Raw genomic sequence first — 55,529 nt, forward strand, 5'->3', positions numbered from 1 at the left:
GCATGTCTTCCCGCGCCTGCCGGATTTCGCCGCTGGAAGCCCCGATGATGTGATGCGCCATGATGGAGGCGGAGGCCTGGCCGAGCGCGCAGGCGCGAACCTCATGCGAAAACGCCGTCACGATGCCGCCTTCGACCTTCAGATAGACCTTGAGCTTCGAACCGCAAAGACGGGAGTGTTTTTCGGCGCTGGCGTCGGCATCTTCAAGAACACCTGTCAGCGGAATATTCCCGGCAAAGTCCAGAATGCGATTATTGTAGATATCGTCCATCGTTGGTGCCCGGCGCGCTCAAAAATGCCCAAAAACGGGACAGGTCAATTTTTTCAAACACAGCGTTTGTCGCAGTGAAGCTTTCCTGCCCTTCGTTCTCATTATATGCTAACGAGCTTTCTGGACATCAAGCCGTGATCAAATTAACGGCTCCGATACCGAAATAACAGCATCGGCCTTGCCAAAATGCTGTAAAACAACCAGATAGCAGCAACTGCGAACATGAGTTCGCGATGAAAAACGAATTCAGGTGCGGCCTTTACCCGCATCGGGAGAGACGGAATGGATGCGATCGTGAAGAATTTCCCCGGCGCTGGCGCAAAACCCGACGTGGCAGAAGCTCGCCCAAGCCAGGCCGAAGCGGAGGAAGCAGTGCGCGTTCTTCTGCGCTGGGCAGGAGAAAATCCGGCCCGCGAAGGACTTCTGGATACGCCGAAGCGCGTCGCCAAGGCCTATCGCGAGCTTTTTGCCGGTTATGAACTCAACGTTCAGGACGTGCTCGGCACGACCTTCGAGGAAGTCGGCGGTTATGACGATGTTGTGCTGGTGCGTGACATCCCCTTCTTCTCCCATTGCGAACACCATATGGTGCCGATCGTCGGCAAGGCGCATGTCGCCTATCTTCCGGCCGGTCGCGTGCTCGGCCTGTCGAAGATCGCCCGCGTCGTCGAAATCTTCGGCCGCCGCCTGCAGACGCAGGAAAACATGACGGCGCAGATCGCCAGATCGATCGAGGAAACCCTGAAACCGCGCGGCGTGGCCGTCATGATCGACGCCGAACATATGTGCATGTCCATGCGCGGCGTAAACAAGCAGGGGTCGACGACGCTGACCACCAGCTTTACCGGTGTGTTCAAGAACGATCCGGCCGAACAGGTGCGCTTCATGACCATGGTGCGGAACCGCTAAGCGCCGAACCGAAGGCCGTAACGCGGTTTTCGGAAAATCCGATGCGCAAGAAAATCCAGAGTGGCGGAAGCAGATCCGTTTATCCGCCGCTCCCATCGTTCCGCCAGTTGATTTTCCGGGGTAACCATGTCCATTCCCTTTCCATCCGCCCCTGCGGATAAGGAAGTGCTCGAAAACGCAGGTCTTTTTTCGCCGAAATTCGATGCTCACGGCCTCGTCACCGCCGTGGTCACCGATGCGCGTGACGGCGAGTTGCTGATGGTCGCCCATATGAATGCGGAAGCCCTGTCGCTGACGCTGGAGACCGGCATCGCCCACTATTACAGCCGTTCGCGCGACAAGATATGGAAGAAAGGCGAAACGTCGGGCAATCTGCAGACGGTGAAGGAATTCCGCACCGATTGCGATCAGGACGCCGTGTGGCTGAAGGTCTCCGTCGCCGGCCATGACGCGACCTGCCACACCGGTCGCCGCTCCTGTTTTTATCGCACGGTCGAACTCTCCGACGGCCAGGCGGTGACGAAGATCACCGACGATACCCGCCATTTCGATCCGGCGACCACCTATTCCGCAAGTTGAACGGCCACCTTCCATCGGCCGCACCAATTTGCTACCAATATAGCGGGTTCCGGGGATAGGACGGAGCCTGAAGGAACTGGCAGGGAGTGCGGTCATGTTGGGATGGGGAAATCGTCACAATCATCTTGCGGCTGGCAATCCCGAAGCCCTAGGCAATGAACCGCCGGTCAACCAGATCGTCGATACGCGCAGGATTGCGCTCGCCCTTGGCGGCGGGGCGGCGCGCGGCTGGGCTCATATCGGCGTCCTGCGGGCGCTGGATGAGGCCGGGGTGAAGATCGGCATGATCGCCGGCACCTCTATCGGGGCGCTGGTCGGCGGTTGTTATCTGGCCGGCAAGCTCGATGAGCTGGAAGAATTCGCCCGCTCGCTGACGATGCGCCGCATTGCCGGCCTGCTCGATCTCACCATCGGCGGCGGCGGGCTCTTCGGCGGCATGCGGCTGACCAAGCGCATGCAGGAACATCTGGAAGGCCTGCGCGTCGAAAACCTCGACCATCCCTTCATCGCCGTCGCGACGGAACTGCGCACCGGCCACGAGGTCTGGATTCACCAGGGCGATCTCGTCACCGCGCTGCGCTCTTCCTACGCGCTGCCGGGCATTTTCGAACCCGTGCAGTGCAACGGCCGCACCCTGATCGACGGCGCGCTCGTCAACCCCGTGCCGGTTTCGGTCTGCCGGGCCTATGAGCAGGCGCTGGTCGTCGCGGTCAATCTGAATTACGACCTCTTCGGCCGCTCCGCCGTGGTCAAGCACGCCGCCTCGCCGTCGCATGGCGGCGTCGCACCGGCGGTGGAAAGCCCGCCGCGTCCCGGCCTGCCGGGCGTCATGGTGCAGGCCTTCAACATCATTCAGGACAGGATTTCACGCTCGCGCCTGGCGGGCGACCCGCCCGACCTGATGCTTCACCCCCGCATCAACGATATCGGCCTCTCGGAATTCCATCGCGCCAGCGAAGCCATCGACCGGGGATATGAGGAAACGCGCTCCCGCATTCCGGAGCTTGAGCGCATGCAGCAGGCATTCCGGCGCTAGCGCCCTGCTTTAAGCACGAAACGAATAGATGAAACGCCCAGCCGTGGTGAGACCATGTATTGGTATATCTCAGTCCTGCCCCCGACCGACAAAAGCACACTGTGCGACACGAATCGATTGATCGGGTTTCTGGAAGAGCAACCTGAACTCAAACGGACAAACGATGTCAGCTTTGCGTCGGCGGAGGGTCAGCCCTGGATTGACATCACCATTGTGAAAGGAACGGCCGATGGCAACTGGTCAAGCAGCGGCAAATTCATTTCACAGTTCAATCGGGTTGAAATTGTCTGCGCCGATTGTCCACAGCGAGACTTCTACGTGGACATATCCACCAAAATAGCCGACTTTCTTCAATGGCGATACGTGACGGAAGGTGACGTATGAGTCCCGGCCCGAGACTGAAGCTTTTCCAGCTGTCTGAAGCCGGGACGCAAGATCACCCGGCAATATAGGCCTTGATGTGCTCCGCTTCGGCTTCGATCTCGCCAATCCGCGCCTTCACCACGTCACCGATGGAAATGATGCCGGCAAGGCGGCCGTTCTCTTCAACCGGCACATGCCTGAAGCGCCCGCCCGTCATGATTTCCATCAGCTCATCGGTGGTGGAATTGTGATGACAGCGAATGACATTCTTGGTCATGGCCACCGACACGGATTGCTGGAGGGAAGCGGCACCCTGGCCCGCCACGGCCTTTACCAGATCGCGCTCCGTGAAGATGCCGAGAACGACGCCATCGGCGTCGGTCACGACGACGGAACCGATCTTATGCGCATGCAGCGTTCCCGCCGCTTCGCCAATGCTGACCTCCGGACCGACAGTCACGACGTCCCGGCCCTTGCGGTCGAGAAGATCCTTTACGAATGTTGGCATGCCTTCCTCCTCTTTTCAGCGATACGCAGCGCCGCAGTCTCCCCCGGCGGTTGCAAATCATGGGATATGGTGCGCTGAGGTCCGCATGAATGCAATCCCGGATGGGACGCGCGAAAGCAAATTTGCGCCACGGCCGACAAGGAGCGTGATCGGCTCAGACCAAGCGTCGATCGAAAAGCCCGAAGAACAGGAAGCCGAGCAGAAAGCCGAAGACATGCGCATCCCAGGCGATTTCACCGCCGACATCGCCGAACAGCGGTACGCCGACCGCAATCAGCACATTGCCGAACAGCCACATCAGCGTGAAGATCAGCACGGTGCGGTTGGAAAGCGCCCCGAGAATGCTCTGCCGCGGCATCAGATGGCCGAAGGAGGCGCTATATCCGCCACGTGCGGGGAAAGCGAAGCGGCAGGCCGCCCCCATCAGCGCCGAAACGACACCGGAGGCTCCGATCAGCACCGTCACATCCCCCCAGTTCAGCGCCGCATGACCGAAGGCGGAAACGGCTGCGGAAATGCACCATAACAGCACGAAGCGCACTGTTCCGATCCGGCGCAGAACCGGCGCGCCGAAGGCCATCAGCCACAATCCGTTAAAGAGAATGTGCTCGATGCCGCCATGCAGGAAAGAATAGGTCACCGGCGTCCAGAACCATTCCAGCCCCTGCTGGGAAAACGGCACCGCATAACGCAGCGGAATGAAGCCGAAGGTGAAAATGAACCAGCCATTGCCTTCCTCGGAGAGAAGATAGGCGGGAACGACATAAGCGACGATAAGCGCCGCCAGAATGCCGACCAGCAGCGACGGCAGGTTGAAGACGGGATTGCTCGTGTCGTCTTTCGGCTCCGGCGTTTCCGAAACCGGCGGCTGTTCGCCGTCCCCGTAGGACATGATCCCATCCCTGTCTGGTCGAAATTTGCGTTCTCCGAGCAATATAGGAAGCCCGGACGAAAAAAAAGCCGTCCCGCCTTCGAAGCGCGCGACGCCAAACCGCAACCGGTTCGAGCTTCGGGCCAGGGGCGGTCCGGCTTGCCGGCGCACCCTGAAAAACACGGGCAGCGCCATCAATTGTGCTGAAGGGAGTGTCCCCCGACATGGCGGCAGCGATGCCACGGCCATGGTCGCCGCGCAATATCAACCATTTGTTAACCTTAACAAATCCGGTTGGCATGAAAATCGCTACACCTCGGAATACAGACGTTCGGATGGACATGATGTCCCAAAAACGCACATGGAGAAATGCTATGAAAAGCATGGCCGGACTGGACATATATGCCTATTGGGATGAACTGCGCGGCAAAAGGCCCGTGCCGCGCCGCGAGGATATCGACCCCGCAAAGCTCAAGACCCATCTCGGCGACCTCTTCATCCTGACCGACAAGGGAGAAAACACCCCGTTTTTCCGCCTTGCCGGCACGCGCCTTTGCGACCTGTTCGGCCGGGAATTGCGCGACCGTCCGTTTTCGGAGCTGTGGCAACCGGCAAATGCCACCTTCCCCTGCCGGGTGGCGCGCGGCATCCTGCAGCATCAGTTGCCCGTCGTTTTCGATGTCGAAGCGGAGGACGACTTTGGCGCCGCACCGATGGCCTTCGAAATGCTGCTCTTGCCGCTGCATACCGATCCCGACGCCGCACCGAGACTGCTTGGCGCCCTGCTTCCGGAACGGCCGCGCCATGAATTCGCCAGCCCCATCCACTCTCTGTCGATGAAAAGCAGCCGCCTGCTGCGTATGGACATCATGTCGGCAGGAAATTCCGCCGGCATGGAAGCGGCCGCCACCCCCTTTGCCGGACGTTATTGAGTGGCACATCCGCTTCACATGCACGGGCTGAAAAGCAACGACCGAAGCGGAAACGCGATAAAATAAGTCAGAGCTGTAACGATTTTGTCGATCAGAAAAATTGTAGAGGTTAAACAATACAGTCTGTTAACTCGCACAGAGTAGAAACTTATCGTCATCATTCATTACAATTGCGCTGCTCATGTTTTCGTCTCGCTCGGTCAACACCGCCCAAATCCTGCATCCGGTTGAGGAAGCTCACCTGGACGACGCCGTTCGCGTGTCTTTCACCGGCCGCCTGATGTTGCCCGACCATGAAGAATATGATTGCACCGCAACCGAAATGACCGCCGAAAGAGCGCAGTTCACCTGTTCGGGCCTCGCCCGCCACGGTGACCGCGTCATCGCCTATCTTCAGCATATCGGCCGGATCGAAGGCACGGTGACATCGCTGACCGCTTCCGGTTTCCTCATCGCCATCAACGCGCCGGAGCGCAAGCGGGAAAAACTCGCCGCCCAGCTCGCATGGATCGCCAAGCGCCAGCTGCTCGGCCTGCCGGAAGACCGTCGCCACGACCGCCTGACACCACGCAATGCCAGGGCGCAGCTTGTGCTGGAAGACGGTGTGCTCGTCGCTTGCCGGCTGATCGACCTTTCCCTTTCCGGCGCGGCAATCGAGATAGAAAACCGGCCGCCGCTCGGAAGCCGGGTGCAGCTCGGCAAGAACATGAGCGGCAAGATCGTGCGCCACTTCATGGAAGGCGTCGCAGTCGAATTCGACCGGGTCCAGTCGCCCGACGCGCTGATTGAATTTCTCTAGAACGCTCCAATAAACCCGGCAGGTTTTTCGCCCATAAAAGACGTGCGGCTTTCCAGCCCGCGTTGCGCTCTCGCCATGGCCTTGCAATTGAGAGATTCGCGGATCGTGTGCGGCTATCCATGTTTTGCCCCTGCCCGTCAGCCTCGGGCACCGCTCGTGGCGTCAAGCGCTTCATTCTCCACTTCCCACTGCCGAACGTTCATTTTACGCCGTGACCGTATAGGCCATCCCGCGATGCACGGCGTGTCGACCGGAAAGCGCCACTGCAAGGGACAGCCGTGCATCTGACAGGCCAAGATCCCCCTCATCGATAAAAATGATCAGCGTATCGGAATATGCCGCGTCCTCAATCAGCCCAGTTACGGTGCGAACTGACGCGAAAAGCACCCGGCAAAACATTTCTTCCAGAAAAAATGCAGTTTTTTGAATTTTTTTTGACGCCTGTTTTCGGCCTGTCCCAGCCTGAAACAGCCATCCCAAAACGGGAAATCCGCCTCTTCGCCGAGCGCCGCGGGCCGACCGCACACGGCGACGGAAACCACAGCATGTGGAAAATCGCTTTCAATACAGCACTCTAGATGGCTACCAAAAGCCTAAGGTCAGGATGCGTAAAATTGTAATAAAATTTGCTTCAAACACGCATAAAAACTAGTTCGAATACAGTTCAAAACAGCGGCTAATTTGCTGAAATTTAAGCTCAAATTGCGCCTCGCAAATTTCCGCCGGGTCAAAATATACCTGCGAATGTCTCCTCACCACGGGGAGACAAGCAATGAACAAGAACAACCGTTTCGTTTTCACTCTGATCGCATTCATCGTCAGCGCCTTCGCGCATCAGGCAAGCGCCTCACCGGCCGCCGTCATGCGCGTCATCGGCAAGGCCAACCCGCCGATCGGCCATTATGAATTCTGCCAGACCTATCAGAGCGAATGCCAGCCGACCTCGCTGGACAACGGCCCGATGAAGCTGACCGAAGAGCGCTGGAAGACGATGCTCGACGTCAACTACACCGCCAACACCACCATCACGCCGATGACCGACATGGAAATCTATGGCGTCGAAGAGCGCTGGGCCTATCCCACCACGGTCGGCGATTGCGAAGACTTCGTGCTTCTGAAGCGCAAGATGCTGATGAACAAGGGCTTCTCCGCCTCCAACCTGCTCATCACCGTAGTCCTGCAGCCGAATGGCGAAGGCCATGCCGTTCTGACCGTCCGCACGGACCGTGGCGATTTCGTCCTCGACAACATGCGCAACAAGGTCATGATCTGGTCGGAAACCGAATATACCTATCTGAAGCGCCAGGACACCGCCAATCCGGGCCGCTGGGTGAAAATTCAGGATGGCCGCGCCATCAATGCGGTTGGCGGCATCAACTGACCGCACGACCGGCCCATCTCCCCAAATAAAAAAGCCTGCTCCGCAAGGGGCCGGCTTTTTCATTTTCAAATCCAAGGACCGTCAGAGCAACCCAAGCTCGGCCAGTTCCCGCCTGAGATCGGAAGGCATGTCCTCGCCGCCCGTACCGCCGCCGAGATCGCGCGGCGCCTCGTCGTCCTTCAGGTAACGCCAGCCTTGAAACGGCCGCTTCGGCGCCGGTGAGGTTTCGATCACCTCGGGACCAAGAATGAGATCGCAGCGGGAAATACCGTCCTCGCCCTTGAAAGAGCGGATATCGAGAAGTTTCTGCCGCGCCTGCACCTGGCCCTTGATGACCCAGTAGAGCGAACCGCCCTCGAGCAGTTCCTCGACACGTTTCGGGATCATGCGGGTGGTGTGGACGCTGTGCGGCTCAAGGCCTGCGGCAATGGCGATCAAGGCGCGATGCGCGACCCAGTCTCTCAAGTCCTGGATTGAATCCGCGCCGACGCAAAGTTTGATGAGATGTAGAGGCATGGTTCTATCAATGCCTTTTTGCGGCGGGCGTCAAGCATGGCAGCCGTGCCTGACGCCCTGCCCGCTCAGCACTCCACAACGTTCACGGCGAGGCCGCCGGTGGAGGTTTCCTTGTATTTCTCGCTCATGTCGTTGCCGGTCTGGCGCATGGTCTCGATACAGGCGTCGAGCGGCACGAAATGCTGACCGTCACCCTTCAGCGCCAGCGACGCCGCCGTCACCGCCTTCACCGCACCGAGCGCATTCCGCTCAATGCAGGGCACCTGCACGAGACCGGCAATCGGATCGCAGGTCATGCCGAGATGATGTTCGAGCGCGATTTCCGCGGCATTCTCCACCTGCTCGGGCGATCCGCCCATGACTGCGGCAAGGCCTGCCGCCGCCATCGCGGCTGCGGATCCAACTTCGCCCTGACAGCCGACTTCGGCGCCCGAAATCGAAGCATTGTGCTTGATGATGCCGCCGATGGCCGCCGCCGTCAGCAGGAAGTCACGCACGTCGTTGACCGTCGCATCCTCATGGAAATGGCGGAAATATCTGACGGTCGCCGGGACAACGCCTGCCGCACCATTGGTCGGCGCGGTGACCACGCGGCCGCCGGCGGCGTTTTCCTCGTTCACGGCCATGGCGTAAACGCTCAGCCAGTCATTGGCCATGACCGGGTTCAACCGATTGCTGCGCCATTCCGCATTCAGCTTCTCGTAAATGGAGCGGGCGCGGCGGCGCACCTTCAGGCCGCCAGGCATGATGCCGTCCACTTTCAGACCGCGCTCAATACAGCCGTTCATGGCTTCCCAGATCTGGTCGAGTCGCTCGTTCAGTTCCTCGCGGGAAACCACCGTTTCCTCGTTCGCCCGCTTCATCTGGGCGATGGTGCGGCCGGAACGCGCCGCCATATCCAGCATTTCCCGCGCGGTCGCGAAGGGATAGGGCACGCGCGGACCGTTATCGATGGTCTTGCCGCGCTGCTTGATCGCCTCCAGCTCCGTATCGGTCACGATGAAACCGCCGCCAACCGAATAATAGATGCGCTTGACGAGCAGCCTGCCCTGATTGTCGAAGGCGGAGAAGGTCATGCCATTGGCATGGCCGGGAAGCGGGTTCTTCCTGTCGAAGATCAGGTCCTCGGCCGGGCGGAACGCATAGGACGGATGACCGGGCGGCGTCACCGTGCCGGCCTTTTCCACCGTTTCGATAATCGCGTCCATGGCGTCGGGATCGACAAGGTCCGGCCGTTCACCGGTGAGACCCAGAATGACGGCGCGCCCCGTGCCATGGCCGATGCCGGTAAAGGCGAGAGAGCCATGCAGGCTGACCTTCAGCTGCGCGACGGACGCGCCCGCCGGCCGCGGCCATTCATCGCTGAGGATCAGCGCCAGAAAGCGGTTGGCCGCCGTCATCGGCCCCATCGTATGGGAGCTCGAAGGACCGATACCGATCTTGAAGACGTCGAAGACCGAAAGAAACATGAAGTTCGTCCTGAATAAAAATGGATTCCACCCCCATCATATCCAAAGCCGAAACGGATCGCCACAAAAGAGCGTCAGCGGTTTGCGCAGCTGCGACATCAGCGCCTTCAAACGAAAACAGCACGGTTTCCAGAGGAAAACCGCGCCGTTTCAAAACCCGTCATTCAGGAGAGATGCTTATGGGCTGCCAAAAATGTACGTCAATGCGAGAAAAGCGGCAAAGCCTGCAAGTGCGCGCAAGGTAACGCCCCAGCAGGATTTCTGAGCGGTTTCTTCCATGATTACTCCAGCTATTCACTCTCCGGGGGATCTTCAAGACCCATCCCGTTGAGGCAAGCATTTATTAAAATCCGGCGGGGAAGGCAAATGCAAAAAGCGGCTAAATGAAGGCGTTTTTGACGGGCTGCCATTCGCCCCGTGCATAGGTATGTGAAAAAACAAGGTGTTAGCAGCAGGCTGCAAAGCGCGCCATTTTTGGCTTCGCCTCAATTTAGGCTAAAGTGTAACCGTTATTTAAAGCCTTTGTACAAACTCCTGTTGAAAACCTCCTGTTACCGGCACGTTACGGTCGAATTTCTGCCGCTGAAGCACCGCGCCTTGAAAGGCCGCCAGTGCTGCTTTATCGACGATGGCAACGGCAACGATGCGAGTCTTTCCATGCAGCAGGCATCCTCTTTTCCCGACCGTGAAACGGTCGCGTCGAAACTGACTTCGCTGACAAGCGAGGACAAGGCCTGGGTTTTGCTGCTGATGGAAAATGCCCTGCAGGACGAAAACCTGCTGGCCGGTCTCAATCTTTATCTCGACCAGCAGACCAATGCCCGCTTCCTGAACAGCCTGAAGCTGGAAGCGGTCGGTGAATGGCTCGGCGGCAATGCCCCTGCCCGCCTGCAGATCCGCACGGCGGAAATTGCCAAGGCCAGCCAGCATCCCGCTTATCTCGCCTTCCGCAAGGGGCTGACGGCGTCGGCTGGCCTCGAAAAAGCCTATCCCAAAGCGCCGATCTGATCTTTCCGGCTAGTCCGGCACCCTGTCGACCACAGCGATGATCGGCCCTATCGGAAACAGCGAGTCCCGCCTCTTCATCGCGGGGATATCGACGCTGGATATGGTGCCGTCGAGATAGAGCGCATTCGGCGCATCCAGCACATCCCTGAACAGCGTGGCGAAATCGTAAAAGCGAACGGTATTTTCCGAAATGGCGAAATGAACCGTGCCGTCGCGGGAGACGCCGACGCCGTTGCGTCGCTTCAGGCTGTCGCTATCGGGCAGAAAGCGCGGATGCAGCTTGCCATCGATGACGAGCATCGGCCCTGACTGCGTGGCGAAGTCCGGCTTCGGATCCGTTGCCAGATAGGCCTGCGTTTCCAGCACGCCGGCCGCGGCGCCCTTCAGATAAAACACGCCGTTGGGCAGAAGGTGGAAATTGCCCCAGCCGCCGCCGGTGCTGATGGGTGTGCGTTCGACGCCATTTTCGACAAACAGGCCCACGGGTGAATAATCGGAATGGTACATGCCGCCGTTCATGGCAAAAACGCTGAACATATGCTGCCGCCACAAAGCCGAAGAAAGATCGGCGAAGGAACGATATCCCTGACCGGAGACATGGTCGCGATCGTAAATCCTGATCGTGTTTTTCGCCGGATCGAAACTGCAGACGGTGTAACGACCACCCGCATGGTCCATGATCCGGCAGAAGTCGGCCTGCCCGCCGGCCTGGGCCGAAAACGGCAGCAGCAATGGCAACAGCAGCTTCGCCAGTCTTTTCATCGATCCGTTCATGCCCACCCCTTTGATTCTCGCCGGGGGAACATTCGCAAAAATTCGGTCAAAGAAAAGGCGTCACCCGTGTTTCAGGGTGACGCCGGATTTTCAAGGGGAGATGCCGTCAGCGACGGGCGGCGCGGTCCACATTGCGGCCGGCGTCCTGCGTTGCGTCGACGGCGTTCGCCGTGTCCCGTCCGATGCCGCGAATGGTGTTACCGCAGGAACTCAGGGTCACGACGGTCAGCAAGGCCACGAAAACGGTCGAAAGAATGCGTGTGATCATTGAAACAACTCCCCTATGACTTGCCGTCCAAAGGCAAGCACCGATGTGATATGCGTCACAATAACGTGAGTCCCAAAAAACGGTTCCAGCGGCATTTCAAAAAATCCTGCCGATGAAAATTAACAGGGTTTTGAACTTCCCGGGTGAAACTCGGCGTCTGGATCATGACTTGGGAAAATCCGGTGGGGAGATATGACTGAAACCAACAATCGGCTTCTGGTGATGACGGCGGGCGGCATGAACCCCAATGTCATGATCAATGCGCTGGCGGACAGATTTCCCGACATCCATGTCTTCATGGAGCGGCCGGAAGAAAAGTCGGTCATTCTCAGGCGACGCGCGCGACGGCTCGGCTGGATTGTCGCCGCGGGCCAGATGGCGACGATGATCGCCTCACGGCTCGGCAAACGTTTTGCTGTCAGAAGAAGCAATGAGATCATCGCCGAACACGGCCTTTCTCCCGATCTCCATCACAGCCTTCCTGTCACACAATTCGCCTCGCTCAACGATGAAGACTGCCGCGAGGCCGCCAATCTGCTGAAACCGGCGGTGATCTTCACGATTTCCTGCCGCCTGCTGACGCCGACCACGCTTCAGGCCCTGCAATGCCCGGTCATCAATTTCCATGCCGGCATCAACCCCGCTTATCGCGGACAGATGGGCGGTTACTGGGCGCTGGTGGAAAAGGACCGCGGCAATTTCGGCGCGACCGTGCATCTGGTCGACAAGGGTGTGGATACCGGCGCCACGCTCTACGAGAAGCGGCTGAAACCATCCCCCTCCGACACGATCGCCACCTATCCGCTGCTTTTGACCGCCGCTTCGGTGGATATCGCCGTCAGCGCCATCGAGGACGCCCTTTCCGGCAGCCTGGCGCCGCAACCGCCCTCACCCGGCAAATCGGTACTGCGTTTCCCGCCGACCATCTGGACCTGGCTGTGGAACGGTGTGACGAAACGTATCTGGTGAAACCGCATGTCAGGGAATTGCGACCGAGCTTCGTCGCAGATGCAAGCCTGTCTTGCCGCAACAGGCACAGACTTCGCCGCGAAATCGGTGCATGATAATGAAAAGGATCACGCACAAATTGCCCGATATTTCCGCCGCTTCCATCATTCCCGCCTCCATCGAAGCCTCGCCCGCGCAGGTGCTCGGCGCGACGGACCTTGCCGGCCTCTTTCCGCAGGGCGTTCGCGTTTACCTGACCGACACCGGAGCGGCTTCGCAGGAAAAGCTCGTCGAAGCCGCTGCACATTTGCGCGGCCTCGGTTACCAGCCGGTACCGCATCTTGCAGCACGGCGCATCCCCTCCCGCGCAGGGTTTGAGGAACAGGTGCGACGGCTTGCAGGAGAAGCAGGTGTTACGGATGTTCTGGTCGTCGGCGGCGGTGTCGACCGCCCGGCCGGTCCCTTCGCCTCCAGCATGGACATGCTGTCGTCAGGCATTTTCGACCGCTGCGGCATAAGACACATCGCCATCGCCGGCCACCCCGAAGGCAGCCCCGATTTCAGCGACGATACGGCGATGGCCGCACTCAGGCTGAAACGGGATTTTGCCGAAAGAAGCGATGCCACTATGCGCATCGTCACCCAGTTCGGCTTCGATCCGGCGCGTTTCATCGCCTGGGCGGAGGGGCTTGTCGCGTCAGGCATCGATCTGCCGGTGCATATCGGCGTTTCCGGCCCGGCCAAGATCACGACGCTGTTGAAATATGCCGCGCTCTGTGGCGTCGGCAACTCGATTGCCTATCTCAAGAAGAATGCGCTTTCCCTGACGACGCTGGCCAAGGGCCATTCACCGGAAAGCATCGTCGGACCGATAGAACGGCACTGGCAGGCCAATCCGCAGGGGCCGATACGGCAGATTCATGTCTTCCCCTTCGGCGGATTGCAGAATTCGGCCGACTGGCTGGTCAAACGCGGAAGCTGGCAGACCGGCGGTGCGAACCGTTCGGCATCGCCGGATTCGATGGCTGGCTGAAGCCGGCCCTGACGGCGCGACGGCTCGCCGCCGCCGCACACTCCCCGACGACCTTAGGCCGCCTTGGCTACCTCGACAAAAGCGTTGCGAATGCTCTCGGCCACGGCAAGAACGGGGCGCGACGCCTTGTCGCCCATGATCAGACGGATATCGAAACAGCCAAGTTCCGGCAGTCCCTCCTTGTCGCCCAGAATGACCATGTCATTCAGCACGTAGGATCGCGGCAGCGGCGCAATGGCGAGATCGGCGGCAATCGCCGCGCGCTGCGCCATGGTATGGCCGCTGAGATAGGCCACGCGGAAATTGCGCCCGCGCCGTTCCAGCGAGTTTATCGCTTCCGAACGCCAGATGCAGCCCTCTTCCCAGATGGAAATCGGCAGCGGATCGCGCAGATAGGCCGTGCCGCATTTTGCGCCGGCCCATACCAGACGCTCGCGCATCAGCACCTCGCCGGTGTCGCGCAGGGGATGGGAGGCACAGTTGACGAGGGCGAGGTCGAGCCGCTGCTCGTCCATGCGCTTGTAGAGATTGGAACTGGAATCGATGGTGACGTCGATCATGATGCCGGGGAAAGCCTCGGCAAACCGCTTGAGAATGCCCGGCAGCAGGCCACGTTCGCCAATATCCTCAGGCGCACCGAGCCGGACGACACCGGAAAGCTCCGGCATGACGAACCGCGACACGGCCTCGTTGGAGAGCGCAATCATCCGCCGCGCATAGGTCAGCAACGTCTCCCCGTGCGCCGTCAAGGTCACCGAGCGGGCATCGCGCAGGAACAGTGTCGTCTTCAACTGCTCCTCGAGTTTCTTGATCTGCATGGAAACGGCGGAAGGCGTTCTGAACACCACTTCTGCGGCGGTGGAGAAATTTCCCGTTTCCGCAATGGCGACGAAGGTTCTCAATATGTCGTTATCCAGCAACGGCAGCGGTTGGCGGAAAGTCACGGTCATGGCACGCACCTTCAAATATTTTGATTTATAGATGGATATCATTTCGTTTGATTGAATGTCAACAAGCGCGCACCATCCGGGACATCGATTGATGGGGCGGATTTAGCCTCGTTGGAGTGAAGCGCTGACGATCATGCGGATTGGAATCTTTTCCGCAGGTTTACCGCCAATTCATTCCAAAATCTGATGAATGACATAAGATTCATTCTCTTGTTTGATGAAACAGGCAAGCGCATACCGAAGTCGCAAACAGGATCGTGGTTCAGGAAAGGATCAAGACATGACCATGATACATTATCTCCCGGTGACGAACCGTTCGTCGCATCGCCCGTCCCCCACCGGCTGGCTGCGTCGCCTGTCCGACAATGTTTTCGCCCGTTACGCAGAATGGCGCCGCGCCAGGATGCTTCGCGCACTGGAGGCGTTGCCGCCTGAAACATTGAAGGATATCGGATGGCCAACCGTCGAAACCACCCGCATACACATCATCCGCAAATGATGTGCAACCGATGGCTCGCAACCGTTGCGCGTTTTGCGAGCCATCCCTGCCCCCGCCCGAAAGGCGAGACAGGGGCGCAAAACAGCCTGCCTGTTTTGCATGCGACACAGCGCCTTTTTTAAAGGCTTGTCGCAAAATTTGCATATTTCAAAAGCTATTTTTTGACAGCCCCGAATCCACGGCGTATTTTTCGCTAAAGATGTCGTAAACAGGACATCCAGAAGACCAATTCCAAGGGAGGAATTGCGTATTCGCAACGGAGCACGGGCAAATGAGCAGGAACTCCCAGAAGAAACGCTCAATCGTCTTTTTTCTCATTCCGCAATTTACCATGCTGCCCTTCGCCGCAGCGGTTGAAACGCTTCGCATCGCCAACCGAATGTTGGGCTATCAGGCCTATGAATGGCGCCTCGCCTCGCTCGATGGCCAGAAGGTCATGTCATCAAGCGGCATCTGTCTTGAGGCCGATACCTGTCTTGCCGACGAAAGGCGATACGTCAGCGGCGAGAACCGCCCGGAAATGGCGATCATCTGTTCGGGCATCGATGTGGACCAGCACATCAACAAGTCGGTCAATGCCTGGCTGCGCGAAGCTTATAATCGCGGCATCGCCATCGGCAGCCTCTGTACCGCCGCCCATATCCTCGCGCAGGCCGGCCTTTTGAACGGCAAGCGTTGCGCGATCCACTGGGAGAACCTGCCGGGTTTTTCCGAGGCCTTCCCGCAGGTGGAAGTCTATGCCGATCTCTTCGAAGTCGACAGCAACATCTATACCTGCGCCGGCGGCACGGCCTCGCTGGACATGATGCTGAGCCTGATCGGCCAAGATTTCGGCGAAAACCTCGTCAACCGCGTCTGCGAACAGCAATTGACTGACCGGGTGCGCAGTCCCAACGACCGCCAGCGCCTGCCGCTGCGCGCCCGCCTCGGCGTGCAGAACAGCAAGGTGCTCTCGATCATCGAATTGATGGAAGGCAATCTCGCCGAGCCGCTGTCGCTGCTCGACATTGCCGATGCCGCCGATCTGTCGCGCCGGCAGGTGGAGCGCCTCTTCCGCCAGGAAATGGGCCGTTCACCCGCCCGCTATTATCTCGAGATCCGCCTCGACCGCGCCCGCCACCTGCTGGTGCAATCGGCCATGCCGGTGGTCGAAGTCGCCGTCGCCTGCGGTTTCGTCTCCGCCTCGCATTTCTCCAAGTGTTATCGCGAAATCTACAATCGCACGCCGCAGCAGGAGCGCGCCGAACGCAAGCTGCTTATCAGCGCCTCGCGAATGGCGATGGCGAGCCAGGCAGGCAAGGCCGCGCATTGAAGACGCGGCTTTAATATATATTCAGGTGCAGCAGTGCGTATCTGAGGAATGCAAACCTCTCCTTCGTCATGCCGGAGTTGATCCGGCATCCAGCCAAGGCGCGTCTGCGCCGTGAGAAGTGTCTCTTGCGATCAAGGACTTGATCGCGCTGGACCCCGGATCAAGTCCGGGGTGAGTGCGGATGATGGAACTGTGGTAAAATCGTAGGTTCGCGAGCGGCCAGCAAAGACCCGGTTCGCAAGACTGCCCCAACACAATCAGACCAAGTCACCCAAACGGCCGAACCGCATGGGCAAGGTCTTCCGCCGTCATGCCATCGCCTGCCCTATGGCCGGCCTCGCCATGCAGCCAGACCCCGGCCGCGGCTGCTTCAAAGGCGGGAGCTCCCTGCGCCAGCAGCGCGCCGATGATACCGGCCAGCACATCGCCTGACCCAGCCGTCGCAAGGCTCGCGGGAGCATTGGTGTTAACCAGCGCCCGGCGGCCATCCGGCGCGGCAATCACCGTATCCGCGCCCTTATAGACCAGAACAGCGCCACTGCGCGCCGATGCGACCTGCGCCCTTTCGATCTTGCTCAATCCGGCATCCTCAACAAGATCGGGAAACAGCCGTGCAAACTCGCCCTCATGCGGCGTCAGTACAAATTTGCCCGCGCCTGAGGTGATGCACTCGAACAAGACCTCCCTGTGATCCCTGAAAGCCGTGATTGCATCGGCATCCAGCACCACAGCCCTGTCTCCAAGCAGGGACACGAAGTGCCGCGCCTTTTCGAGATCGCCGAAACCCGGGCCGAGAACGAAGGCCCCATGACGCCGGTCGTCCAGCCATGACTGCAAATCGTCGGCATCGTCCACCGGCGCACTCATCACCGCCGTCAGCGTCACGGACAGCACATCGAGCGCTTGCCTCGGCGCGGCGATGGTGACGATCCCCGCCCCCGCCTTCAGCGCCGAAAGCGCCGCCATACGGCTTGCACCCGTCGCATGGGCCGGGCCGGAAAAGACGGTCAGATGCCCGCGACGGAATTTATGGGTTTCCATATCGGCATGAGGCAAGGAATCCCGCCAGACCAGCGGATCATTTTCCGCCACCGATCCCGCATGGGCATCAAGAATGCGGAAGGGAATGCCGATATCGAACACCTCGAGCGTTCCACAAAGCTCCCGCCCCGGCATCAGCAGATGACCGGGCTTGCGCGCCATGAAGGTCACCGTCCGCTCGGCCCTGAACGATGCGCCGAGAGGCACGCCCCGCCTGCCGCAGAGGCCCGAGGGCAGATCGACGGCGAGAACCGGCACCCTCGCCCGCGTGACCGCCTCGATCACCCGGATGAGCTCCTGCGGAACATCGCGGGACAATCCGGCCCCGAAAACCGCATCGACCACCACGTCGCCGGCAAGCGGCGTATAGTGACCCAGCGGTTGCGGCGTCACGCCGCTGCGCTCGAACGCCGTCCGCGCATCGCCCCTGAGCGCACCGACATCGCCGAGATGATGAACCGCAACGACCGCCCCGCTCTGCAAAAGCGCCCGCGCCGCCACGTAACCATCGCCGCCATTGTTGCCGCCGCCGCAGAGCACGACGAAACGTCGCGCCTGCGGATAGTAACGCAACGCCGAGGCGGCGACCGCCTGCCCCGCCCGCTCCATCAGCTCATAAAGTGGAATGCCGGATTGCCCGGCCGCCACATCGATGCGGGCCATGACAACAGGATCGATCAGGAAGAGGTGCCGGAGGGATTTCATGGCCCGATCATCCTTTCAAAACGCCGGAAAGGCAATCGATACAAAAATGAGCAGATCGCCGTGTCCAAATAATAGACAATTGCATAAAATATAAACAAACAGCCATTTCCTTGTGCGCGCCTTTCCAAATATTCAAAAAATCTAAAATAATACAAATTCACGGAAATGCTGATGGATTTTTCGGCTTTCTGCGAGAAATTGGCTGGAAAATCCCAAAAAGCGAATGCATTTTGTGCCGGAAGGCCGGGGGATCGAAGTTTTTTCTTCACGCCCGCTTCCGATCTGGCACAATACGTGCATTCTTGTGGCAGAGCGGGAGTTACCTGCTTTAACGGGAGAAGCGGAGAGATATTTTCTCATGAAAAAGATCGAAGCGATCATTAAGCCTTTCAAGCTCGATGAAGTGAAGGAAGCCCTTCAGGAAGTCGGACTTCAGGGAATCACGGTCACGGAAGCAAAAGGCTTTGGTCGTCAGAAGGGCCACACGGAACTCTACCGCGGTGCAGAGTACGTCGTGGACTTTTTGCCGAAAGTGAAAGTCGAAGTCGTATTGGCGGATGAGAATGCGGAAGCCGTCATCGAGGCGATCCGCAATGCGGCGCAGACAGGACGTATCGGCGACGGAAAGATTTTCGTTTCCAATGTCGAGGAAGTCATCCGCATCCGTACCGGTGAAACAGGCGTGGACGCCATATAATCAAGAACGTCCCGAGCCGGGGAGGCTTGGGTTTTCACCTCGTCATCATCACACTCAAGGAAAACGTTTAAATGACGACCGCAAACGATATCTTGAAGCAGATCAAGGATAACGACATCAAGTTCGTGGACCTGCGCTTTACCGACCCCAAGGGCAAGCTGCAGCATGTCACCATGGATGTTGTCTGTGTGGACGAAGACATGTTCGCCGATGGCGTCATGTTTGACGGCTCCTCGATCGCCGGCTGGAAGGCCATCAACGAGTCCGACATGGTGCTGATGCCCGATCCGGCCACCGCCCATATCGACCCGTTCTTCGCCCAGTCCACCCTGGTCGTCCTTTGCGACATTCTCGATCCGGTTTCCGGCGAAGCCTATAACCGCGACCCGCGCGGCACCGCCAAGAAGGCCGAAGCCTACCTCAAGGCCTCCGGCATCGGCGACACCGTCTTCGTTGGCCCCGAGCCGGAATTCTTCGTCTTCGACGACGTGAAGTACAAGGCAGACCCCTACAACACCGGTTTCAAGCTCGACAGTTCCGAACTGCCGTCCAACGACGACACCGACTACGAGACCGGCAACCTCGGCCACCGTCCGCGCGTCAAGGGCGGTTACTTCCCGGTTCCACCGATCGACAGCCTCCAGGACATGCGCTCCGAAATGCTGACGGTTCTGGCCGAAATGGGCGTGGTCGTCGAAAAGCACCACCACGAAGTGGCTGCCGCACAGCACGAGCTGGGCGTGAAATTCGACACGCTGGTCTCCAGCGCCGACAAGATGCAGATCTACAAGTACGTCGTGCACCAGGTCGCCAATGCCTATGGCAAGACGGCAACCTTCATGCCGAAGCCGATCTTCGGCGACAACGGCTCGGGCATGCACGTGCACCAGTCGATCTGGAAGGGCGGCAAGCCGACCTTTGCGGGCGACGAATATGCCGGCCTTTCCGAGACCTGCCTCTATTACATCGGCGGCATCATCAAGCACGCCAAAGCCATCAACGCCTTCACCAACCCCACCACCAACTCCTACAAGCGTCTGGTGCCGGGTTATGAAGCGCCGGTTCTGCTCGCCTACTCCGCGCGCAACCGTTCCGCATCGTGCCGTATTCCCTTCGGCTCCAACCCGAAGGCAAAGCGCGTCGAAGTCCGCTTCCCGGACCCGACCCAGAACCCCTATCTCGGTTTTGCGGCCATGCTGATGGCCGGCCTTGACGGCATCAAGAACAAGATCCACCCCGGCAAGCCGATGGACAAGGACCTCTACGATCTTCCTGCCAAGGAACTGAAGAAGATCCCGACCGTCTGCGGCTCGCTGCGCGAAGCGCTGGAAAGCCTCGACAAGGATCGCAAGTTCCTGACCGCCGGCGGCGTGTTCGACGACGACCAGATCGACTCGTTCATCGAGCTGAAGATGCAGGAAGTCATGCGTTTCGAAATGACCCCGCATCCGGTCGAATTCGACATGTACTACTCGGCCTGATCGGCATTCGGGACGCTCTAGAGTTTGTCAGGGAAAAGTGGGACCCGGTTTTCCCGAAAAGACAAACGAAAGCTCTAAGGAGCGTCCCTTTCCATTCCGGCGGTTTTCCCTGGAAAGCCGCCGTTTTCTTTTGAAGCCCAGCCATCATTGCGAAGAATGTCGAACAAGCCAGCCTCTCAGCAAACGCGCCTCACGGACTGGCTCATCTTTCTGGCGGTGCCGTTCTTTTTCTCCAGCAATGTCATTTTCGGCCGCGGCGTCGTCGGCGAAGTCTCGCCTTTCATCGCCGCCTTCATCCGCTGGATTGGATCGACCCTCATCATCGCCCCCTTCATGATCGCCGACTGGCGCAACTGCCTTACCTTCGTGCGGCGGAAGACGCTGCTCTGGCTTGTCCTCGGCATTCTCGGCATGGGCATCTGCGGCGGCGTGGTCTATTGGGGGCTGACCATGACGACGGCCGCCAACGGCACGCTGATCTACACCACGTCCTCGCTGTTCATCATCCTTTTCCAGCGCGTCTTTCAGGGCCGCCCGATCCGGAAGCTGGAAGTGGCGGGCATGGTCATCGCCTTTGCCGGGGTGGCGGCCATCGTGCTCAAGGGCGATATGTCCGCTCTCTGGCACCTGAATTTCAACATTGGCGATTTCGCGATCCTGACTGCGGCCATCGCCTTTGCGGTCTATTCGCTGCTGCTGCGCGATCCCGCCGCACGGCAGATGGCCTCTTTCAGCCTTTTCGGCCTGATCGCCTTTTCCGGCGCGCTCGTGCTTCTGCCGCCGGCGGCGCTGGAACTGGCGCAGGGCGGCATGCTGCCCGCCACGCCAATGGCCTGGGCCAAGATCGCCGGCATCATCCTTTTCGCCTCACTATTGGCCTTTTATTGTTTCACCCATACGGTGCGCGTCTTCGGTCCCGCCACCGCCGGCCTCACGCTTTACATGATGCCGCCAGTCTCGATCCTCATGGCCACGCTGCTCCTGGGAGAGACCTTCGAGACCTATCACGCCGTCGGCATCGTGCTGGTCACCGGCGGCGTCATCATCGCCACCGCGCCCATCGGCAAAAAGCGCTGAGCCTGGACCTCAGACCGGCAGCAAAACCGCTAGGTCTTGATATTTCGCATTCCGACACCAACTAGTATTGGGAAAGGAAGTACATGCCATGAAACAAAGAAACGCAAAATTCACGCTTGGCGAAATCGTTCGCCACAAGGTGTTTCCGTTCCGCGGTGTGGTGATCGACGTGGACCCGGAATATGCCAATACCGAGGAATGGTGGAACGCCATTCCCGCCGATATCAGGCCGGATCGCGACCAGCCCTTTTATCATCTTCTGGCCGAAAACGAGGAGACGGAATATGTCGCCTATGTTTCCGAACAGAACCTCGTCCACGACGAAAACGAGGCGCCGCTGAGAAATCCCAATATCGGCCGCATCTTCGACAAGGCGCCGAACGGCGAATGGCGTCCGAAAATGTCGACGGCGCACTGACGCCTGACAACGATCTCCCCCGCCCTCCCAGGGACATAAAAAAACCGGTCTGTCACCAGACCGGTTTTCCTGTTTTTTAAAGCTTACGCTACGATCAGGGCTTCGGCGCGCCCTTGGCGGCGTCCTGTGCGGCTTCCAGCTTCTTGCGGGCCTCTTCAGCCTTCTTCTGCATGCCTTCCTGCAGGCTGCGCTGGCTTTCGGCAAGCTGCGACTGGGTGATCGCCGGGCCGTCAAACGCACCGGTAAAGCCGGAGAGCGCGATCTTGATGGGGTTCGGCGCGCGGCGGAAGTTGATGGAGGTGAAGACCACCTCGCTACCCTTCTTCAGCGAAGCGATCATGGCGTCCGTCAGCGGAACTTCGGCCGTGCACTTGTCGGGAAGGCAAACGGCGTAATCGAGCTTCTGGCCCTTGCCGCCGTCGATCTGCATCATCACGCCCGGAGGAACGAGACGCGCGGTCGGAACGGAGACCTGCAGCAGCTTGCGGTTGACCTTGCCTTCAACGGTGATGAGGCCGACGGCGGTAATCATCTGACCGTTCTGGGCAAGAACCACGTTCTGCACGACGCAGACATCGTTGTCTTCCTGCTTGGAGCAGGTCTTGAACCAGCCGAGCGGCGGAGCGCCAGCGCCCTGAGCGGCGGGAGCAGCATCCTGCGCCTGCGAGATGGCCGGAGCGGACATTGCGCCGAGAGAGAGGACCAGAGCGGACAGACCCGTCCGGGTGAATGTGTTTGCCTTGTGCATCATAAGAGTTCCGTCTCCTGAATGTCTGCCAGAACCGAACCGCGAGGTCCTGTTCGCCGATGGCGGTATCCTTCTGCCCGTTCAACTGTCGTTTAAATGAGGCAAATGCGTGACCCGTCTCTTCCGGTCCCCCTGTTACATGCCGATCGCGGCGATATCCAGCACTTCTTTAACTTTTTCTTGAGCTGACCCAAGATTTCCCGCCCTTGCATGGGTCATGCAATGTCCGTGTGCTACATATCTGCCAGAATCATGACGATAAACCGGTCGGGTCCACATATCGGACTGACCGTTGAGACAGGATAGTGACATGCGCAGCCCTGCGGCCCTCATCCCCGCATTGTTCCTTCTGGGATCATCCCTGCTTCCCGCCGGGACCGCCCTGGCGCAGCCGCTCCACGGCATTTCCATGCATGGCACACCCGCCCTGCCGGCAGATTTCCGCCACTTCCCCTACGTCAATCCAAAGGTGAAGAAAGGCGGCCGCATCTCCTATGGCGTCGTCGGCACCTTCGACAGCCTCAACCCCTTCGTTCTCAAGGGAATGCGTACCACCGCACGCGGTGTCTGGGACCCGGAATTCGGCAACCTGCTCTATGAACCGCTGATGCTGCGCTCCAGCGACGAGCCTTTCAGCCTTTACGGCCTGCTGGCCGAAACGGCCGAGTGGGATGAGGAGCGCAGCTTCGTCCAGTTCAACATCAATCCCAGGGCAAAATGGTCCGATGGCGAGCCGGTAACGGCCGATGACGTCATTTTCACCTTCAACCTCCTGAAGGAAAAAGGCCGCCCGCCCTTCAACAGCCGCCTCGACGGCGTCGCGAAGCTGGAAAAGATCAGTGATCGCAGCGTGCGTTTCACCTTCAATGACAAGGCGAACCGCGAAACGCCGCTCATTCTCGCCTCCTCCACGCCGATCCTGCCGAAACATGCGATCGATCCGGAAAAATTCGAGCAGGCGGGCCTCGGCCCGGTCGTCGGCTCGGGTCCATACCGAATCAAAACCCTGCGGCCGGGCGAACGAATCATCTGGGAGCGGAACCCGGATTATTGGGGCAAGGATATTCCCGGCAAGGTCGGCTTCGACAATTACGACGAGATCAGCGTGACCTATTTCCTTCAGGTCACCACCATGTTCGAGGCCTTCAAGAAGGGCGATATCGACATCTACCCTGAAGGCGACGCCATCAACGGCACCTCCGATACCTCCCACTGGGGACAGGCTTACAATTTCCCGGCCGTCCATCGCGGCGATATCGTCAAGGACGTCTTCCAGCCGCGCCTGCCGACGGGCATGTTCGGCCTCGTCTTCAACACCCGCCGCGCCGTGTTTTCCGACGAGAAGGTGCGCGAAGGCCTGACCTATGCGTTCGATTTCGAATGGATGAACAGAAACATCCTTGGTGGTTCCTTCAAGCGCACCCAGAGCTACTGGCAGAATTCGCCGCTCGGCGCCTATGGCAACGCTGCCGACGAGCGCGAACTAAGGCTGCTCGGCGATGCGGCAAAGACCATGTCTCCGCAACTGCTGGCCGGCACCTACGCCCTGCCCACCACCGACGGCACGGGTGCTGACCGCAAGGTTCTCAAAATGGCCGTCGACAAGCTGAAAGAGGCTGGCTACAGCATCAAGAACGGCAGAATGTCCGACGCCAACGGCCGTCAGCTTGCTTTCGAGATCATGACGCAGAACCCGGCGCAGGAGCGCATCGCGCTTGCCTATCAGCGTTCGCTCAATCTGATCGGCGTCGCCATGGGTATCCGCTCGGTCGATGACGGCCAATATCAGTCCCGTTCCAACAGCTTCGATTACGACATGATCATCCGCTCCCTGCCGTCGTCGCTTTCGCCCGGTATGGAGCAGCTCAACCGCTGGAGTTCGCTTTCGCGCGATGCGCAGGGCAGCTTCAACTATGCGGGCGCTGCAAATCCCGATATAGACCGGATGATCGAGGCCCTGCTGCAGGCGCGTTCGACGGAAGATTTTCAGGCGGCGGTGCGCGCCTATGACCGCCTTCTGGTGGCCGGCCACTACATCATTCCGCTCTATTATATCGGCGCGCAATGGGTGGCGCGCTGGAAATATATCGACCGCCCGGATATGACCCCGATATCCGGCAATCAGAAACAGACCTGGTGGGATGCAAGGGTGCAATAACCCGCCACCCGGTCCAGACAAGGGAAGATGAAACCATGGAACGCATCGTTATCGACGTCGTATCGGATATGGTCTGCCCGTGGTGTTATCTCGGCAAGGCAAGGCTCGATCTCGCCATTGCCCTGGTGCAGGATGAAATCAGCGTCGACGTGAACTGGCGTCCTTATCGCCTCAACCCCGATTACCCGCCCGAGGGCGTCGACCAGAAAGCCGCTCTCGAAGAAAAGCTCGGCAAGGAGCGCCTGGAGCAGGCGCATAAAACATTGGTCGAACTCGGCAGGCAGGTCGGCATCCACTACGATTTCGATGCGATCAAGATCGGCCCGAACACGCTCGACGCCCATCGCCTGTCACTCTGGGCGCATTCGGAGGGCCGCGACGTTCAGGAGAAGGTCGTCACCGCCCTGTTCAGGGCCAATTTCGAGGAAGGCCGCAATATCGGCGATCACGCGGTGCTGACCGATGTGGCCGAAAAATCCGGCATGGACGCCAAGGTCGTGGCCCGGCTCCTGGCGTCGGACGCGGACAAGGACACCGTCATCGCCGAAATTGATGCGGCGCAGCAAATGGGCGTCGCCGGCGTGCCCTTCTTCATCATCGACCAGAAATACGCCATAAGCGGTGCACAAACGCCGGATGTATTGATTGCTGCACTGCGGGACATTGCAAAAATCAAGGCGGACGAGCATAGATCGATGAACTGACGGTCAAACCGCCGGCGGTTTTCATCAACTCGATTTTTCGCCGGTGTTTCCGTGTCCGACCAGACCCTGAAAGGCATCCTGCTCGCCTTTGCCGCCTTCGCTGCCTACGCCTGGAGCGATGCGAGCGTTAAACTCATAGAAGGCCAGATTTCACCGATCGAATCGGCCTTCTTCGGCGCCGTGTTCGGCCTTGCCGCCCTGCCCTTCATCCGCAAGCGCAACGACCGCTGGGCGGATGTCGTCAGGACGACGAACCGTCCTCTCTGGCTCATCCGCTTCTTCGCCTCCGGCATCGGCGCAGTCGGCAGCGTCACCGCCTTCACGCACCTCTCCATGGCCGAAGCCTTCGCGCTGATCTTCCTGCTTCCCTCCTTCGTCACCATCATGTCGGTGGTGTTCCTGAAGGAACAGGTCGGCATCAAGCGCTGGTCTGCGGTCATCATCGGCTTCGTCGGCGTGCTGATCATTCTCAGACCGGGTTTCCGCGAGCTGGGCATCGGCCACCTCGGCGCCATCCTCGGCGGTTTGAGCGGCGCGCTGTCCATCGTCATCTTCCGCGCCATGGGGCCGTCCGAAAAAAACGTGTCGCTTTATGGCGCCGGCGTGCTGGGCTGTCTGGCGATCAGCGGCCTCGCCATGATCCCCACCTTCGTGCCGCCGAACGGAGAGCAATGGCTGCTTCTGGCGGGTTACGGCCTGTTTGCTGCCGTCGGCAACGTGCTGGTCATGTATGCCGCCCGTTATGCGCCTGCCGCCATGATCGGCCCGACGCAATATAGCCAGATGCTCTGGGCCATCTTCTTCGGTTACCTGATCTTCGGCGACCATATCGATGGCTGGATGCTCATCGGCATAGCGCTCATCGTCGGTTCCGGCCTCCTGACGCTCATTCGCGAAAAACAGCGACAGGTGCCGATGCCGGCCTCCATAGCCGCCACCGACCAGAATGTCGCTGTCGGAATCACGCCGGAAGACGCGCCGCGATCCAGTTAAGACCAGAGCGCATTCTTCCGTCGCTATCCTTGGTTTTTCCGCGAAGGGTCAGTCGCAGACACGCGCGCGATACATATCGCCCCAGCCATTTTGCCGCCAGACGACGTGGCAGCGTGGATATGCCGGCTGATAGATCACCGGCGGGCCGTAAACCGGCGGACCGTAAAAGGGCTCGCCGTAATAGGCGCCGCCATAGGGATGCCGCGCTCCGGCGATGATGGCGCCGCCGATAATCGCTCCGGCGATACCTGCGGCAATGCCACCGCCACCATGTCCGTGTCCAAAGTGGCTGCGTGCTTCCGCCTGGCTGGTGGTGGCAATTGTGGTGCCCGCAATTGTCAAAGCAACCAGACCTGCGGAGACGAACCTATTCATCTTGGTCCACATCGTCTTGCTCCTTCGTCTTCCCACCCGCGCGTCATATTGGGCGCAGTGCAGGAGATGAGAGCAAGACTACGCCCGTCGAGGCTACCGGCGCATGTCCGTTTCATTACATACCGGTAATGTTTGCAGAGCCTTGGGGTGTTGGCTTTGGGAGGTGTCCATTGACAGCGGACCGACGCGCGTGGGGCTTTACCCCCCTCTGCCCTGCCGGGCATCTCCCCCTCAAGGGGGGAGATCGATCTGCGGCAAGGTCTCGCCCACCTTAAATCTTGCGCGTGAAGCGATGGTAGCGCCTCTTGCCGATCTCCCCCCTTGAGGGGGAGATGTCCGGCAGGACAGAGGGGGGTAAGCCCCACGCGCATCGGTCCGCTATGGATCGACAACCTCTCGAAAGCTTCAGGACCGCGCCAGCTCCGCCAGCTGCGTCATGATCATCGCCGCACCCGTCAGCCGTTTTTCCGGCGTCGGCAGGTCGCGGGTCAGGAACAGGCTGTGATCGGGGCGGATCTTCGCCATCGTGCCCTGCTTGCCGATATAGGCGACAAGCGCTGCCGGATTGGGGAATTCCTTGTTGCGGAACTGCACGACCACGCCCTTCGGCCCGGCATCCACCTTCTCGACATTGGCGGTGCGGCAGAGCGACTTGATGTAGACGATCTTGAGAAGATGTTGCACTTCTTTTGGCAATGGGCCGAAACGGTCGATCATTTCCGCACCGAAACCATCGATCTCGCTTATATCTGCAAGCTCGCCGAGACGGCGGTAAAGCCCCATGCGCAGATGCAGATCCGGAACATAATCCTCCGGGATCATGACAGAGGTGCCGACCGAGATTTGCGGCGACCAGCCGCTATCCTGCACCTGCTCGTCGCCCTTCACTTCGGCCACCGCCTCTTCCAGCATCTGCTGGTAAAGCTCGAAACCGACTTCCTTGATATGGCCGGACTGTTCCTCGCCAAGTAGATTGCCTGCACCGCGAATATCGAGATCGTGGCTCGCCAGCTGGAAGCCGGCGCCCAGCGTATCGAGCGATTGCAGCACCTTCAGCCGCCGCTCGGCCATGGTCGTCAACACCTTGTTGACCGGCAGGGTGAAGAGCGCGAAGGCGCGCACCTTGGAACGGCCGACACGGCCGCGCAGCTGGTAAAGCTGGGCCAGACCGAACATGTCGGCCCGGTGCACGATCAGCGTATTGGCGGTCGGCACATCGAGGCCGGATTCGACGATGGTGGTCGACAGCAGCACATCATATTTGCCGTCGTAAAAGGCGTTCATGATGTCTTCCAGTTCGCCCGCCGGCATCTGCCCATGCGCCACCGCCACCTTCAGTTCCGGCACATCCGATTGCAGGAAAGCGTGAATATCGGCGAGATCGGCAAGGCGCGGGCAGACATAGAAACTCTGGCCGCCGCGATAATGTTCGCGCATCAGCGTTTCGCGGATCACCAGCGGATCGAAGGGCGAGATGAAGGTGCGCACCGCCATGCGGTCCACCGGCGGCGTGGTGATGAGCGACAATTCGCGCACGCCCGTCATGGCAAGCTGTAAGGTGCGCGGAATAGGCGTCGCGGAGAGCGTCAGCACATGCACGTCGCTCTTCAGCTCCTTCAGCCGCTCCTTGTGCTTCACCCCGAAATGCTGCTCTTCATCGATGATCAGCAGGCCGAGATTGGCGAAGCTGATGCCCGCGCCGAGCAGCGCATGGGTGCCGACGACGATATCCGTCTTGCCATCAGCCACTTCCTTTTTCGTAAGCGTCAGTTCCTTGGAGCCGACAAGGCGCGACGCCTGCTGCACCCGGATCGGCAACCCACGGAAACGTTCCGAGAAGGTGCGGAAATGCTGGCGGGAGAGCAGCGTAGTCGGCACCACCACCGCCACCTGCACGCCATTCATCGCGGCAAGGAAGGCGGCGCGCAGCGCCACTTCGGTCTTGCCGAAACCAACGTCACCGCAGATGAGGCGATCCATCGGCCGGCCGGCACCGAGATCCTCGCGCACCGCCTCGATGGCGTTCAGCTGGTCCTCGGTCTCGTCATAGGGGAAACGGGCGGCAAATTCGTCGTAAAGCCCGTCCGGCGCAACCAAGGCCGGCGCGTGACGCACCAGACGCGCGGCCGCGATACGGATGAGCTCATCGGCCATGTCCAGCAGGCGCTTCTTGAGCTTTGCCTTGCGCATCTGCCATGCGCCGCCGCCAAGCTTGTCCAGCTGCGCTTCCGCCGCATCCGAGCCGTAGCGGGATAGAAGATCGATGTTTTCAACCGGCAGGAACAGCTTGGCGTCATCGGCATAATGCAGTTCCAGACATGCCCGCGGTGCGCCGGCCGCCTCGATGGTTCGCAGGCCGACGAAGCGGCCGATGCCATGTTCGGCATGGACGACCAGCGAGCCCTCATCCAGCCCCGCCACTTCCGAGATGAAATCCGCGCCGCGCTTGCGGCGCTTGGAGCGGCGCACCATGCGGTCGCCGAGAATATCCTGCTCGCCGATAACCGCCAGCGTCCCGGTTTCGAAACCCGCCTCAAGGCTCAGAACCGCCGAGGCCGCCTCGCCCTTGCCGAGCTTCTCCACCTCTTTCAGCGAGGTGACCGGCTTGATCTTCTCAAGCCCGTGCTCGTTCAGCACCTGCAACAGCCGGTCGAGCGAACCTTCCGACCAGCCTGTTATCAGCACCTTCCAGCCCTTGGCGCGGCGTTCGGCAATGTGCTTCACCGCCAGATCGAAAACATTGACCCGCTCTTCGCTCTCGCCCTCGGTTGGCGGGCGCGCCCAGCGCGGCCCGACATGGGCATCGAGCGTTGCGACCGGGCGGCCTTCGCTGTCCTGCTCGTTGAAGGGTGTCAGGCGCACGGCGTTAACGGCGGCGAGCGCCGCATCGAAGCTCTTGCCGTCGAGATAAAGCTGGCCAGGCGAAACAGGCTTATAGGGCGCACCCTGCGTCGAGCCCTTGGTTTCGCCGGAACTGCGGCGCGCATCGTAATAATCGAGCACCAGCTTGGAGCGTTCTTTCGCCGCCTCCCGCGCCGTATGGTCGGTAACGATGCGGAAATCCTTCAGATAATCGAAGGCGGTCTCCAGCTGCTCGTAAAACAGCGGCAGCCAGTGCTCCATGCCGGCATAACGGCGGCCTTCGGAGACGGCCTGATAAAGCGCGTCGTCTCGCGTTGCCGCACCGAACAGCGACAGGTAATTCTTGCGGAAACGGCTGATCGTATCCGGCGTCAGCGTCACTTCGCTCATCGGGTTCAAATCGAGCGAGCGCGCCTGACCGATGGTGCGCTGGCTGGCCGGATCGAAGGTGCGGATGCTTTCCAGCGTATCGCCGAAGAAATCGAGCCGCACCGGCTCTTCCGTACCAGGCACGAAGACATCGAGAATACCGCCGCGCACGGCGAATTCACCCACTTCGCGCACCGTCGCCACCCGGTCGAAACCGTTGCGTTCCAGCCGCGCGGCAATGTCCTCCATGCGGATATGGTTGCCGGGCCTGGCCGAAAAGCCGAGGCTCTCGATAATGTCGCGCGGCGCCATCTTCTGCAGCATGGCGTTGACGGTGACCAGCACGATGGCCGGATGTGGCTTCTTGGCGTGGCTGATGAGACCGGAGAGCGCCGCCAGCCGGCGCGCCGAGGTGTCGGCGCTCGGTGACACGCGGTCATAGGGCAGGCAGTCCCAGGCCGGCAGCGTCATCACCGGAATGTCAGGTGCGACGAAACCGAGGATCTGTTCGAGATCGGCGACCCGCTGGCCATCCGACATCACATAGGCGACCGACGTGCCGGCCCGCGCCATATCGGCAAGCAAAAGGGCTTCCATGCCGGAAGGCACGTTTCCGATGGTCAGCGGCGTATCGGCCGACGACACCAGCTTTGCATCGAATCCGGCTATCATATTCTCAGGCTTTCAGGGTGTCAGTGGTGACGAGATCGAAATCGGGGCGGTAAGAGGCGATCTTCTCGAACAGCGGGGTCTGGAATTTTTCCGGTATGGCAAGCGCGCCCGTCACCATCTTGACGAGGTCGTTATCCTCTTCCGCCATGATGATCTCAAGCTCATCCAGCTGGTCATCGGAAAGCCCGGCAATATTGTCTTCCGCAAATTGCCCGAGCACCAGATCCATCTCGCGAATGCCCCGGTGCCAGCAGCGGTAAAGAATCCGCCGGCGTCTCGGATCGAGGTCGGCACTCGTGCGCACCAGTCCAGTCATCGCATTCACCTTTCGGTTGGCTATTCAACAGGATGTTGACTGCGACTTCCTATAGAACAGGAGGCGAACGCTTGGGAACCGGTTTTTATCGAAATAATGCCACGGCGGTGAAAATCTGCCGGTGATAACCCGCCTTTGTGGCCAGCGAAGTCTTGCATAAGCCGCCCCCTTCCCTGATTTTGCTGACCCATGCGCCCGGCCATTCTCGATCCGCTGTTTGCCTCCGTCTCCACCCTTGCCGGTGTGGGGCCGAAACTTGCCGATCTTCTGGCCAAGCTTTTGAGCCGGGAAAACGCCGACGACACCCGCGTGATCGATCTCCTGTTCCACGCGCCATCCAACGTCATTAACCGCCGCAACCGCCCCGGCATTGCGCTGGCCAGCCCCGGCGCCATTGTCACCATTCAGGGACGCGTCGACCGCCACCAGCCGCCACCGCCGGGAAACCGCAACGCGCCCTATCGCGTCTTCCTGCATGACGAGACCGGCGAATTGGCGCTGACCTTCTTCCGCGCCAAGGGCGACTGGCTGTCCAAGGCCCTGCCCGTCGATGAAGAGGTCCTCGTCAGCGGCAAGGTGGACTGGTTCAACGGCCGCGCCTCCATGGTGCATCCGGATTTCATGGTGAAGCTATCAGAGGCGGAAAACCTGCCTTTGGTGGAAGCCGTTTATCCCATGACCGCCGGGCTGTCTGCCAAGGTGCTGCGCAAGGCGATCGAAGGCGGGCTTTCAAAGCTGCCGGTCTTTCCCGAATGGATCGACGAGACACTGAAGACGAGGCAGGGCTTCGGCGATGTCGCCTCAAGCTTCCGCGAATTGCACGACCCGCGCGACAGCGCCGATATCGATCCGCAAGCCCCGTCGCGCAGGCGGCTTGCCTATGACGAATTCCTCGCCGGGCAGCTCTCACTGGCGCTGGTGCGCCAGCGGCTGCGCAAGGTGGCAGGCCAGCCGATCCGCGCCAAGGGTGATGTCGCCGCGAAAATCCTGTCGCAACTGCCCTTCTCGCTGACGGCAAGCCAGAGCGCCGCCGTGAAAGATATCCTGACCGACATGGCCGGCGAAGACCGCATGTTGCGGCTGCTGCAGGGCGATGTCGGTGCGGGCAAGACGCTGGTGGCGCTGATGGCCATGGCGACGGCGGTGGAGGCTGGCGGACAGGCGGTGCTGATGGCCCCGACCGAAATTCTTGCCCGGCAGCACTACGCCACCATATCCAAACTCGCTCAGGCAGCGGGCATCACCGTCGAAGTGCTGACCGGCCGCACCAAGGGCAAGGAGCGTCGGGAGATCGAGGAGCGCGTCGCTTCCGGCGAAGCGCAGATCGTCATCGGCACCCATGCGCTGTTTCAGGACAGCGTGAGTTACAGAAACCTCGTGCTGGCAGTGGTCGACGAACAGCACCGTTTCGGCGTGCACCAGCGCCTGCGCCTCACCGCCAAGGGCATCACGCCGCATATGCTGGTCATGACCGCCACGCCCATTCCGCGCACACTGGTTCTGGCCGCTTTCGGGGACATGGATGTCTCCAAGCTCACCGAAAAACCGGCCGGCCGCAAACCCATTCAGACCGTGACAATCCCCACCGAACGGATCGGCGATATTGTCGAGCGGCTGCGTGCGGCGCTGAAGGAAGGCAAGAAGGCCTACTGGATTTGCCCCTTGGTCGAGGAAACGGAAGAATCCGACCTGATGTCGGCGGAGGAGCGACATGCGGTTCTCTCGCAGATGCTCGGCGCCAATATCGGCCTCATCCATGGACGCATGAGCGGCCCGGAGAAGGACGCCGCCATGCTGGCCTTCAAGAACGGCGAAACCCGGCTGCTGGTGGCGACGACCGTGGTGGAAGTCGGCGTCGATGTGCCGGATGCGACGATCATGGTCATCGAACATGCCGAACGTTTCGGCCTCGCCCAGCTTCACCAGCTGCGCGGCCGTGTGGGCCGCGGCGACGAGGCCTCCACCTGCATCCTGCTCTATAAAGGCCCGCTTAGCGAAAACGGCCGCGCCCGGCTTTCCATCCTGCGCGACAGCGAGGATGGCTTCCTGATCGCCGAGGAGGATTTGAAGCTGCGCGGTGAAGGCGAGCTGCTCGGCACCCGGCAATCAGGCACGCCGGGCTTTCGCATCGCCAGCCTCGAAGCCCATGCCGACCTTCTGGAAATCGCCCGCAAGGATGCAGCTTACGTCATCGAGCGCGACCCCGAACTGACAGGCCCGCGCGGCAATGCGTTGCGCACCCTGCTCTACCTGCACCGCCGCGACGAAGCGATCCGCTTCCTGCATGCCGGCTGAAAGTTTTGACGACCATGAACATGATCGACCCTCGCCGCCCGCCGCCCGCCTTTCGCAAGGGTTACGCGCTCTGTTCGCCGCAGAATATCCTGCAGCCCGAAACCTTTGCGAAAAGCGAGAAGAAGGCGATCGGCAAGGCCTTCAAGAAGCCAGGACGCAAGAAGGCCTGGAGCGAGGCGCTGGAAGAAGGCTGGAGCGTGCGGCTGGTCTATATGCGGCTTTTCGTTCCCGTATTCCACGCCACGACCACCGGCACGGAAGTGGACGATCTGGACGACGAGGATTGATATGGTCCATTGAATGGACTAATCTAATGCTAACTTTAACACTTGAGGTTAGCGATGCAGATATCCGTGACGGATGCAAAAAGTCAGCTTACCGAACTGGTGCGCCGCGCCGAAGCCGGTGATGAGGTCATTCTCACCCGTCATGGCCACGCAGCCGTGCGGCTGGTTCCGGTCACCGCCGTGGCGGATAAAACATACCGCAGAGCCGCGCTCGCAAAAGTGCGCGCGAGTGTCGCCAACAAAGCCGATGATGGCCCGGATGCCGCGCATAGTCAGGATTTTCTCTATGACGAGCACGGCCTTCCGAAATGATTGTTATCGATACGTCGGCTCTGATGGCAATCCTGCTTGATGAGCCCAAAGCGGATGCCTGCGCCGCAGCTCTCGAAACGGATGAGCCTCTACTCATTTCCGCCGGTACGCTTGCGGAAACCATGATCGTGGCGCAGCGGCGTGACCGCAGCCGGGAACTAGAGATGCTGATCGAAGGTCTGAGCGCCGAAATCAGACCCGTCACCCCCAAATCGGCGCATGGCGTTTCCGAAGCTTACCGCATCTGGGGCAAAGGCATTCATCCCGCCGGACTGAATTTCGGTGACTGTTTTGCCTACGAGTTGGCGAAAACCGAGGGTTGCCCCTTGCTTTATGTCGGTAACGACTTTTCGCAGACGGACATCCTCGGCGTTATCTAGCTCAAACCGGCGCAATCATTTTCGGCGGCGTAAAATCCGGGGCCACCAGACCGCCGGATATCAAGAGCTTTGCCGCATCTTCCGGCGTCATGTCCAGCATCACGATCTTGTCTTTCGGCACGAACAGCAGGAAGCCGGCTGTCGGCACCGGTGTCGGCGGCAGGAAGACGGCGACCATTTCCTGGCCCATTTCGTTGAAACGATGGGCAAGTTCGCCCTTGGCTTCGGAGGCGACAAAGACCATGGCCCAGGTGCCGGACGATGGAAACTCGATCAGGCCGACCTTCTTGAAGGAGTTCGCATGCTCCTTCAGAACGGATTCGAACAGCTGCTTGATGCTCTTGTAGATCGGCCGCACCAGCGGCATGCGGTTGAGAATGGATTCACCAACGCCGACGATCCATTTGCCGATGAGATTATTGCCGAGAAAACCGATGAGGGTGATACCAACGACGGCAATCAGCAGCCCAAAGCCGGGGATCGCCACATCGAAATATTGCTCGGGATCGTAGCGGGCGGGAATATAGGGCTTAACCCAGCTATCCGCCCATTGCAGGAAGCTCCACACCAGCCACATGGTGATGGTGACGGGTGCGAGGATCAGAACGCCCGTGAGGAAACTATTGCGCAGGCGGGCTGCGAATGAAATTTTGACTGGAATATCGGTCATTTACCGTTCGGAATTAAGCGTTGTCGCCATCGAAACCCGGATGAAAACCGACAATGCCGGATGGAGTTCCACCATGCAAGCGAAGAACTGTGAAATATTCGTCAGGAATCCCTGCGGCGCTCACCCCTTCGACATGGCGAAAACCGAAGCGGCCATAATAGTCCGGATCGCCCGCGACAACCACGCCCGAAGCATTCAGACGCTCCAGAACGGCGAGCCCGTCCCGCACCAGTCCTGAACCGACGCCCTGCCCCTGTCGCTCCGGTGTCACCGAAAGCGGCGCGAGGCAGAACCAGCCGGTCTCGCCGCTGGTGAGCCTCACCGGTGAAAAGCCGACATGGCCGATGATGCCGTCGCTGTCCTCCGCAACCAGTGAAACGGTGAGCGCACCCGCCCTGCGCAATCGCTCGACGATCAGATGTTCCGTCTTGTCGCTGTAATCGACGTTACGGAAGGCATCTTCCGTAACGCGGGCAATCGCCTCTTCGTCGCCCTGCCGCTCCGGCCGGATGATCATTCCACCGTCACCGATTTCGCCAGATTGCGCGGCTGGTCCACATCCGTGCCCATGAAGACAGCGGTATGATAGGCAAGCAGCTGGATCGGCAGCGAAAAGACCATCGGCGCGATCAATTCATCGACATTTGGCAGGGTGATCGTCGCCATGGTGTCGAGCTTGGAGGCGGCAGCGCCCTTCTCGTCGGTGATGAAGATGATGCGGCCGCCGCGCGCGGCGACTTCCTGCATGTTCGAGACGGTCTTTTCGAAGAAGCGGTCATGCGGTGCAATGACGATGACGGGCATGTTCTCGTCGATCAGCGCGATAGGCCCATGCTTCAGCTCGCCGGCGGCATAACCTTCGGCGTGGATATAGGAGATTTCCTTGAGCTTCAGCGCGCCTTCCAGCGCCAGCGGGAAGCTGGTGCCGCGGCCGAGATAAAGCACGTCCTTGAAACGGGAGAGATCGCGCGACAGCGCCTCGATCTGCGGTTGGATGCTGTTGAGAACCTTGCTCATGATGCGCGGCATCTCGATCAGGTGGCGAACCAGTTCGGTTTCCTGCTGAGGCGTGATTGTGCCGCGTGCTTTTCCGGCCGCGACGGCAAGTGAGGCGAGCACGGCAAGCTGGCAGGTGAAAGCCTTGGTGGAGGCCACCCCGATTTCCGGACCGGCCAAGATCGGGAAGATCGCATCCGATTCACGCGCCATGGTCGATTCACGCGTATTGACCACCGCGCCGATCTTCAGCCCCTCCTGCTGGCAATAACGCAGGGCCGCCAGCGTATCGGCGGTTTCACCCGATTGCGAAATGAACAATGCGGCCTGCGTGGGAACAAGCGGGATCTCGCGGTAACGGAACTCCGAGGCGACGTCGATTTCCACCGGCAGGCGGGCATAACGCTCGAACCAGTATTTGCCGATCAGGCCGGAGAGATAGGCCGTGCCGCAGGCGGAAATGGCAAGCCCGGAAAGCTTGGCGAAATCGATGGCCTTATCAGCCTGCTTCACGGTCCTGGAAGCGAAATCCACATAATGGCTGAGCGCATGGGAAATGACTTCCGGCTGCTCATAGATTTCCTTTTCCATGAAGTGGCGGTGGTTGCCCTTGTCGACCACATAGGCCGTCGCCTGCGAGATCTGCCGCTCGCGCTTCACCGGCTTGCCGGAAAAATCGATGATCTCGGCGCCCTGCCGGGTCACGATGGCGCAGTCGCCATCCACCAGATAGGTGATCTCGTTGGTGAAGGGCGACAGCGCGATGGCATCCGAACCGAGAAACATTTCGCCGCGTCCATAACCGACGGCGAGCGGCGGACCGGAGCGCGCCGAAAGCAGCGTGCCGGGGTCGTCCTGGAACATGACGACCAGCGCATAGGCGCCCGTGACGCGGTTCAGCATCTTCAGCATCGCCTCGCGATGGCCAAGACCTTCGCGGGTATATTTCGCCAGAAGCTGCGCCACCACTTCAGTATCCGTCTGGGTGGTGAAGGTGGCGCCCTCGGCGGTCAATTCGTCGCGCAATTCGGCAAAGTTCTCGATGATGCCGTTATGGACGACAGCCACGCCCTCAACGAAATGCGGGTGGGCATTCGTCTCATTCGGCACGCCATGGGTCGCCCAGCGCGTATGCGCAATGCCGACGACGCCCGGCAGCGGCTTTTCCGAAACCAGCTTTTCCAAATTGAACAGCTTGCCTTCCGCCCGGCGGCGATCCATCGCGCCATTGTCGATGGTGGCGACACCAGCCGAATCGTAACCGCGATATTCGAGACGCTTCAGTGCATCGACAAGCCGTTCAGCAACGGGTTGGGTTCCGACAATTCCGACAATTCCGCACATATATTTCTCCAGACGGCGATCTCTTCGCCGAAACCATCAGAGTATTTCCGCCTTTGCCTGAAATGCGAAAATACCCTAGCTTTTTGTTCTGACGCATTTCCGGATGTAAAACCGCTACGCAGTTTTACTGGAAATGCTTTAACCGTTTATCTGAAATCGGCAATTGTGCCGCCGGTCACTTTCAGTATCGCTTGGTAACGTCCGTCAGGACGATTTTTTCTTGGCTTCTTTCAGCGCCTTGGCCCGCTCGCGCACCACGGCTGCCCGGCCCGGCTTCACCTCCTGGCGCGCACGCCCAAAGGCCAGCGCATCGGCGGGCACATCGTCGGTAATCACACTGCCGGAAGCAATATAGGCCCCGTCTCCAATCGTCACGGGCGCGACCAGCGACGAGTTGGAGCCGACGAAGCTGTTCGCGCCGATCCGCGTTTCGAACTTATTGTAGCCGTCATAATTGCAGGTAATGGTGCCCGCGCCGATATTGCTGCCGGCGCCAACGACAGCATCGCCGATATAGGTCAGATGATTGACCTTGGCGCCCTCGCCGATCTCGGCCTTCTTGACCTCGCAGAAATTGCCGACCTTGGCATTGGCATGCAGGTTCGCACCCGGCCGCAGCCGCGCATAGGGACCGACAGTCGCACCTTCGGCGACATGCGCGCCTTCCAGATGCGAGAAGGCATGGATCACCGCGCCAGGCGCGATGGTCACACCGGGACCGAAGACGACATTGGGTTCGATCAGCGCATCCTGCCCGATCTTCGTATCGAAGGAGAGGAAGACGGTTTCGGGCGCAATCATCGAGACGCCATCCACCATCAATTCATGACGGCGGCGTTCCTGCCAGAGCTTTTCGATAAAGGCCAGTTCGGCGCGGTTGTTGCAGCCGACCAGCTCGTTTTCCGGCGCGTCGATGGCAACGGCGCGGCGGCCGAGCGAACGGGCGATTTCGACCACGTCGGTCAGATAATATTCGCCCTTTACATTGGCGTTGCCAATCCGGCCGAGCAGGTCCAGCGCGTTGCGGCCATTGATCGCCATCAGGCCGCTATTGCACCAGGTCACCTTGCGCTCTTCGTCGGTGGCGTCCTTTTCCTCGCGGATCGCCACCAGCTCGCCATTTTCGACCAGCAACCGGCCATATCCCGTGGGTCGATCGGTATGGAAACCGATCACGGCAACGTCGGCGCCGGAAGCAATCGCCTCCCGCGCCCGGTCGAGCGTCGCCGAGGTGATGAGCGGCACGTCGCCATAAGCAACGATCAGGTCGTCGAAACCGCGCTCGATGGCGGCACGGGCAGCAAGCACGGCATGGCCGGTGCCCCTGCGTTCCGTCTGAAGAAAGGCTTCGACCTCGAGGCCCGGCAGGCTGGCGGCCGCAGTAACATTGTCGGCATCGCGCCCGACGACGAGCGCCACCGTGCCGACACCCGATCCAGCCACCGCCTCCACCACATGTGCGATCATCGGACGCCCGGCAACCGGATGCAGCACCTTGGATTTCGACGACTTCATCCGCGTGCTGTCGCCCGCTGCGAGAATAACGGCTAGAGAGCTGCGCTCCATAAGACCTCCGACACCCTGCCAGCCGCCGCGGGGGCGGATGGGACAATGGCATATGTTTGACTTCACGCCACCCGGCGAAGCGGAAAGGCGCATCGGTAACTCTGTTCCGGCATTGCTATAACGGCGGCCCGCTTAAGAAACCATGCAAAACCGCACCAAATTTCCGCACCGATTTTCATCTAACGTGATCGGCGGGAGGATGGTGTGACCTATTTGCGGGGATTGCGGGCAGTGAATTGCAATATCTGCTGGCGGCCGTTTTCAATCAGCCTTTCCATCTCGCGGCGGGCACCGGCCTCGTCGTGCAGGCGGAACGCCTCGACCAGCCGCAGATGCGAGGCGGAGACGTCGGAAATCTCATTGGGATCGGCTTCCGGATTACTCATCCGGAAAATGCCCGCCAGCGCCGCCTTTATCAGCGCACCGACGGTGCGCATGAACGGGTTGCCGGACATTTCGGTGATGAGGACATGGAAATTCATGTCCGCCAGCGCCCGCTTTTCCTTGGAATAGGCGGTATTGCCCATCTCATTGGCGTAAGCCGCAAGCCTTGCGATATCGGTATCCTTTGCCCTGATGGCGGCAAGCCCCGCGCCATAGGGCTCGAAAGCCTGACGGATGTCGTAAAGATGCAGCAGGAATTCATCGCTGACACCCGCCTCGAAATGCCAGAGCAGCACCTCGCTGTCGAACATGTTCCAGCTTTCGCGCTCCGTCACCCGGGTGCCGATACGCGCCTTGGGGGAAATCATGCCCTTGGCCGTCAGCGTCTTCATCGCTTCGCGCAGCACGGTGCGGGATACTTTCAGACGCTCCATCAGCTCGGCATCACCGGGCAGGATGTCACCCGTCCTGAAAGTGCCGGAGACGATATCGAGACCGAGCTTGTGAACGACCTGTGCATGATTTGTCCGCAGCTTTCGAAAACCGATCGCCGCATCGAGCATTCCGCGCTGCAAGTGCCATGTCCTTCCGTTCGGTTGGCGACTTCGGAAAAAATCGCGCCAGACGTGTGTATCTCACGTCACATTATAGTGAAAAACATCAAGTTGCGTGAAAAGCAAAGGCAAACTTCATCCATGCAGTAAAACGCATGAAAATAAGCAAGGCCGCACATGACACATGTGCGGCCTTGCTTCAGTAACGGTAAATAATCCGCATTATTGCGGCAGCTTATCGTCCACGCCGGCAACATAGAAGTTGAGGCCGAGCAGAACCTTGTCTTCCGCCTTCTCGCCAGCCTTCAGCCATTCCGAACCGTCCTGCTTCTTCACCGGGCCGGTGAAGGGGTGCAGCTCGCCCGACTTGATCTTGGCTTCGGTGTCCTCGGCCATCTTCTTCACGTCGTCAGGCATGTTGGTGTAGGGCGCCATGGTCAGGATGCCGTCCTTCAGGCCGTCCCAGACGGATTCGGACTTCCAGGTGCCATCGAGAAGAGCCTGTGTGCGCTTGATGTAATAGGCGCCCCAGGTGTCCTTGATGGCGGTCAGCTGCGTCTGCGGGCCGGCGGCGATCATGTCGGAGGCCTGACCGAAGGCCTTGATGCCGCGCTCAGCTGCAACCTGCATCGGCGCGGTGGTGTCGGTGTGCTGCGTCAGGATATCGACGCCCTGGTCGATCAGCGCCTTGGCGGCATCGGCTTCCTTGCCGGGGTCGAACCAGGTATTGGCCCAGACGACCTTGACCTTGAAGTCCGGATTGACCGACTGCGCGCCGAGAACGAAGGCGTCGATGCCCATCACCACTTCCGGGATCGGGAAGGAAGCGATGTAACCGGCAAGACCCTTCTGCGACATCTTCGCGGCAATCTGGCCCTGAATATAACGGCCTTCATAGAAGCGCGAATTATAGGTCGCGACGTTTTCAGCGGTCTTGAAGCCGGTGGCGTGCTCGAACTTCACCTTGGGGAACTTCTGGGCGACCTTCACGGTCGCATCCATGAAGCCGAAGGAGGTGGTGAACACCAGCTCACAGCCCGAGCGAGCCATGCGCTCGATGGCGCGTTCGGCATCCGGGCCTTCCGGCACGCTTTCGAGGAACGGCGTTTCGATCTTGTCGCCGAAATGCGCCTGCAGTTCCTGGCGGCCGATATCATGCGCCTGCGTCCAGCCGCCGTCGGTCTTTGAACCGACATAGATGAAGCAGACCTTCTTGGCGTCGGCGGCTTCCGCCGAGGAAACGACGCCGCCGAGCGCCGCGACGGAGGCGGCAAGTGCGATGACCAGTTTTTTCATTTTTACCCCTGTTGGTTTGGAGACTTGAGACTTCTTCACCTGTCCGGCACGAAGGATTTGCCCAGCGATGCCGGTGTATTGATCAAGGTCGTGCGGCGATTATGCGAGATGATGACCAGCACGACAATAGTTGCAAGGTAAGGTAGCGCCGAAAGCAGCTGCGACGGCACGCCGATACCGAATGCCTGCGCATGCAACTGCCCGATGGTGACGGCGCCGAACAGATAACCGCCGGCCAAAAGCCGCCATGGACGCCATGAGGCGAAGACGACGAGCGCCAGCGCAATCCAGCCGCGCCCGGCCGACATGTTCTCCACCCATTGCGGCGTATAGACTAGCGACAGTTGCGCACCCGCAAGACCGGCGCAGGCGCCGCCGAACATGACCGCCAGATACCGCGTGCGAATGACATTGATGCCAAGCGCATGGGCTGAGGCGTGATTATCGCCGATGGCGCGGATTTTCAGGCCCGTGCGGCTTTTGAACAAGAACCAGCTGATGCCGAAGACCAGCGCGATGGACATGTAGAAGATCAGGTCCTGCCGGAACAGCAGCGGCCCGATGAAGGGGATGTCCGACAGCAGCGGAAAGACGATGGGTTGCAGCTTGATGCCCGGCAGGCCGACGAAACTTTCCCCCAGCATGCCGGAGACGCCGAGGCCGAGAATGGTAAGCGCAAGACCCGTCGCCACCTGGTTGGTGACGAGCGTCAGCGTCAGGAAACCGAACAGCAGCGAAAATACTGCGCCGGAAGCAATGCCGGCCAGAATGCCGAGATAGGGAGAACCCGTCATATGCGCGGCGGCGAAGGCGCAGACCGCGCCCATGATCATCATGCCCTCGACGCCGAGATTGAGGACGCCCGAACGCTCCGCCACAAGCTCGCCAGAAGCGGCGATCACAAGCGGCGTGGCGGCGGTGATGACGGTGAGGAGGATGGCCTGAAGCATATCCATCATGCCGCTCCCTGCTTGTTATGCGCCTTGCCGGTGAAGACGACCCTGATGCGGTAAAAGATCAGCGTATCGCAGGACAATACGAAGAACAGCATCAACCCCTGAAACACGCGTGTCACCTTGTCCGACACACCAATCGAAAGCTGCGCCGCCTCGCCACCGAGATAGGTCAGCGCCAGCACCAGCCCTGACAGAATGATGCCGAGCGGATTGAGACGGCCGAGAAAAGCGACGATGATGGCGGTAAAGCCGTAACCCGGCGAAATGCTGGGCTGGAGATGGCCGATGGAACCGGAAGCCTCCGAAATGCCCGCAAGCCCGGCCAGCGCGCCGGAAAGCAACAGTGAAAACCACACCATGCGGCTGGAGGAGAAACCGGCGAAGCGCCCTGCCCGCGCCGATTGGCCGAGCACGGTGACCTCGAAGCCCTTGAGCATGTAGCGCATCATGAACCACAGCGCGATGGCCGCGACGATGGCGAACACGAAACCCCAATGCGCCCGGCCGGACGCCAGCATTTCCGGCAGCACGGCGCTATCGTTGAAAGGCTTGGTCTGCGGGAAGTTGTAACCGCCCGGATCGCGCCAGATGCCGCGCGTCAACCAGTCGAGGAAAAGCTGCGCGACATAAACCAGCATCAGGCTGACGAGGATTTCATTGGTGTTGAACTTCGTCTTCAACAGCGCCGGAATACCGGCATAAAGCGCGCCGCCGACAGCGCCCATCACCATCATCAGCGGCAGGATGAGCGGCGAATGCCAGTCGGGATAAAGAACCGGCAGGATGGAACCGGTGATCGCGCCGATGGTGAATTGCCCTTCCGCGCCGATATTCCAGTTATTGGAGCGATAACAGATGGAAAGGCCAACGCCGATCAGGATCAGCGGTGCGGCCTTGATCGCCAGTTCATGCAGCGACCAGACCTCCAGCAGCGGCTCGACAAAAAAGGCGTAAAGCGCATGGGCCGGGTTCTTGCCGAGCATGGCGAACATGACGGCGCCGACCAGCAGCGTCAGCACCAGCGCCAGAAGCGGCGACAGCAGGGTGAAAAGCTTCGAGACCCCTGCGCGTTTTTCAAGCTCAATGCGCATGCTGGGCGGCTCCCGAATGTGACGTGTGAATGCCGCCCATCAAAAGGCCGATCTTTTCCAGCGTCATCTCCTCCACCGGATGGGCCTCGGAAAGCTTACCATCGGAAATGACAGCGATATTGGTGGCGACCTCGAAGATTTCATCGAGATCCTGGCTGATGACGATAACGGCCGAGCCAGCCTTGGCAAGATCGACAAGCGCCTGGCGGATGCGGCTTGCCGCACCGGCATCCACGCCCCAGGTCGGCTGGTTGACAACAAGCACGGCCGGCTGGCGGTCGAGCTCGCGCCCGACGATAAATTTCTGCAGGTTGCCGCCGGACAGCGATCCCGCAAGCGGATCGGCACCGCTCTTACGGACATCCATGGTTTCCGAAATGCGCCGCGCCGCCGCCCTGATGGCCGACCCCCTGACGATGCGCAGGAAACCGCCGGTCAGAAACGCCTTGCGGTCGGAACGCGCCCGCGCCAGGAGCAGATTGTCGGAAAGGCTCATGCCGGGAACGGCAGCGTGGCCGTGGCGCTCCTCGGGAACGAAACCTGCACCCATCAGCCGCCGGCCATTGATGCCGATACGGCCGACCGGCTTGCCGCGCAGATGGATGGCGTCGTTATTATAAACGGGATATTCGCCTGAGAGCGCATCGAACAGCTCGCCCTGCCCGTTGCCGGCCACACCGGCAATCGCCAGTACCTCGCCGGCGCGCACGTTCATCGAAATCGATTTCAGCGCTACCGCAAATGGCGTGCGCGGCGCAACCGAAAGCCCCATGACCTCAATCTGCGGCGCGCCGAGCACTTCGCCCGTTGCCCGCGAAACGCTTGCGACATCGCTGCCGACCATCATGCGCGCCAGAGATGCGGGCGTTTCCTTGCGCGGATCGCAGGCGCCCGTCACCTTGCCGTGGCGCAGGACGGTGGCGCGATCGCAGATGCGCTGCACCTCTTCAAGACGATGGCTGATATAAAGCACGGAACGGCCTTCGGCCTTCAGCTTTTCCAGCGTCTCGAACAGCTTGTCGGCCTCCTGCGGCGTCAAAACCGAGGTCGGCTCGTCGAGAATGATGAGACGCGGGTTCTGCAGCAGGGCGCGGACAATCTCGATCCGCTGGCGCTCGCCAACAGAAAGATCGGCCACATGCGCATAAGGATCGAGCGGCAGGCCATAGGCGCGCGACAGCGTTTCCGCCTCCCTGGCGATTTCCTTCAGCGAAATTTTCGGATCGAGCGAGAGGGCTATGTTTTCGGCGACCGTCAGCGCCTCGAACAGGGAAAAATGCTGGAAGACCATGCCGATGCCGAGGCTTCGGGCCTCGCTTGGCGAACCGACGGAAACCGGCCGGCCCTGCCAGACGATATCACCCTCGGTCGGAGAAAGGACACCGAACAGCATCTTGACGAGCGTGGATTTGCCCGCGCCGTTTTCCCCCAGAAGCGCATGGATTTCGCCCGGCGCAATATCGAGATCGATGCCGTTGCAGGCGGCGAAATTGCCGAACAGCTTGGTCAGCTTGCGAACCGACAGGAGAGGCGTGGCCTCCGGCGCCAAAGTTCCAGTCACGAGTTCCCTCTCTCACCGGCCATCCGTACCTTCTGCGAGGCGTTTCAACAGCCGTGGTAATTGTTCCCAATCGCGCCGCAAGTCGTATGCAATGCTGCGCCATCATGATGTATTGATAACTGTTTTGCTGCTGCGCACAACTGAAAAAGACGCTGCTTAAATGCAATTTGCACAAACAATAAACAGCTTTATCTTTTCATCATTTCGCGCCGAGTGACGGGAAAAACTGCAGAATTCCGCCAATGCAATAGAGGTAGATGCCACTCGCCAAGAAGCCGATTACCGCCCATGTCGGCGTCTGGAAATGCATCAGCAGCGCGTAGCCGCCAAGCGTACACCAGATGAACACCACAAAGAGATTGAGCGGCCGCAGCCGCTTCACCCGCACCGGATGCAGGAAATTGATCGGCAGAAATGTCAGGAACACCGAAACCGTCACCACGATCATGGCCGTGGTCGCGCTTGCATCCATCACGAACAGGGTAAAGATCACCATGTTCCACACGACGGGAAAACCCGAGAAGAAATATTCATCCGTCTTCATGCCCATATCGGCATAATAGATGGCGCTGGACACCACGATCATGCCGGCGGCGACGAAGGACCATGGTTCACCGATCATGCCGCTCTGGTACAGTGCAAAGGCGGGCAGGAGCACGTAGGTCACGTAGTCGATGATGTTGTCGAGCGTATCGCCGGACCAGTTGGGCAGAACTTCCTTCACCCGGACCTTGCGGGCGATGGGACCGTCTATGCCATCCACCAGAAGCGCAAGTCCCAGCCACCAGAACATGTCGACAAAGCGGTGTTCGGAAGCGGCGACGACCCCGAGAAAAGCCAGGAACGACCCCGACGCCGTCAGAATATGAACGGAAAAGGCGCGGATTTCCGCGTAGGGAACACGCTTGTAGTTGAAAATTTTCATGGTCAGCGTCTGCGCCCCGTTTTTTCATCCGCCCTGTTCATTCCGGTATGCGGCCATTCACCACGCTTTGCAACCGGCCCAATCCGCTTATCCTAGGACTAATATGGCAGGGCAACCAACGAATCTTCACAACCGGATGTTCCGCAGCCGAAGTGGATTTACCCGCGCAAAGCCTTTATGATGTCTTGCAGATAAGAACGGATCAGGACCATGAGACACTTCGATATCGCCATAACAGGTGCGGGACTTGCGGGCCAGATCGCGGCCATCGCGCTGGCGCGGGCGGGCCGCCACGTGGCGCTCGTCGCACCTTCCAGCGACAGGAAGGACCAGCGCACCACGGCGCTGATGGACCAGTCCATCCGTTTCATGGATCGTCTCGGCCTGTGGTCGCGCATCGCGCCTTCGGCCGCACGCCTTTCCACCATGCAGATCATCGACGGCACCGACCGCCTGCTGCGTGCGCCCACCGTGCAGTTCCGTTCCTCCGAAATCGGGCTCGACGCCTTTGGCTGGAACATCCCCAACGAGGCTTTGCTCGGCGTTCTGAGCGAAGCGGTCGGGCAGGAACACAATATTACTCGCCTCGACACCTCCGCCGAGACGATCGACATCGGCAACGACCGCGTGACGGTGACGCTTGCGGACGGCGAGACGCTCTCCGCCGATTTCCTCATCGGTGCGGATGGCCGCAAATCGATGGTGCGGGATGCCGCCGGCATCGGCGTCAAATCCTGGTCCTATCCGCAGACGGCCATTGTCCTGAACTTCGGCCATAGCCGGTCGCATGGCAATGTCTCGACGGAATTCCACACCCCCACCGGCCCTTTCACGCAGGTTCCCCTGCCCGGAAACCGCTCCAGCCTCGTCTGGGTCGTCACCCCGCAACAGGCGGAGGAATTGACGGCGCTGCCGCTTGCGGCGCTCGGCCTCCGGATCGAGGAGCGCATGCAATCCATGCTCGGAGCCGTCACCGTCGAAGACAGCGTGCAGGCATGGCCGCTCTCTTCCATGACGGCGCATCGTTTCGGCAAGGGCCGCGTGGCCCTGATCGGCGAGGCTGCACATGGTTTTCCGCCCATCGGCGCGCAGGGGCTGAACCTCAGCCTGCGCGACATCATCGCCCTGACGGAATTGCTGAGCGCCGTCTCCGACCGGCCGATTGCCGCCGATGCCGGCAGCAGCTTCGACCGCAGGCGGCGGGCGGATGTCTACAGCCGCACGCTGAGCGTCGATCTCCTGAACCGCTCTCTGCTTTCCGACCTCCTGCCGGTGCAGATGGCGCGCGCGGCGGGCCTGCACGTACTTTCCGGCATCGGCACGCTCAGAAGCATGGTCATGCGCGAAGGCATCGAGCCCGGTCGTGGGCTGAAGGCCCTGCCCTCGCTGCTGTTCGGCAGCTTCAAAAAGGCTGGATGAAATACACCACGCCGGTCAACGTGAGGACCGACAGCACGGTCGAGATGAGAATCGTCGCCGACGCCCGCTCCTGCCAGACATGATATTGCTGGCCGATGACGAAGACATTCGTCGCGGTCGGCAGCGCGGCCAAAAGCACGGCCGAATAGATCCACACCGGCTCGAACCGCCCGAGCGAAGAGAGCACGAGATAAGCGGCGAGCGGATGCAGGATCAACTTTGCCGGCACGATGTAACTGATTTCCACCGGCACCCGCTTCATCGGCCGAAGCGCCAGCGTCACGCCCATGGCGAAGAGAGCGCAGGGCGCCGCCGATTGCGCCAGATAATCCACCAGCCGCTGCACCGCCTCCGGCGGCTGCCATGACAGCGAGGCTGCCAGAAAGCCGGCGATCACCGACACGATGAAGGGATGGGTGATGACCTTGCGCGCCACATCCAGCGCAAGCTTCGCCGGGGAGCGTTTGTCACCGCCTGCAACCGCCATCATCGCCGGGGCGACAATGAAATGCGCGGCATTTTCCAGACAGACGATCAGCGCTACCGGCACCGCCGCCTTCTCGCCAAGCGCCAGAAGCGCAAGGCCCGGCCCCATATAGCCGATATTGCCGTAGCTCGCCGCGAAGCTCTGGATGGTCGTTTCGGCGAGGCTGTTTTTCCGCACGAACCGGCCGATCAGGAACACAAGGAGGAAAATGCCATAGGTGCAGGCAAGGCTGGCGGCGACGAAATCCATCCGCGCCAGTTCTTCCACCGGCGTTTTCGAGACAAGCTTGAAAAACAGCGCCGGCAGCGCGGCATAGATGATGAAAGTGTTCAGCCAGCCCATCGCCTCGACGGGCTGCTTCGTGATCCGCGCCGCACCGTAACCGATGAGGATCAGGCCGAAAAACGGCAACAGCAATCCGACGATATCGGCCACGATCATTCCCCTGCCAGTAATCTCCGCGGCAGGCTTAGCCGATTTTCATCAGGATCGGAAAGGTCTCCTGGAACCAGATCGCCACATTGGTGATAAAACCGGACATGAAGGCGAGACCGGTCAGCACCAGCAACACGCCCAGCAGCTTTTCCACGAGGCCGAGATGGCGGCGGAAACGGACGAGGAAACGCATGAAGGAACCGGAGAAGGCGGCCGCAATCCAGAACGGCACCGCAAGGCCGAGCGAATAGACCGCAAGCAGCGCCGCACCGTCGCCCACCGTATCGCGTGCGGCGGCGACGCCAAGGATCGCCCCCAGAACCGGACCGATGCAGGGCGTCCAGCCGAAGGCGAAGGCAAGGCCCATGACATAGGCCCCGGACAGGGTGGCAGGTTTGCCCGCCCCCTGAAACCGCGCCTCGCGCGAAAACAGGCCGATGCGGAACACGCCGAGGAAATTCAGGCCCATGAGGATGATGATGAAACCGCCGATCTTGGCGAGAATGTCGAGATTCTGGCGCAGAAGCGTGCCGATCGTCGAGGCGCCGGCCCCCAGCGCCACGAAAACAGTGGCGAAACCGAGCGTGAAGAAGAAGGCCGAAAACAGCACGGCCCTGCGAATCTCCGGCCGCGGCGCGGTATCTTCCGTCCTGAACTGCTCGACCGAAACACCCGCCATATAACAGAGATAAGGCGGCACCAGCGGCAGAACGCAGGGCGACAGAAACGAGAGAGCGCCGGCCAGAAGCGCGCTGAACAGGGAAATATCGGCAATCGACAAGAAAGAACTCCGCATCCCGCAAAGCCGCCGCGATTCTCCGGATTCGCCGCCGCTTCACGCTTCATTTTCGTGCATGTCATTGCCGCAAAAGGATTTCACCCCTCTGGCCGACACGCCTGAAGCCGGTTTTATCCCCAGCCGCCTTCTCTCTCCAATCACCTTTTCGGGGGTGCGACAAAAAAAACCGGATTGATTGTCGAAACAGCTTTTTTTGGGTTGACCGAACGGATCGCTCTACCTATGTTCCGCGCACTTCCGAAGGGCAGCCAAGCCCCGACATGGGAGAGCGTAGCTCAGCCGGTAGAGCAACTGACTTTTAATCAGTAGGTCCAGGGTTCGAATCCCTGCGCTCTCACCACAAAAATCAATCATTTAACAATAAAGCCGGCCTGATTTCAGGCAAATCATCCCTGCACCTGTCTTCCATGGTCTGAGAGGTGAGATGATCTCCCATCTGCCGAAGGCTGGTATCCGGAGCTGCGGCCGTGCGGGCAAAGGAAGGCATCCTCCGCGCAGACCTCGAAATCCTTCTTGTCACACATTGGACCTGAGCGAAAAAAATCCGGCCTCCATGTTTACGGCGGCCGAACCTCGCCTCAGCGCGCCGCCACGGCCTCTTGCCGGCGCTGCCTGCTCCCCTCCTTGCGTCTGAAAAGCTTGATCAACGGCCTTTCGAACAGGAAATGCGCAAGGACCGACACGGTCAATGCAACGATGACGATGACAATCCCGGAAAGAAATCCGGGCGCCAGAAGCTTATGGACGATCGAAATCACCAGGCCGTGCAGAAGATAAAGCGCATAGGAGGAATCCCCGACAATCTCGACGGGCTTCAACAAGCGTCTGGGCCAGAACCCGGCATTCTCAAGCCACACGCATCCCGCCACAAGGAAAAAGGCAGGCACGCCCCACGTCATCAGGCGTAACATTCCGGATTGCTCGCTTATCAGAGCCGCAGCAACGAAACCCGTCAATGCCACGACAAGTGCTGCGATACCCGCCTGCATTCCCTGAAACATAAAGCGCGACAGCAGCAGACCACCAAGGAACTCCAGCAAAAGCGGCGATGTCCAGGTCTGCATGAAGGGGGATTGCCAGTCGAAAACCTGCCCCAGAATCGCCATGACGGACAGGATGCCGACCGTTACGGCCAGCGGCGCGCGCAGAGCAAGCCCGAGCGCAAAGACAATATAGAAGAACATTTCCATATTGAGCGTCCAGCCCACGACCAGCAGGGGAACCACCTCACCGTTGTCTCCGGCATATGGAACAAAAAGCAGCGATTTCCATAGATGTTCGAGGGTGAAGGTGAAGGTGGAAAAAACGCCCGCCATTGCACCGGCGCACATTACCAGGGTCACAGCCCAGTATAGGGGCACGATACGGACCAGCCGGTGATATAAAAACGCTCCCGGCCCCACCGTCGTTGCGAAGGATCCCATGATAAGGCCGGAGATGACAAAAAAGACATCCACGCCCGCCGCTCCAATCGTAAATGGTTCGCCGATTATATGAAACAGCAGGACCGAAAACGCCGCGAGCGCCCGCAGAAACTGGATGGAATAAACCTTTTGCATTGCCGCTCCTGAAGTCCTCAGCCGTTCACGTCCTTCGCCTCGAATACAGACGGAGGCGGCGGGTCACACCATATCGAAAAAGTCACGGAATTACCCTAATTACGATGCTTGCAAGGATTGATGATGTATATGTTCAAAAAATACTTAAAATCTGACGAACCCGCCGGCCATAGATATTCGCCCTGGAAACAACCATCGCATATGCCATTGCGTAACCATCCTGTTCACGGACATTTATATGCCGCGACATCGTCGATTTTGATAGTGTCGGCATAGTCTTCAGGATCTGGTATCCCGGCCGGACCCCTCCCGCCGACGGGTTCAGAACGAAGTAGAACGGAACATTGAATGACCCTGCTCCAGCGTAAAATCCCGATATTCCCGACAACGGATCACTATCATTCCGTGCATTACATATAACTAAAAAATAGCATTTCTGCAGGATATTCATGTAATCGGGATAAGTTCGGACACCGTCTGCGCAGCCATGGAAACAGGAAGAGAACAACCCCTTATGGATGCAGTGCACGAAGAACAGGGGCGTGGCTACTGGCGGGACATATTGTTTTATGTGACGTTCTTCTACTTCACGGTCGGCTTCTTGCCCTATGTCTCGCTCTCGTCGACCTATCAGGGGTCGGCCATGGCGGCCGGCTCCAACCTGGTCAATCAGCTAACCGCAATCACCCTGCTTTTCTGTTTCGTGACTTTCATGGCGAAGGAACGCTCGTTCTCGCTCGTCTTCACACCACGTCTGCTGATGACGGCGATCTTCGGCTGGTATGCCTTCACCTCGATAGTCGGGCAAGCACCGACGTTTTCATTGCGGCGGCTCGCCATGTGCGCCATCATCTCCGTCCTTGCCAGCTGCTTTCTGCAATTGCCGCGCACGGAAAGGCATTTCACCACGATGCTGGCCGCCTGCGTGTGGCTTATCCTGTTCCTGTGTTATTTCGGTATCGTCGCTTTACCCGCACGGTCAATTCACCAGGCCAGCGACGCGCTGGAGCCGTTTCTCGCAGGCAACTGGCGCGGCGTCTTCAATCACAAGAATGAAGCCGCCTCGATCATGTCGGTGCTGATCATCATCGGAATCTACCTTTGCAAACGCTGGTCCTTTTTCGGAGGGCTGATGGTTCTCATCCTGTCGCTGATCTTTCTGGTCAAGTCGGGCGGCAAGACGGCGCTTGGGCTGATGCCTATCATCATTGGCACGGGCTGGTTCATCGTGCGCTGGCCCCGATGGCGCTACACGGTCGTGACGCTGCTGATGGTGGTTTTCGCCGTCGTGGTCGTCGGCACCACAGTCGATCCGGTGTTTTCGCAGATGCTGACCCGCATGGGGATCGACGCCAGCTTCACGGGCAGAACCGATATCTGGACCATCGCCATAGATTATATGCGTGAGAGACCGATCCTCGGATACGGTTATCAGGCCTTCTGGCGCAGTGATGCCCTGATGTCGAGTTTCATTGAAAGCAACAGTTGGGCGGCGACCGCTCCGGCTGCGCATAATGGCTATTTCGACCTTGTGCTTGCGGGCGGCGTGCCCGGCCTGGTGCTGGTGCTGGTGTGGATTTATCTTCTGCCGCTTCATTATCTTGGCAAAATGGATGAGACGACGCGCAAGAGCCCGCTGACACGGCTTTATGTCGGCGTCTGGCTTTACGTGCTCTTTTACGCATTTCTGGAAACGATCGTCCTGCTGAGCGCCGGTTTTATCTGGTTTTTCTTTATCGTTGCCGTGATCGGCCTGCATCTGCAGGCGAATGCCGGCCTCGTCGAGGACGAAGAGCGCCCCAAGGGGAAACCGGAACCGGCCTGAACCCCTGGTGTGATGCGGACAGGCGATACCGCACCCGCTACGATCCGCTGCCCTGCGGGTTAACCTGCCAATCGCCCGGCCAATAGGCTGGCCGCCCTGCTCCATCCGCCGCCGGGCCGCCTCTTCCACGAGGCTGAATGCATTTTGAGACGGCAGCGAAAATTAAGCGGGCAGCGCCGGGTCTAATATTCCGGCAAGCCCGACCGGGAGATCATTTGCGCGGAGCGGTACGGCGGCAGCGCCAGTTCCAGTCTCTTGGCTCACCCGTGTCCATATGGACCGATTCGGTGTGGCAATAGGTGCCGACGCCACCGCGTTCCGGCAGGGAACGCAGATAGGTGGCGAGTTCCCATTTGGAGACGCCCTTGATCTGGATATCGGCGGCATCGCAGGTATAGTGCTTGGAGCCCTGCCTTATGCCCTTCGGCGGACGATAGCCCGAGGTGACGATCGCAGGGCTGTTATAGTGGCGCTCCACATCCTTGATCATCCGCACCAGTTCCGGCTTGAAGCAGCCAACTTCGACGCGGTCCGTCTGCAGGAAAAGCCCGTTCGGAGAGACGCGGGTGAGGCCCGAGAGCGAAGCGAGCTTCATCAGGCCGGTCGGCTGGTCATCCTCTTCATCGAGATGGGCGTCATCGAATTCGTCGGACATCATCGAGCGGCCGGAAAGCGCAATGCCCATCGTCCCGTCCGCGGCTCCGGGCAAGGCGGCGACCTGCGTTTTGCCCGCAGTGCCGCTTTCAATCATCTTCGGCAGCCGCTTCTTGGCCGCGCCGGCGAAAAACGCCGCGAGCGTCACACCTTTGCCTTCACTCTCCTGCCCCTCGCCCGTCGCCCCGGCGTTGATTGCAGGCTGCGCAGCAGCGACCTGCTCCGGCTGCGGCACAGGAACGGCGGCAGGCTGACGATTTTCACTGCGCTGTTCCACCGGCGCCTGAGCGGTCGCCGGAGCCTGGACAGGCGCGGAGATTGGCTGAGGCTGAGGTTGCGCCGCCTGCACCGGCGCCGAATAGACGCTGCTGACGGCGGGAATGATTTTCTGGGAAGGAGCACCCGTGGCGGCGGCCGTGCCTGGCGCCCCCGCCGCACCGGCGGGCACGGCTGCGGATGCGGTGGAATAGATGCTGGTTGTCCCGGCGGAAATCGCTGTCGGCTGCGTCGTCAAGCCACCGATATCGGGGGCGGCGCCATAGGCCTGCGCCGGGCCGCCCGACGCCTGCGGCTGGGCGGGCGTCGCCGCTCCGGCCGCAGATGCCACGGCCGGATCCACATATTGCCCCGGCTGCGCACCGGCCGCGGGAGTGGCCGCGGCCGAAGCGGCGGTTTGCGGCGTCTGTTGTGCGGCAATTTCCGGCTTCTTGGTACTGGCGGCCATCTCATCGTCGGTCACCGCCGAAACGCATCCGGAAAGCCCGAGCAGCGAAACCGCGACGACAAGACGCTGACGGACAAGACGTCCCTTCGCGCTCTCGACAGTTTTCATGAGTGGCCTCCGTATCTTGCATTTCCAACGGCAGCACGGGAACGGAATCGTGTGCTTCCCCAAAACGGAACCAGCCGTTTTGATTCGCGGACTATGCCTCATCCCATCCGGACAAGGCAAGAGCGCCCGAAAACGCCGCTACCCACCGGAAAATTGCTACCAGGAACCGGTATTCTGCATAGATATCCACGGTTCGGCTGGTGCGAGGCTTTCGCCCTTCTGCAGAATTTCGAAGGAAATGCCATCCGGAGAGCGCACGAAGGCCATGTGCCCATCGCGCGGCGGCCGGTTGATGACGACGCCGTTCTGCTGAAGACGGGCGCAGAACTCATAGATATTGTCGACCTCATAGGCCAGATGGCCGAAGTTGCGTCCGCCGGTATAGTCCTCAGTGTCCCAGTTATAGGTGAGCTCGAGGCTTGGCGCCTTTTTTTCCCTGGCCGCAGCAATGTCGTCACGCGCGGCAAGAAACACCAGAGTGAAACGGCCTTTTTCGTTCTCGATTCGGCGTATTTCCGTGAGACCCAACAGGTCGACATAGAATTTAAGTGATTCGCCAAGGTCTTTGACGCGAACCATCGTGTGCAGATACCGCATTTTATTCCTCTCCATTACACGGGTCCGAAGCCGTTAAACGCATGATGGCAAGCCCCGGACAAGGACGGCGACATAAAAGCAGCTGCGCAAATCAAAAACTAGGGCTTGCGTGGAACCGTTACCAAGATGTTAATCTGGCGCACAGGAATCAGTTGACCGGTGTATGGCGCGTAATCGAGGGGTTGGCAGGATATGGCTGATAGGATGTCATCGAAAACGATAGTCGATGTCGAGGACCTTTCGGGCGATGCCGTGGACCTGACCGAAATTACCGGCGTCGTGAAGTGGTTCGATGTCGCCAAGGGTTTCGGCTTCATCGTGCCTGACAACGGCACCCAGGATGTGCTGCTGCACGTCTCCTGCCTGCGCCGTGACGGTTACCAGACAATCCTTGAAGGAACGCGCATCGTCGCCCTCATCCAGCGGCGCGACCGCGGTTTCCAGGCTTTCCGCATCCTGTCCATGGACCAGTCGACCGCCGTTCATCCCTCGCAGCTGCCGCCGGTGCGCACCCATGTGCAGGTAACGCCTTCGAGCGGGCTTGAGCGCGCCATCGTCAAGTGGTTCAACCGCACCAAGGGTTTCGGCTTCCTGACGCGCGGCGAAGGAACGGAAGATATTTTCGTGCATATGGAAACGCTGCGCCGTTTCGGCCTGACGGAGCTTCGTCCCGGCCAGGTGGTGCTGGTGCGTTACGGCGATGGCGACAAGGGCTTGATGGCGGCGGAAATCCATCCCGACAACCCGGTTTCCGTCGGGATGTCGCATTGATGTCCGCCCTGCGTCATATGGTGAAAAGCGCCATTATGGCGCTTGTTTTTTTAACGCTCGCCGGCGCCGCCCAGGCACAGGAACGCCAGACCTTCACGTCAGAGCCGCTCACTATTGAAACAGCTTCCGGCCAGACCCACGACTTCACCGCCGAACTGGCGCTTAACGATGCCCAGCGCGCGCAGGGCCTGATGTTCCGCAAGTCCATGGCGCCGGAAAACGGCATGCTGTTCGATTTCGGTGAAGCGCGCGATGTCGCCATGTGGATGCGCAACACGCTCATCCCGCTCGATATGCTGTTCATCGCCCGTGACGGGCGCATCACCCATATTCATGAAAACGCGGTCCCGCATTCGGAAGCGATCATCAGCTCCCGCGGTCCGGTGAAATTTGTGCTTGAACTGAATGGCGGCGCCGCGAAACGTTATGGCATCAAGCCGGGCGATATGGTCCGCAGTGCGCAGATCGGCAACCGGAAATGACCCTGCAGCG

General features: G+C 60.0%; 57 protein-coding genes and 1 tRNA gene (1 of these 58 running past the window's edge). 29 read left to right on the top strand and 29 right to left on the bottom strand.

What is annotated here, in order from left to right; genetic code table 11:
• Window positions 1-271 carry the 5' portion of an iron-sulfur cluster assembly scaffold protein gene (locus tag N5D22_RS08335; protein WP_279657208.1) on the bottom strand. Its footprint begins 176 nt before the window's first position, so the window shows 271 of its 447 coding nt (coding positions 1-271); the start codon lies at window positions 269-271; the stop codon falls past the left edge of the window.
• 282 nt (window positions 272-553) lie between these two features.
• On the opposite strand from N5D22_RS08335, the gene folE reads away from it, so the two are divergent.
• The 4 genes from folE to N5D22_RS08355 all read left to right on the top strand — a co-directional run bounded on the left by folE (window position 554) and on the right by N5D22_RS08355 (window position 3,179).
• Entirely contained in the window at window positions 554-1,180 is a 627-nt protein-coding gene (folE, locus tag N5D22_RS08340; protein ID WP_003523394.1) for a GTP cyclohydrolase I FolE, read from the top strand.
• A gap of 126 nt (window positions 1,181-1,306) precedes the next feature.
• Window positions 1,307-1,759, top strand: coding sequence for a phosphoribosyl-AMP cyclohydrolase (gene hisI, locus N5D22_RS08345; RefSeq protein ID WP_279657207.1), 453 nt, complete (start codon window positions 1,307-1,309; stop codon window positions 1,757-1,759).
• A gap of 94 nt (window positions 1,760-1,853) precedes the next feature.
• Window positions 1,854-2,795, top strand: a complete 942-nt coding sequence (locus tag N5D22_RS08350; RefSeq protein WP_279657206.1) for a patatin-like phospholipase family protein — start codon at window positions 1,854-1,856, stop codon at window positions 2,793-2,795.
• Between the two features lie 54 nt (window positions 2,796-2,849).
• Window positions 2,850-3,179 carry a hypothetical protein gene (locus N5D22_RS08355; RefSeq protein ID WP_279657205.1) on the top strand — a complete coding sequence of 110 codons (330 nt, stop codon included), beginning with the start codon at window positions 2,850-2,852 and terminating at the stop codon, window positions 3,177-3,179.
• 52 nt (window positions 3,180-3,231) lie between these two features.
• Here N5D22_RS08355 and N5D22_RS08360 read toward each other — a convergent pair whose 3' ends face one another.
• A complete protein-coding gene (locus N5D22_RS08360) occupies window positions 3,232-3,666 on the bottom strand; it encodes a CBS domain-containing protein (RefSeq protein WP_003523399.1) in 435 nt (144 codons plus the stop codon).
• 154 nt (window positions 3,667-3,820) lie between these two features.
• Window positions 3,821-4,558 carry a rhomboid family intramembrane serine protease gene (locus tag N5D22_RS08365; protein WP_279657204.1) on the bottom strand — a complete coding sequence of 246 codons (738 nt, stop codon included), beginning with the start codon at window positions 4,556-4,558 and terminating at the stop codon, window positions 3,821-3,823.
• A 353-nt stretch (window positions 4,559-4,911) separates the two neighbouring features.
• Between N5D22_RS08365 and N5D22_RS08370 the strand changes: the two genes are divergently transcribed.
• Both N5D22_RS08370 and N5D22_RS08375 read left to right on the top strand, forming a co-directional pair.
• A complete protein-coding gene (locus tag N5D22_RS08370; protein WP_279657203.1) occupies window positions 4,912-5,469 on the top strand; it encodes a PAS domain-containing protein in 558 nt (185 codons plus the stop codon).
• A 181-nt stretch (window positions 5,470-5,650) separates the two neighbouring features.
• Window positions 5,651-6,268 (top strand): PilZ domain-containing protein, encoded by a 618-nt coding sequence (locus N5D22_RS08375; protein ID WP_279657202.1) that lies wholly within the window; start codon window positions 5,651-5,653, stop codon window positions 6,266-6,268.
• Window positions 6,269-6,472: 204 nt separating this feature from the next.
• Here the strand turns inward: N5D22_RS08375 and N5D22_RS08380 are convergent, their stop codons facing one another.
• Window positions 6,473-6,748 carry a hypothetical protein gene (locus N5D22_RS08380; protein ID WP_279657201.1) on the bottom strand — a complete coding sequence of 92 codons (276 nt, stop codon included), beginning with the start codon at window positions 6,746-6,748 and terminating at the stop codon, window positions 6,473-6,475.
• Between the two features lie 292 nt (window positions 6,749-7,040).
• Between N5D22_RS08380 and N5D22_RS08385 the strand changes: the two genes are divergently transcribed.
• The gene (locus N5D22_RS08385; RefSeq protein ID WP_279657200.1) at window positions 7,041-7,649 is read left to right on the top strand and encodes a transglutaminase-like cysteine peptidase; all 609 of its coding nucleotides are present in this window, start codon (window positions 7,041-7,043) and stop codon (window positions 7,647-7,649) included.
• Window positions 7,650-7,730: 81 nt separating this feature from the next.
• On the opposite strand, the gene N5D22_RS08390 is transcribed toward N5D22_RS08385, so the two are convergent.
• Complete coding sequence (locus N5D22_RS08390) at window positions 7,731-8,165, bottom strand: DUF1489 family protein (protein WP_279657199.1); 435 nt, start codon at window positions 8,163-8,165, stop codon at window positions 7,731-7,733.
• A gap of 65 nt (window positions 8,166-8,230) precedes the next feature.
• The gene (locus N5D22_RS08395; RefSeq protein ID WP_279657198.1) at window positions 8,231-9,634 is read right to left on the bottom strand and encodes an L-serine ammonia-lyase; all 1,404 of its coding nucleotides are present in this window, start codon (window positions 9,632-9,634) and stop codon (window positions 8,231-8,233) included.
• On the opposite strand from N5D22_RS08395, the gene N5D22_RS08400 reads away from it, so the two are divergent.
• Window positions 9,633-9,899, top strand: coding sequence for a hypothetical protein (locus N5D22_RS08400; protein WP_279657313.1), 267 nt, complete (start codon window positions 9,633-9,635; stop codon window positions 9,897-9,899). The two genes, N5D22_RS08395 and N5D22_RS08400, sit on opposite strands and share 2 nt — an antisense overlap.
• A gap of 392 nt (window positions 9,900-10,291) precedes the next feature.
• Window positions 10,292-10,642, top strand: coding sequence for a hypothetical protein (locus N5D22_RS08405; RefSeq protein ID WP_279657310.1), 351 nt, complete (start codon window positions 10,292-10,294; stop codon window positions 10,640-10,642).
• Between the two features lie 9 nt (window positions 10,643-10,651).
• Here the strand turns inward: N5D22_RS08405 and N5D22_RS08410 are convergent, their stop codons facing one another.
• Together N5D22_RS08410 and N5D22_RS08415 are read right to left on the bottom strand one after the other, a co-directional pair.
• Window positions 10,652-11,416: a phosphodiester glycosidase family protein gene (locus N5D22_RS08410; RefSeq protein ID WP_279657197.1), complete on the bottom strand. Its 765-nt coding sequence runs from the start codon at window positions 11,414-11,416 to the stop codon at window positions 10,652-10,654.
• A 106-nt stretch (window positions 11,417-11,522) separates the two neighbouring features.
• Window positions 11,523-11,684: an entericidin gene (locus N5D22_RS08415; protein ID WP_279657196.1), complete on the bottom strand. Its 162-nt coding sequence runs from the start codon at window positions 11,682-11,684 to the stop codon at window positions 11,523-11,525.
• Between the two features lie 192 nt (window positions 11,685-11,876).
• Between N5D22_RS08415 and N5D22_RS08420 the strand changes: the two genes are divergently transcribed.
• Complete coding sequence (locus N5D22_RS08420; protein ID WP_279657195.1) at window positions 11,877-12,653, top strand: formyl transferase; 777 nt, start codon at window positions 11,877-11,879, stop codon at window positions 12,651-12,653.
• Between the two features lie 91 nt (window positions 12,654-12,744).
• The gene (locus tag N5D22_RS08425; protein ID WP_279657194.1) at window positions 12,745-13,665 is read left to right on the top strand and encodes a methylenetetrahydrofolate reductase; all 921 of its coding nucleotides are present in this window, start codon (window positions 12,745-12,747) and stop codon (window positions 13,663-13,665) included.
• Window positions 13,666-13,718: 53 nt separating this feature from the next.
• Here N5D22_RS08425 and N5D22_RS08430 read toward each other — a convergent pair whose 3' ends face one another.
• Window positions 13,719-14,657 (bottom strand): LysR family transcriptional regulator, encoded by a 939-nt coding sequence (locus N5D22_RS08430; protein ID WP_279657193.1) that lies wholly within the window; start codon window positions 14,655-14,657, stop codon window positions 13,719-13,721.
• A 238-nt stretch (window positions 14,658-14,895) separates the two neighbouring features.
• Between N5D22_RS08430 and N5D22_RS08435 the strand changes: the two genes are divergently transcribed.
• A complete protein-coding gene (locus N5D22_RS08435) occupies window positions 14,896-15,114 on the top strand; it encodes a hypothetical protein (protein ID WP_279657192.1) in 219 nt (72 codons plus the stop codon).
• A gap of 271 nt (window positions 15,115-15,385) precedes the next feature.
• On the top strand, window positions 15,386-16,426 hold the full coding sequence (locus tag N5D22_RS08440) for a GlxA family transcriptional regulator (protein WP_279659061.1): 1,041 nt from the start codon (window positions 15,386-15,388) through the stop codon (window positions 16,424-16,426).
• Window positions 16,427-16,693: 267 nt separating this feature from the next.
• On the opposite strand, the gene N5D22_RS08445 is transcribed toward N5D22_RS08440, so the two are convergent.
• Window positions 16,694-18,172, bottom strand: a complete 1,479-nt coding sequence (locus N5D22_RS08445) for an NAD(P)H-hydrate dehydratase (protein ID WP_279657191.1) — start codon at window positions 18,170-18,172, stop codon at window positions 16,694-16,696.
• Between the two features lie 358 nt (window positions 18,173-18,530).
• On the opposite strand from N5D22_RS08445, the gene N5D22_RS08450 reads away from it, so the two are divergent.
• From N5D22_RS08450 to hspQ, 4 genes are all read left to right on the top strand, one after another.
• Window positions 18,531-18,869 (top strand): P-II family nitrogen regulator, encoded by a 339-nt coding sequence (locus tag N5D22_RS08450; RefSeq protein ID WP_003515720.1) that lies wholly within the window; start codon window positions 18,531-18,533, stop codon window positions 18,867-18,869.
• Window positions 18,870-18,940: 71 nt separating this feature from the next.
• Window positions 18,941-20,350 carry a type I glutamate--ammonia ligase gene (gene glnA, locus N5D22_RS08455; RefSeq protein ID WP_003523416.1) on the top strand — a complete coding sequence of 470 codons (1,410 nt, stop codon included), beginning with the start codon at window positions 18,941-18,943 and terminating at the stop codon, window positions 20,348-20,350.
• A 156-nt stretch (window positions 20,351-20,506) separates the two neighbouring features.
• Window positions 20,507-21,427, top strand: a complete 921-nt coding sequence (locus N5D22_RS08460; RefSeq protein WP_279657189.1) for a DMT family transporter — start codon at window positions 20,507-20,509, stop codon at window positions 21,425-21,427.
• Between the two features lie 88 nt (window positions 21,428-21,515).
• Window positions 21,516-21,845, top strand: coding sequence for a heat shock protein HspQ (hspQ, locus tag N5D22_RS08465; RefSeq protein ID WP_279657188.1), 330 nt, complete (start codon window positions 21,516-21,518; stop codon window positions 21,843-21,845).
• A gap of 94 nt (window positions 21,846-21,939) precedes the next feature.
• Here hspQ and N5D22_RS08470 read toward each other — a convergent pair whose 3' ends face one another.
• Window positions 21,940-22,596, bottom strand: coding sequence for an invasion associated locus B family protein (locus tag N5D22_RS08470; protein WP_279657187.1), 657 nt, complete (start codon window positions 22,594-22,596; stop codon window positions 21,940-21,942).
• A 307-nt stretch (window positions 22,597-22,903) separates the two neighbouring features.
• Between N5D22_RS08470 and N5D22_RS08475 the strand changes: the two genes are divergently transcribed.
• Genes N5D22_RS08475 through N5D22_RS08485 form a run of 3 tightly spaced genes read left to right on the top strand, consistent with a single transcriptional unit; the run spans window position 22,904 to window position 26,448 of the window.
• On the top strand, window positions 22,904-24,751 hold the full coding sequence (locus N5D22_RS08475) for an extracellular solute-binding protein (protein ID WP_279657186.1): 1,848 nt from the start codon (window positions 22,904-22,906) through the stop codon (window positions 24,749-24,751).
• 35 nt (window positions 24,752-24,786) lie between these two features.
• Window positions 24,787-25,455 carry a DsbA family protein gene (locus N5D22_RS08480; RefSeq protein ID WP_279657185.1) on the top strand — a complete coding sequence of 223 codons (669 nt, stop codon included), beginning with the start codon at window positions 24,787-24,789 and terminating at the stop codon, window positions 25,453-25,455.
• A 51-nt stretch (window positions 25,456-25,506) separates the two neighbouring features.
• Window positions 25,507-26,448, top strand: coding sequence for a DMT family transporter (locus N5D22_RS08485; protein ID WP_279657184.1), 942 nt, complete (start codon window positions 25,507-25,509; stop codon window positions 26,446-26,448).
• Between the two features lie 48 nt (window positions 26,449-26,496).
• Here the strand turns inward: N5D22_RS08485 and N5D22_RS08490 are convergent, their stop codons facing one another.
• From N5D22_RS08490 to N5D22_RS08500, 3 genes are all read right to left on the bottom strand, one after another.
• Window positions 26,497-26,835, bottom strand: coding sequence for a hypothetical protein (locus N5D22_RS08490; RefSeq protein ID WP_279657183.1), 339 nt, complete (start codon window positions 26,833-26,835; stop codon window positions 26,497-26,499).
• A gap of 393 nt (window positions 26,836-27,228) precedes the next feature.
• Entirely contained in the window at window positions 27,229-30,726 is a 3,498-nt protein-coding gene (mfd, locus tag N5D22_RS08495) for a transcription-repair coupling factor (RefSeq protein ID WP_279657181.1), read from the bottom strand.
• 4 nt (window positions 30,727-30,730) lie between these two features.
• Complete coding sequence (locus N5D22_RS08500) at window positions 30,731-31,042, bottom strand: succinate dehydrogenase assembly factor 2 (RefSeq protein WP_065115898.1); 312 nt, start codon at window positions 31,040-31,042, stop codon at window positions 30,731-30,733.
• Window positions 31,043-31,231: 189 nt separating this feature from the next.
• Here N5D22_RS08500 and recG point away from each other — a divergent pair, with 189 nt between their 5' ends.
• From recG to N5D22_RS08520, 4 genes are read left to right on the top strand one after another with little or no spacing between them, the layout of a single operon-like run.
• Entirely contained in the window at window positions 31,232-33,337 is a 2,106-nt protein-coding gene (gene recG, locus N5D22_RS08505; protein ID WP_279657180.1) for an ATP-dependent DNA helicase RecG, read from the top strand.
• Between the two features lie 14 nt (window positions 33,338-33,351).
• Window positions 33,352-33,624: a hypothetical protein gene (locus N5D22_RS08510; protein WP_137003665.1), complete on the top strand. Its 273-nt coding sequence runs from the start codon at window positions 33,352-33,354 to the stop codon at window positions 33,622-33,624.
• Window positions 33,625-33,678: 54 nt separating this feature from the next.
• The gene (locus tag N5D22_RS08515) at window positions 33,679-33,936 is read left to right on the top strand and encodes a type II toxin-antitoxin system prevent-host-death family antitoxin (protein WP_279657178.1); all 258 of its coding nucleotides are present in this window, start codon (window positions 33,679-33,681) and stop codon (window positions 33,934-33,936) included.
• Window positions 33,933-34,316 (top strand): type II toxin-antitoxin system VapC family toxin, encoded by a 384-nt coding sequence (locus N5D22_RS08520; RefSeq protein WP_020809195.1) that lies wholly within the window; start codon window positions 33,933-33,935, stop codon window positions 34,314-34,316. Before N5D22_RS08515 ends, N5D22_RS08520 begins: the two co-directional genes overlap by 4 nt.
• A gap of 1 nt (window position 34,317) precedes the next feature.
• On the opposite strand, the gene N5D22_RS08525 is transcribed toward N5D22_RS08520, so the two are convergent.
• The 10 genes from N5D22_RS08525 to pcsA all read right to left on the bottom strand — a co-directional run bounded on the left by N5D22_RS08525 (window position 34,318) and on the right by pcsA (window position 45,659).
• Entirely contained in the window at window positions 34,318-34,986 is a 669-nt protein-coding gene (locus tag N5D22_RS08525; protein ID WP_279657177.1) for a DUF502 domain-containing protein, read from the bottom strand.
• 13 nt (window positions 34,987-34,999) lie between these two features.
• A complete protein-coding gene (locus N5D22_RS08530) occupies window positions 35,000-35,503 on the bottom strand; it encodes an N-acetyltransferase (protein WP_279657176.1) in 504 nt (167 codons plus the stop codon).
• Entirely contained in the window at window positions 35,500-37,326 is a 1,827-nt protein-coding gene (gene glmS / locus N5D22_RS08535; protein WP_279657175.1) for a glutamine--fructose-6-phosphate transaminase (isomerizing), read from the bottom strand. The genes N5D22_RS08530 and glmS overlap by 4 nt, the downstream gene beginning before the upstream one ends.
• Before the next feature lie 204 nt (window positions 37,327-37,530).
• Window positions 37,531-38,892, bottom strand: a complete 1,362-nt coding sequence (gene glmU / locus N5D22_RS08540; RefSeq protein WP_279657174.1) for a bifunctional UDP-N-acetylglucosamine diphosphorylase/glucosamine-1-phosphate N-acetyltransferase GlmU — start codon at window positions 38,890-38,892, stop codon at window positions 37,531-37,533.
• Window positions 38,893-39,101: 209 nt separating this feature from the next.
• Window positions 39,102-39,839: a FadR/GntR family transcriptional regulator gene (locus tag N5D22_RS08545; protein WP_279657309.1), complete on the bottom strand. Its 738-nt coding sequence runs from the start codon at window positions 39,837-39,839 to the stop codon at window positions 39,102-39,104.
• A 213-nt stretch (window positions 39,840-40,052) separates the two neighbouring features.
• Window positions 40,053-41,126: a BMP family ABC transporter substrate-binding protein gene (locus N5D22_RS08550; protein WP_279657173.1), complete on the bottom strand. Its 1,074-nt coding sequence runs from the start codon at window positions 41,124-41,126 to the stop codon at window positions 40,053-40,055.
• Between the two features lie 35 nt (window positions 41,127-41,161).
• Window positions 41,162-42,082, bottom strand: a complete 921-nt coding sequence (locus N5D22_RS08555; RefSeq protein WP_279657172.1) for an ABC transporter permease — start codon at window positions 42,080-42,082, stop codon at window positions 41,162-41,164.
• The gene (locus N5D22_RS08560; protein ID WP_279657171.1) at window positions 42,082-43,173 is read right to left on the bottom strand and encodes an ABC transporter permease; all 1,092 of its coding nucleotides are present in this window, start codon (window positions 43,171-43,173) and stop codon (window positions 42,082-42,084) included. The genes N5D22_RS08555 and N5D22_RS08560 overlap by 1 nt, the downstream gene beginning before the upstream one ends.
• Window positions 43,163-44,722, bottom strand: coding sequence for an ABC transporter ATP-binding protein (locus tag N5D22_RS08565; protein WP_279657308.1), 1,560 nt, complete (start codon window positions 44,720-44,722; stop codon window positions 43,163-43,165). The genes N5D22_RS08560 and N5D22_RS08565 overlap by 11 nt, the downstream gene beginning before the upstream one ends.
• Window positions 44,723-44,933: 211 nt before the next feature.
• Entirely contained in the window at window positions 44,934-45,659 is a 726-nt protein-coding gene (gene pcsA, locus N5D22_RS08570) for a phosphatidylcholine synthase (RefSeq protein ID WP_279657170.1), read from the bottom strand.
• Between the two features lie 210 nt (window positions 45,660-45,869).
• On the opposite strand from pcsA, the gene N5D22_RS08575 reads away from it, so the two are divergent.
• Entirely contained in the window at window positions 45,870-47,078 is a 1,209-nt protein-coding gene (locus N5D22_RS08575) for a UbiH/UbiF family hydroxylase (RefSeq protein WP_279657169.1), read from the top strand.
• On the opposite strand, the gene N5D22_RS08580 is transcribed toward N5D22_RS08575, so the two are convergent.
• Together N5D22_RS08580 and N5D22_RS08585 are read right to left on the bottom strand one after the other, a co-directional pair.
• Window positions 47,062-48,000 (bottom strand): AEC family transporter, encoded by a 939-nt coding sequence (locus N5D22_RS08580; RefSeq protein ID WP_279657168.1) that lies wholly within the window; start codon window positions 47,998-48,000, stop codon window positions 47,062-47,064. The two genes, N5D22_RS08575 and N5D22_RS08580, sit on opposite strands and share 17 nt — an antisense overlap.
• A 34-nt stretch (window positions 48,001-48,034) precedes the next feature.
• A complete protein-coding gene (locus N5D22_RS08585; RefSeq protein WP_003507996.1) occupies window positions 48,035-48,781 on the bottom strand; it encodes a cytochrome c biogenesis CcdA family protein in 747 nt (248 codons plus the stop codon).
• 282 nt (window positions 48,782-49,063) lie between these two features.
• On the opposite strand from N5D22_RS08585, the gene N5D22_RS08590 reads away from it, so the two are divergent.
• Window positions 49,064-49,139, top strand: a tRNA-Lys gene (locus N5D22_RS08590).
• Between the two features lie 238 nt (window positions 49,140-49,377).
• On the opposite strand, the gene uppZ is transcribed toward N5D22_RS08590, so the two are convergent.
• Window positions 49,378-50,358, bottom strand: a complete 981-nt coding sequence (gene uppZ / locus N5D22_RS08595; protein ID WP_279657167.1) for a polysaccharide biosynthesis acyltransferase UppZ — start codon at window positions 50,356-50,358, stop codon at window positions 49,378-49,380.
• A 514-nt stretch (window positions 50,359-50,872) separates the two neighbouring features.
• Between uppZ and N5D22_RS08600 the strand changes: the two genes are divergently transcribed.
• Complete coding sequence (locus N5D22_RS08600; RefSeq protein WP_279657166.1) at window positions 50,873-52,183, top strand: O-antigen ligase; 1,311 nt, start codon at window positions 50,873-50,875, stop codon at window positions 52,181-52,183.
• A 211-nt stretch (window positions 52,184-52,394) separates the two neighbouring features.
• On the opposite strand, the gene N5D22_RS08605 is transcribed toward N5D22_RS08600, so the two are convergent.
• Window positions 52,395-53,669 (bottom strand): YcbK family protein, encoded by a 1,275-nt coding sequence (locus N5D22_RS08605; protein WP_279657165.1) that lies wholly within the window; start codon window positions 53,667-53,669, stop codon window positions 52,395-52,397.
• A 156-nt stretch (window positions 53,670-53,825) separates the two neighbouring features.
• Window positions 53,826-54,266, bottom strand: coding sequence for a lactoylglutathione lyase (gloA, locus tag N5D22_RS08610; protein ID WP_279657164.1), 441 nt, complete (start codon window positions 54,264-54,266; stop codon window positions 53,826-53,828).
• 192 nt (window positions 54,267-54,458) lie between these two features.
• Here gloA and N5D22_RS08615 point away from each other — a divergent pair, with 192 nt between their 5' ends.
• Window positions 54,459-55,037: a cold-shock protein gene (locus N5D22_RS08615; protein WP_059760312.1), complete on the top strand. Its 579-nt coding sequence runs from the start codon at window positions 54,459-54,461 to the stop codon at window positions 55,035-55,037.
• Window positions 55,037-55,519 carry a DUF192 domain-containing protein gene (locus N5D22_RS08620; protein WP_279657163.1) on the top strand — a complete coding sequence of 161 codons (483 nt, stop codon included), beginning with the start codon at window positions 55,037-55,039 and terminating at the stop codon, window positions 55,517-55,519. Before N5D22_RS08615 ends, N5D22_RS08620 begins: the two co-directional genes overlap by 1 nt.
• The last annotated feature ends 10 nt before the right edge of the window (window positions 55,520-55,529 follow it).

Source organism: Agrobacterium sp. GD03872 (assembly GCF_029840625.1).
Classification (GTDB): domain Bacteria; phylum Pseudomonadota; class Alphaproteobacteria; order Rhizobiales; family Rhizobiaceae; genus Agrobacterium; species Agrobacterium fabrum_A.

Bases quoted from the DNA above. Each gene is read 5' to 3' on its own strand.
- folE (WP_003523394.1), top strand. From the start codon at position 554: ATGGATGCGATCGTGAAGAATTTCCCCGGCGCTGGCGCAAAACCCGAC.
- hisI (WP_279657207.1), top strand. From the start codon at position 1,307: ATGTCCATTCCCTTTCCATCCGCCCCTGCGGATAAGGAAGTGCTCGAA.
- N5D22_RS08350 (WP_279657206.1), top strand. From the start codon at position 1,854: ATGTTGGGATGGGGAAATCGTCACAATCATCTTGCGGCTGGCAATCCC.
- N5D22_RS08355 (WP_279657205.1), top strand. From the start codon at position 2,850: ATGTATTGGTATATCTCAGTCCTGCCCCCGACCGACAAAAGCACACTG.
- N5D22_RS08360 (WP_003523399.1), bottom strand. From the start codon at position 3,666: ATGCCAACATTCGTAAAGGATCTTCTCGACCGCAAGGGCCGGGACGTC.
- N5D22_RS08365 (WP_279657204.1), bottom strand. From the start codon at position 4,558: ATGTCCTACGGGGACGGCGAACAGCCGCCGGTTTCGGAAACGCCGGAG.
- N5D22_RS08370 (WP_279657203.1), top strand. From the start codon at position 4,912: ATGAAAAGCATGGCCGGACTGGACATATATGCCTATTGGGATGAACTG.
- N5D22_RS08375 (WP_279657202.1), top strand. From the start codon at position 5,651: ATGTTTTCGTCTCGCTCGGTCAACACCGCCCAAATCCTGCATCCGGTT.
- N5D22_RS08385 (WP_279657200.1), top strand. From the start codon at position 7,041: ATGAACAAGAACAACCGTTTCGTTTTCACTCTGATCGCATTCATCGTC.
- N5D22_RS08390 (WP_279657199.1), bottom strand. From the start codon at position 8,165: ATGCCTCTACATCTCATCAAACTTTGCGTCGGCGCGGATTCAATCCAG.
- N5D22_RS08400 (WP_279657313.1), top strand. From the start codon at position 9,633: ATGAAGTTCGTCCTGAATAAAAATGGATTCCACCCCCATCATATCCAA.
- N5D22_RS08395 (WP_279657198.1), bottom strand. From the start codon at position 9,634: ATGTTTCTTTCGGTCTTCGACGTCTTCAAGATCGGTATCGGTCCTTCG.
- N5D22_RS08405 (WP_279657310.1), top strand. From the start codon at position 10,292: ATGCAGCAGGCATCCTCTTTTCCCGACCGTGAAACGGTCGCGTCGAAA.
- N5D22_RS08410 (WP_279657197.1), bottom strand. From the start codon at position 11,416: ATGAACGGATCGATGAAAAGACTGGCGAAGCTGCTGTTGCCATTGCTG.
- N5D22_RS08415 (WP_279657196.1), bottom strand. From the start codon at position 11,684: ATGATCACACGCATTCTTTCGACCGTTTTCGTGGCCTTGCTGACCGTC.
- N5D22_RS08420 (WP_279657195.1), top strand. From the start codon at position 11,877: ATGACTGAAACCAACAATCGGCTTCTGGTGATGACGGCGGGCGGCATG.
- N5D22_RS08425 (WP_279657194.1), top strand. From the start codon at position 12,745: ATGATAATGAAAAGGATCACGCACAAATTGCCCGATATTTCCGCCGCT.
- N5D22_RS08430 (WP_279657193.1), bottom strand. From the start codon at position 14,657: ATGATATCCATCTATAAATCAAAATATTTGAAGGTGCGTGCCATGACC.
- N5D22_RS08435 (WP_279657192.1), top strand. From the start codon at position 14,896: ATGACCATGATACATTATCTCCCGGTGACGAACCGTTCGTCGCATCGC.
- N5D22_RS08440 (WP_279659061.1), top strand. From the start codon at position 15,386: ATGAGCAGGAACTCCCAGAAGAAACGCTCAATCGTCTTTTTTCTCATT.
- N5D22_RS08445 (WP_279657191.1), bottom strand. From the start codon at position 18,172: ATGAAATCCCTCCGGCACCTCTTCCTGATCGATCCTGTTGTCATGGCC.
- N5D22_RS08450 (WP_003515720.1), top strand. From the start codon at position 18,531: ATGAAAAAGATCGAAGCGATCATTAAGCCTTTCAAGCTCGATGAAGTG.
- glnA (WP_003523416.1), top strand. From the start codon at position 18,941: ATGACGACCGCAAACGATATCTTGAAGCAGATCAAGGATAACGACATC.
- N5D22_RS08460 (WP_279657189.1), top strand. From the start codon at position 20,507: ATGTCGAACAAGCCAGCCTCTCAGCAAACGCGCCTCACGGACTGGCTC.
- hspQ (WP_279657188.1), top strand. From the start codon at position 21,516: ATGAAACAAAGAAACGCAAAATTCACGCTTGGCGAAATCGTTCGCCAC.
- N5D22_RS08470 (WP_279657187.1), bottom strand. From the start codon at position 22,596: ATGATGCACAAGGCAAACACATTCACCCGGACGGGTCTGTCCGCTCTG.
- N5D22_RS08475 (WP_279657186.1), top strand. From the start codon at position 22,904: ATGCGCAGCCCTGCGGCCCTCATCCCCGCATTGTTCCTTCTGGGATCA.
- N5D22_RS08480 (WP_279657185.1), top strand. From the start codon at position 24,787: ATGGAACGCATCGTTATCGACGTCGTATCGGATATGGTCTGCCCGTGG.
- N5D22_RS08490 (WP_279657183.1), bottom strand. From the start codon at position 26,835: ATGTGGACCAAGATGAATAGGTTCGTCTCCGCAGGTCTGGTTGCTTTG.
- mfd (WP_279657181.1), bottom strand. From the start codon at position 30,726: ATGATAGCCGGATTCGATGCAAAGCTGGTGTCGTCGGCCGATACGCCG.
- N5D22_RS08500 (WP_065115898.1), bottom strand. From the start codon at position 31,042: ATGACTGGACTGGTGCGCACGAGTGCCGACCTCGATCCGAGACGCCGG.
- recG (WP_279657180.1), top strand. From the start codon at position 31,232: ATGCGCCCGGCCATTCTCGATCCGCTGTTTGCCTCCGTCTCCACCCTT.
- N5D22_RS08510 (WP_137003665.1), top strand. From the start codon at position 33,352: ATGAACATGATCGACCCTCGCCGCCCGCCGCCCGCCTTTCGCAAGGGT.
- N5D22_RS08515 (WP_279657178.1), top strand. From the start codon at position 33,679: ATGCAGATATCCGTGACGGATGCAAAAAGTCAGCTTACCGAACTGGTG.
- N5D22_RS08520 (WP_020809195.1), top strand. From the start codon at position 33,933: ATGATTGTTATCGATACGTCGGCTCTGATGGCAATCCTGCTTGATGAG.
- N5D22_RS08525 (WP_279657177.1), bottom strand. From the start codon at position 34,986: ATGACCGATATTCCAGTCAAAATTTCATTCGCAGCCCGCCTGCGCAAT.
- N5D22_RS08530 (WP_279657176.1), bottom strand. From the start codon at position 35,503: ATGATCATCCGGCCGGAGCGGCAGGGCGACGAAGAGGCGATTGCCCGC.
- glmS (WP_279657175.1), bottom strand. From the start codon at position 37,326: ATGTGCGGAATTGTCGGAATTGTCGGAACCCAACCCGTTGCTGAACGG.
- glmU (WP_279657174.1), bottom strand. From the start codon at position 38,892: ATGGAGCGCAGCTCTCTAGCCGTTATTCTCGCAGCGGGCGACAGCACG.
- N5D22_RS08545 (WP_279657309.1), bottom strand. From the start codon at position 39,839: ATGCTCGATGCGGCGATCGGTTTTCGAAAGCTGCGGACAAATCATGCA.
- N5D22_RS08550 (WP_279657173.1), bottom strand. From the start codon at position 41,126: ATGAAAAAACTGGTCATCGCACTTGCCGCCTCCGTCGCGGCGCTCGGC.
- N5D22_RS08555 (WP_279657172.1), bottom strand. From the start codon at position 42,082: ATGGATATGCTTCAGGCCATCCTCCTCACCGTCATCACCGCCGCCACG.
- N5D22_RS08560 (WP_279657171.1), bottom strand. From the start codon at position 43,173: ATGCGCATTGAGCTTGAAAAACGCGCAGGGGTCTCGAAGCTTTTCACC.
- pcsA (WP_279657170.1), bottom strand. From the start codon at position 45,659: ATGAAAATTTTCAACTACAAGCGTGTTCCCTACGCGGAAATCCGCGCC.
- N5D22_RS08575 (WP_279657169.1), top strand. From the start codon at position 45,870: ATGAGACACTTCGATATCGCCATAACAGGTGCGGGACTTGCGGGCCAG.
- uppZ (WP_279657167.1), bottom strand. From the start codon at position 50,358: ATGCAAAAGGTTTATTCCATCCAGTTTCTGCGGGCGCTCGCGGCGTTT.
- N5D22_RS08600 (WP_279657166.1), top strand. From the start codon at position 50,873: ATGGATGCAGTGCACGAAGAACAGGGGCGTGGCTACTGGCGGGACATA.
- N5D22_RS08605 (WP_279657165.1), bottom strand. From the start codon at position 53,669: ATGAAAACTGTCGAGAGCGCGAAGGGACGTCTTGTCCGTCAGCGTCTT.
- gloA (WP_279657164.1), bottom strand. From the start codon at position 54,266: ATGCGGTATCTGCACACGATGGTTCGCGTCAAAGACCTTGGCGAATCA.
- N5D22_RS08615 (WP_059760312.1), top strand. From the start codon at position 54,459: ATGGCTGATAGGATGTCATCGAAAACGATAGTCGATGTCGAGGACCTT.
- N5D22_RS08620 (WP_279657163.1), top strand. From the start codon at position 55,037: ATGTCCGCCCTGCGTCATATGGTGAAAAGCGCCATTATGGCGCTTGTT.